Here is a 45,877-nt window from a genome sequence, read left to right on the forward strand (position 1 = left end):
TCAATAATCATCAGGGATGCGTTAGGCACATCAACGCCAACCTCGATAACGGTAGTGGCGACCAAAAGGTCAATAAGGCCTGCCCGAAAGTCATTCATTACTTCCTGCTTGGCCGCTGAAGGCAAGCGACCATGAATCAATCCGACCCGTATATCTGGCAGCGCCTGTACCAATTGAAGATGTGTGTCCACGGCCGTCTGCAACTGCAAAGCTTCACTTTCTTCGACCAAGGGGCATACCCAATATGCCTGTCGCCCCTGCAATACCTCTGCAATGACATGGCTAAGTACTTCGTCGCGGCGTGTGTCAGCGATAAGTTTGGTGATTATCGGACTTCGGCCCGGGGGCAATTCATCGATTACCGATACATCGAGATCGGCGAAGAAAGTCATGGCGAGAGTGCGGGGTATGGGGGTTGCGCTCATGCTCAACTGATGAGGGATCTTCAGCGTACCGCCGTGTGATGCTTCGCCCTTTCGGCTTAACTGAAGACGCTGGCCGACGCCGAACCTGTGCTGCTCGTCAAGTATAGCCAACCCAAGATTCGCAAAATTCACTTTATCCTGAATGAGCGCCTGGGTACCAATCACGAGTTGAGCCCGGCCCGACTCAATTGCTTCGGTGGCCGCTTTACGCGCCTTAGCGGAAAGGCTGCCCGTGAGCCATGCGACGCTCACGCCCAGAGGCTCGAGCCAGCTGACCAACTTCAAAAAGTGCTGTTCCGCCAGTATTTCGGTGGGCGCCATAATGGCGACCTGGCTGGAGCTCGAGATAGCTTGGGCGGCAGCGAAAGCAGCCACTATGGTTTTACCGCTGCCTACGTCTCCCTGCAGTAGCCGATGCATGGGAAACGAGCGAGACAAATCGTGGGAAATTTCGCCGATGACGCGTTCTTGCGCTGCTGTAAGAGCAAACGGCAAACTGCTCAGTAGTGCTTGCACCAGTGTGCCCCGGCCACCACTTAACGGATATGCCTGTTGAGCCCTACGCGCGGCCCGGGCGGCGGCGAGCGAAAGTTGCTGTGCAAGTAATTCATCAAACTTGATGCGAGTCCAGGCCGGATGACCGCGTTCGATGAGATCAACGTACGAAATATTGGCCGGCGGGTGATGCAATACTCGTATTGCGTCCGCAAAAGGTATCAGATCGTATTCATCACATACTTCACGAGGCAAAGTGTCGCCCAAATCCGCAACACCGAGGGCCTGGTCGATTGCCTTGCGCAAGCTAACTTGCGACAGACCGTCGGTGGTGGGATATACCGGCGTCAAAGCGGTAGGCAGTGCAGTGCCTGCAACCGTAACTTTCGGATGGACCATCTCGAAGCCGCTAAAGCCACTGCGCACCTCGCCCCGAACCCGTATACGTTTGCCGACGGCAACCTGTTTTTGCTGACTGGGATAAAAATTGAGCCATCGAAGCAGAAGCGTACCCGTGCCATCGTCGATCACAGCCTGAAGCTGCCGTCGCGGCCTGTATTGCACCTCGCTGTGAATGACGACCCCCTCGACCTGCGCCGGAGCACCAGAAAATACGGACAAAATCGGGATAACGTGCGTCTCGTCTTCATAGCGTATTGGCAGATGGACGACAAAATCCGACGGGTCGAGCAAACCCAAATGGTGCAGCTTGCGCTCGACCAGCGAACTAGGTCTAGCGGCGGGCTGCCCAATAGGCCCGTGCTCGGTATTGCCCGACTCCGTCACTGCGACCACCCCGGTATCGAATTAAATGACGATAATTGCTTCGACTTCGAACTGGGCTCCTTTAGGCAGACTGCTTACACCTATCGTGGAACGTGCCGGAAAAGGTTGGGGAATGATGTCGGCCATGATGGCATTGGCACTTGTGAATTTACTAAGGTCAGTCAGGAATAGCGTCAGCTTGACAATGTTGCCCAGACTTCCCCCTGCCGCTTCGATAACGGCCTGCATATTCGCAAACGACTGACGAACCTGGCCTTCGAAATTTTCGGAAACCAGCTCCCCTGTACCGGGCTCGAGGCCGATCTGGCCTGATAAATATACCGTCTTCCCTGGGTCCGTTGCCACAGCCTGTGAATAAGGACCAACGGCGGCGGGGGCCGCATCGGTATGAATAATTTGCTTGGCCATAGATTTGATCTCTTTGAAGTCAATAAAACAACTATCAGAGTTTAATCATCTATAGCTTCAATTAACAAGCCCCCCGTGCGGCTACCGCCATTATTTTTCAACAAAGGCGCGTTCAATGACGTAGTCGCCCGGCTGTCCTACCCCGCTGGACACAACGAAACCTCGGGAGTCCAACATGGCGCCGATATCGGCCAACATGTGTGGGCTGCCACATAACATGGCGCGATCAGTCTCCGGATTCAGTGTAGGCAAGCCGGTATCGGCAGAAAGCTTGCCGCTTTCGACCATATGAGTAATGCGGCCCTGGTTGCTAAACGATTCGCGCGTGACGCAGGGATAGTAGATCAGCTTCTCGCGCACGATTCCGCCAAAATACTCATTGTTGGGAAGCTCGTTTTGAATGTACTCGGAATAAGCCAGTTCGCTTTTGAAACGAACGCCATGTAGCAGCACGACCTTTTCGAAACGATCATAGACATCGGGATCTTTGATAATGCTAAGGAATGGGGCGAGGCCGGTACCTGTGGCAAACAGATAGAGATTCTTTCCTGGTTTTAGGTCGTCTACTACGAGCGTACCAACCGGCTTCTTGCTGACCAGTATCGTATCGCCCTCTTTAAGGTGCTGCAGACGCGAGGTAAGCGGGCCATCCTGCACCTTGATACTAAGAAATTCCAGGTTTTCTTCATAGTTCGCGCTGGCAATGCTATAGGCGCGCATAAGCGGCTTGCCATTGACTTCAAGGCCCAGCATCACGAAGTGGCCATTGTGGAATCGCAAAGCGGGATCCCGCGTGGTAGTGAAGGAAAATAATGTGTCGTTCCAGTGACGAACGTTCAAAACCTGCTCTGTATTAAAGGCTGCCATGTGTCTGCATTTAGAAGTTAATTGCCCGTGGCCCGGGGAATAATGTATTGCGAATGCCGCATAACCGAAGCCAGCAGACCTGATTTTAGCCTGCTGATGGCCGAGACTTCCGAAAACCGGACGCTTATCAAGGATATTACGACGCCAGTGTCGATATTCAATCCTTGCCCTACCAACAAAGTGCCTGTCTTTTAATATGAATCAAACAATGTGGAATAAACCGCATATTTAGCGACCTGAAAGGCCCCCACTATATTGAATAGTTCAGAAGAGTCTGTTATCTTTCAGGCATCGATATGAGAATCATTTCCATTCAAGAAGCTTTTTGTATATCAAGTAGCCCCTAGCCCTCATTTTTACATTCCATCAGGAGAAGTTTAATGCGCTCAAGCCAAGAGCTCCGGCCCTTGTTTCGTTCACTGATACTCGCCGGCCTAACGGCTGTGTCAGCCGCGTCTACAGCAGCTGCTGCGGCCGATGTCAGTTTGTATACGACGCGCGAACCCAAGCTGATACAGCCGCTTCTCGATGAATTCACAAAAGATACAGGCGTAAAGGTAAACACCGTATTCATCAAAGATGGCCTTATCGAGCGGGTGAAGGCCGAGGGTGACAAGTCTCCTGCCGATGTGCTCATGACGGTTGATATTGGTAATTTACTGGACTTGGTCGAAGCAGGCGTTACACAGCCAGTCGACTCCAAGATACTGAATGAAACCATTCCGGCAAACCTGCGCGGCACGGATAACCAGTGGTACACACTTTCCTTACGCGATCGGGTCGCCTATGTAGCTAAAGATCTCGACGTCAATGCCATCACCTACGAAGCATTCGCGGATCCCAAGTGGAAAGGCAAAGTCTGCATCCGGTCGGGTCAACATCCTTACAATACCGCCATGATTGCCGCCATGATTGCTCATGATGGCGCCGAAGCAACGGAAGCCTGGTTGCGTAACGTCAAGAATAACCTGGCCCGCAAAGCGGCTGGCGGTGATCGCGATGTAGCGCGTGATATTCTTGGCGGCATATGCGACATCGGGATTGCCAACGCCTATTATGTGGGCCGCATGAAAAACGCAGAGCCCGGTACCGATGCCCGTAAATGGGGCGATGCCATAAAAGTGGTACGCCCAACTTTCGCCAATGAAAAAAGCCGCGGCACCCATGTTAATATTTCCGGCGCTTCGGTCGCCAAGTACGCCCCGAATAAGGAAAACGCCGTCAAATTGCTTGAGTATCTGGTGTCCGACAAGGCTCAGAGCTTGTATGCCAATGCCAATTACGAGTATCCCGTCAAGGCAGGCGTAAAGCTCGACCCAGTTGTGGCCAGCTTCGGGCCTTTGGTCGTCGACCCATTACCTCTTACCGAAATCGCCAAGCATCGCAAACAAGCAAGCGAACTGGTAGACAAAGTTGGATTCAATAACTAGAAGGCCAGCCTTCCCCAGAAAAATGCGGGCATCAAAGCCCGCATTTTCTCGACTTTTGCAGGAACACCCCCTGTTGTATTTGCGACGTTTCTTCTCGTGTGAAGCTGGTCTGGGCTGGCGAACAGGGGCCATCTTCATTGCGGTGTGCGTTATGGCGCCCGTCGTTACCTTGTGCTGGTTCGCCTTTCACGGAACCACCGAACATTGGGCGCATCTTCTATCGTATGTGCTTCCCACGGCATTCGCCAACACAGTGCTGTTGCTGTTAGGCGTAGGAGTGCTTGTTACGTTATTGGGCGTTGGAAGTGCATGGCTTATCACCGCGTTTCAGTTCCCCTCTCGGCGTGTGCTTTCCTGGGCTTTATTATTGCCGCTTGCCGTACCCACCTACATCGTCGCGTTCGCTTACCTGGATATACTGCATCCTATTGGTCCCGTTCAAACCTTGGTGCGCGACATATTGGGCTACGACAGCCCGCGTGACTTCAGATTGCCCGATTTGCGTTCCTTGCCCGGCGCCATATTTTTGCTGGGTTTTGTGCTCTACCCCTATGTCTACCTTAGTACCCGTGTCATGTTCGCCACACAGGCGGCAAGCTTGCTTGAAGCGGCACGAGTCTTAGGAGAATCCGGCCGCAGTGCATTCTTTCGCGTCGCGCTTCCCATGGCGCGTCCGGCGATAGCAGTTGGGGTCAGCCTTGCGCTACTCGAAACGCTCAACGACATCGGTGCGTCCGAATTTCTGGGTGTCCAGACACTTACCGTATCGGTCTACACCACTTGGGTCACACGTTCCGATCTTGCTGGCGCGGCACAGATTGCACTCGCCATGTTAAGCATAGTCGCGGTATTAATCGTGATTGAACGCCATGGGCGCCGGCGCCAGCGTTATGCCACCACACAACGCGCCCGAGCGGTCCAGCCTAGAAAAATAAAAGGTAGCGCGGCTGTCTTCGCGGTAATTCTCGGTTGGCTACCTATTATCATCGGTTTTGTGGCGCCCGCCCTCTACTTACTGAATGAAACCATCAAACATTTCAGTAGCACAGGCGGTGTCTCGCAACAGTTATTGCTCAGCGGCTACAACACCGTCAAAGTCGCATTTTTAGCGACCATAGCAACCGTCACTTGTGGGCTGTTGGTAGCCTGGGCAGCACGTTCCGTCAGAAATGGTGCGCCGTTTACGTTAACCAAATTATGTGCCCGGGTGGCGACTTCAGGTTATGCCATACCGGGCACTGTGTTGGCCATTGGCCTGCTCACGCCTTTGGTGCTGGTTGACCGCCTTGCGTCATGGTTTTGGCAATTGTTAGGAAATCCCGATCCTGGCCTCCTGCTAATGGGTACCACGACTGCCTTGATTTTCGCCTACCTGATACGCTTTCTCGCCATCGCGATAGGCGGCATAGAATCAGGATTGGCCCGCGTTCCACCTTCTCTGGAACAGGCTTCCAGACTACTTGGCGAAACGTCGACCGGCACGCTTCGCCGGGTCCACTTGCCACTGTTGCGTCCGGCTCTTGGCGCTGCCGCCCTGCTTATCTTTGTAGATACGATGAAAGAACTGCCGGCCACATTGCTGATGCGACCGGTCAATTTCGATACGCTCGCTACATGGCTATACGCGGAAGCCGCCAGAGGAACTTACGAAGAAGGATCGGTAGCGGCCTTGGCCATCGTTCTGGCTGGTTTATTGCCTGTGATTCTGCTGGCGCGCACTCAATTCAAAACTACGCACTAATATGCCAGATCTTCTTAAGTTGGATCATATTTCCGTATCTTACGACACACCCGACGGTGAGGTGCCGGTCGTCAAGAATCTCTCGTTATCCCTGGAGAAAGGCCATATTGGATGTTTACTGGGAGCGTCGGGCTGTGGAAAAACGACCGTGCTTCGCGCCATCGCCGGCTTTGAGCCCTTGCGCACCGGCACCCTTTCGTTAGGACCCACACTCCTTTCCTCTCCAGAAGCTCAGGTAGAACCCGAACATCGGCATGTTGGGATGATGTTTCAGGACTATGCTCTGTTTCCGCATCTTAATGTAGAACAGAACATCGGTTTCGGCTTGCGTCGGTGGCCCAGGCAACGGCGCAAACATCGCGTCAGCGAATTGGTGTCCCTCGCGGGGCTGGAAGGATCCGGAAAACGATATCCACATGAATTATCTGGCGGTCAGCAACAACGCGTGGCGTTGGCACGGGCGTTGGCGCCTGAACCAGAACTCTTATTGCTTGATGAGCCGTTTTCGAACCTCGACGTTGATACACGCGAGCGTCTGGCTTTCGAAGTGCGCGACATATTGAAAAAAACTGGCCATACAGCGATCTTGGTTACGCATAATCAGGCTGAAGCGTTCGCTATCGCAGACCGTATCGGTGTCATGCAAAACGGCGTTATCGCGCAATGGGACACGCCTTATGGCTTACACCATCACCCGAGCAGCATTTTTGTAGCCGACTTCATCAAGCGAGAAGCCCTAATGGAACAACGTGCCCAGGCATATCTGCGAGGCGAGGCAAGCTGAAGCGTCACCGATCTTCATACCGCTTCCTACTCGCCCCCTTCCTCGTTCAATCCCAGTTCGCTGCATTTGCGCGTCAGCGTATTCCTGCCTATTCCAAGTCTTTGTGCCGCTTCCATGCGCCGGCCCCGGCTATAGTGCAAAGCCGTTTCAAGCAGGACGCGTTCGAAGTCGCGAGTAAAAGTAGCCATGATCGCGGGTTCATTTCGCGCCAACCTGGCGTTTGCCTCGCTGCTTAATAGAGAAAGCCACGAGAGCTGTGGTTGGGTCGAAGTATTCTGAGTCGTGGGCATAGTCGCCGCTTCGTGCCGGACAAACGAGCCTGTTTCGGGCTCGGCACTTTCGTTCCTAAATTCACCCAAAGGTGACGACATTGCCCCCTGCTCCGGATTAAGTACTTCGAGCGGCAAATCTTTCGCCTCGATCAGCTGACTTGACGACATTACTGTGAGCCACTGACAAAAGTTCTCGAGTTGACGGATATTGCCCGGATAGTCGAAATGCGTCATTACCTGCAAGGCTTGCGGCGATAGGCGACGCACGGGCACTCCAAGATTGCGTGCGCTACTCTGCATAAAAAGCTGGACTAAAGCCGGTATGTCTTCCTTGCGCTCGCGCAAAGGTGGCAACCGTAATCGAATCACATTCAATCGATGAAACAGGTCTTCACGGAAACGTCCCTGCGCCACACGCTGCTCCAGGGGCTGATGCGTTGCCGCCACGATGCGCACGTCGGCATGAATGGCCTGGGAACCACCCACTCGATAGAAACTGCCTTCTGCCAGAACCCTTAAGAGGCGAGTCTGAAGTTCAAAGGGCATGTCGCCAATCTCGTCCAGAAACAAGGTCCCATTACGCGCCTCTTCAAAGCGTCCTCGGCGTTGCTGTGTAGCTCCGGTGAAAGCGCCACGTTCGTGTCCAAAAAGCTCTGCCTCAAGAAGATCCTTCGGTATCGCGGCAGCATTCAACGCAATGAAGGGTCCGCCGGCTCGATTGCTATGAGTATGCAATGCCTTTGCGATGAGCTCTTTGCCGGTGCCGGATTCTCCGGTAATTAATACGGTTACGCTTGATGACGCCAGGCGACCGATCGCGCGAAACACCTCTTGCATAGCGGGCGATGAGGACTGCATCATAATTCCTTCCGCATCGGAAGAAACGGCGTTGCGCTCCGCGCTCGGACGAGCGTCGCTTACTGCTGTCTGGGTTGCCCGTTGTATTAATGCCACCGCCGCGTTGACGTCAAAAGGCTTGGGAAGGTAGTCGAATGCCCCTTTTTGGAACGCCGCCACGGTGCTGTTCAAATCCGTGAACGCCGTCATGACGATGACGGGCAAATTCGGATGAGTTCCCTTTATCTGCTTTAAAAGGCTCAGGCCGTCCTGGCCCGGCATACGAATATCCGTTACCAGCACCGATGGCGTCCCTTCCTCTAAAGCCTCTAGGACCTCGCTCGCCGAGGAAAAACTTTGCGCAGCGATCGCCACCCGGGCGAGCGCTTTTTCGAGAACCCAGCGTATGCTTTGGTCGTCGTCGACAATCCATACCGGTTTCATGGCTGCTCCAAGGGCAGAATCATTCTGAATTCGGTGTGACCTTGCCGAGAATCGAATTCGATAATACCGCCGTGCTGTTGTACAAATTCCTGTGCCAGACTAAGGCCCAGACCCGTTCCGCTTGCTCGCCCGGTTACAAGTGGATGGAACACCTTGTCGTGCAAGGACTCAGGTATCCCTGGACCATTGTCAATGATCGAAACGATAATGCCTAACTTCGCCTGACGCGTGGCCAATAGCAACTGACGCCCTATACGCGTGCGCAGCACCAGGCGAGGAGCGTGGCAGCATTCGGACTCGGTCAGCGCCTGAGCGGCATTGCGCACCATATTCAATAATGCTTGTAACAGCCTCGATAAATCGCCTTCTAGATCCGGGACGGAGGCATCATAGTCTCGGACGACCTCAAGATGGGGGAACTCGGCACGCACCAGCGTATATACCCGCTCACAAATCTCATGAATGTTGAATTGAACTTTCTCCAAGGTTTCACCTTGTGGCGCGATCAGGCGATCGACAAGACTTCCCAGGCGATCTGCTTCCGCAATAATGACCCTTGTGTATTCATGCAAAGCATCTGTATTGAGCTCTGCTTCGAGCAATTGCGCCGCACCACGTATCCCACCCAGGGGATTCTTCACTTCGTGCGCCAGATTACGCAATGTCTCTCGTTGAGCAGCCAGCTCTTTGCTAAGCTGTTGATGTCGATCGATAAGTATGTGATGTTCGATAACACGAACCTCGACCAAAGCCGCCCATGCCTGTTTATGCAGGGGCACGATAGCCAGGCTTATTGGCGAAGCAACTCCTGAGCGGTCTACGACAAGATCCTGCCGCAAAATGCCAAATTTGCCACTGATGGCATCTGGAAACCGAGCTTGCAATGTCGTATCGGCACCAAAAAGCTGATAAGCGGCAATTCCGATTAACTGCCTGCGGGAAATACCGAATAATTCTTCCGCCGCCGTATTGGCGTGTTCGATTATCCCCTCGCTGCTGAGCAGCAAGACAGCAGTCGATAATAAATCGTAACTTGCTACGTCCATGATCCGCCTCTATAAACCCGAAGGTCGGATTAACGTTGTTAACGCTACGCTGCACCATGCCATGGCGCCGACTTCCGTGCAATCGATTGCAGGGCAACTGCGCGGCGCACAGCGACATCATCGATAACAATGAGCAGGGATAACAGGCATTACTGTCAGAGTACTGGCAGTAATGCCTTTGCTTTAGATGCTGTAATACATGTCGAATTCGACGGGATGAGTCGTCATCCGCAAGAGGTCGATTTCAGCAGCCTTGAGTTCAATATACGCATCCAGCATATCGTTGCTGAACACGCCGCCACGAGTAAGAAATTCGCGATCCTGATCCAGAGCCGCTATGGCCTCTTCGAGCGACGCGCAAACGGTCGGGATCTTTGCATCTTCGTCCGGCGGCAAATCATACAAGTTCTTGTCGGCTGGATCGCCAGGATGAATCTTGTTCTGCACACCGTCTAGCCCCGCCATCATTAAAGCCGAAAATGCCAGATAAGGATTGGCCAGCGGATCCGGGAATCGTGCTTCGACGCGACGAGCTTTTGGACTGCCGACGTATGGAATGCGTATTGATGCGGAGCGATTGCGAGCCGAATAGGCGAGCTTCACTGGCGCTTCGTAGTGTGGAACCAGGCGTTTGTATGAATTGGTACCCGGATTGGTGATGGCATTAAGCGCCTTAGCATGTTTGATAATGCCGCCGATGTAATACAGCGCGAATTCCGACAGGCCAGCGTAGCCATTACCTGCGAATAAGTTCTGCCCATCTTTCCAGATGGATTGATGCACGTGCATACCTGACCCATTGTCGCCGACGATAGGTTTAGGCATGAAAGTCGCTGTCTTACCATACACGTGAGCGACGTTGCGAACCGTATACTTCAGTATTTGGTTCCAGTCCGCGCGCTGAACCAACGTGCTGAATCGGGTCCCGATTTCAAGCTGCCCTTGACCGGCCACTTCATGGTGATGCACTTCGACTGGAACACCTTGCTGCTCTAGCAACAAACACATTTCGGACCGCATGTCTTGGAAACTATCTACCGGTGAAACCGGCACATAACCGCCCTTCACGCCTGGACGATGGCCTTGATTTCCGCCATTCATATCAAGCCCGCTCGACCATGCCGCTTCATCAGATTTTATCTTGACGAAACAACCCGACATATCGGTGTTCCAGGTGATGCCGTCGAAGACGAAAAATTCAGGTTCAGGACCGAAATAAGCCGTGTCGCCTAGACCGCTGGATTTTAGATACGCTTCGGCACGCTTAGCCAAAGAACGGGGATCCCGGTCGTAACCTTTCAGATCCGAGGGCTCTACCACGTCACAAGTCAATATCAGAGTTGTCTCTTCGCGGAATGGATCCAGATGCGCCGTGGTCGGATCAGGAATCAACACCATATCGGAGGCTTCAATGCCCTTCCATCCGGCGATTGACGATCCGTCGAAGGCCACGCCCGTTTCCATTTTCTCTTCATCGACCGTATGGCTCGGGACGGTAAGGTGATGTTCTTTACCGAGAGTATCGGTGAATCGGAAATCAACAAAGGAAACTTCACGATCTGCAATTAGCTTGACAACTTCTTCCGGGGTGGACATATAGGCTCCTGAACCAATGAAATCGAAAAATGATAAATAGATATACGACTATACGCAAACGGCGTGCCAATTTTCAGGCGTGAAGGTATCCGCTTTGCATTAATGGGGCAAAGAGTAATCACCATTATGGTGCAGCACGCACAACGATGGTGCATTTAAGCAGGCAAACAGCATTCGATACATGGCTTAGTCCAGAAATTCACCTTGCAAGTCGTTCAAGAAGCGCCACCCTAAGGGGCTCGCCTGAAAACGAGAAGGATCCGGTTCCAATAAGCCTCTGTGTATGGCACGGTTTACGGCAGGGGCAATAGAAAGAACGGAAAGGCCAGTGCGATCAGGGAAGCTAGTGCTCGGTACACCTGCTTTCAACCGCAGAGTATTGAGCATGAACTCAAAGCCCAATTCCTCCGCAAGGATAATGCGTTCTTCAGCAATATGGCTGCCATCGTGGCGGCGCGCCTTTTCCATCCAGGAAGTCGGATTTTTCAGCTTGGCCTGGCGGATGATTTTGTCATGAAACGACAGCTTTCCGTGTGCGCCCGGTCCTATGCCTAGATAGTCTCCGAATTCCCAATAGTTCATGTTGTGCAGGCAACGCTGCCCCGGCTTGGCGTAGGCAGAGACCTCGTACTGTTCCCAACCGCCCAGGGTGGTCGCCTCAGTAATAAGATCTTGCATGGCTGCACTTATGTCGTCGTCTGGTACTGATGGCGGATACTTCGCGAAAACGGTATTGGGCTCCATTGTCAGGTGGTACAACGATAAATGTCCGGTCTGAAACGACATCGCCTGCTTCAAGTCCTGCTCACAGCCTAATAGCGACTGTTGCGGTAGCGCGAACATCAGATCCAGGTTGACTCGTTGAACAGCACGTTGCGCGATCTCGATCGCTTCGCAGGCCTGCCTGCTATCGTGTATGCGTCCAAGAGCCTGAAGTGCCTGATCGTTAAAACTTTGTATACCCAGCGAAATACGATTTATTCCGCTGGCGGCATAATCGGCAAAGCGTCCTGCTTCAACCGTGCCGGGATTCGCCTCCATGGTCACCTCGGCATCTGGCAACACATTCAGGCAAGCCCTAATCATGGCCAGCATAGCGTCCACGGCTTTGGCGGATAGCAGGCTGGGAGTTCCACCGCCTATAAATATCGATACAACCTGACGTCCCCATATCAGGGGTAAAGACTGTTCGAGATCTGCCTGTAATGATGCCAGGTACTGCTCTTCTGGCACTTCTGAGTTCAATTCATGGGAATTGAAATCGCAATATGGACACTTTCGTACACACCACGGCACATGAACATATAGCGATAAAGGAGGCAGGCTTGTCAAAATCGACTTGCCGCCAACCCCCGGTATAAGAGCGGGTTTCCGAGCTTTTTCCTCGGGTACGATAGAGAAGGTGGGATGCAAGCTAGGTCTCGGTCGATTAGGTTAAGTGGGGTCTGTGCTGTTACGCAATGCCTGCAACAGCTCTTTCAATGCTTGAGCGCGGTGACTGCAGCGGTTTTTAACCGCGGGATCAAGCTCCGCCACCGTTTTGGCCAATTCGGGAACGTAGAAATGTGCGTCATAGCCGAATCCATTCGCTCCCTTTGGCACATCAATGATCTCTCCCCACCACGTCCCCTGAGCAATGATGGGCATGGGATCGTCCGCCGACCTCAGGTACACGAGCACGGCAACATAACAGGCGGAGCGATCACGTACAGTAGCCAACAAATTTACCAGATGCGTGTTATTGGCAAGGTCGGATTTCTCGCCACCGCTAAGCGAAGCAAATCGGGCTGACAACACCCCGGGCGCTCCATCGAGCGCTGTCACACACAAGCCGGAATCGTCTGCCAACGCGGGTAAACCAGTGATGCGGCTTGCGTGTCGTGCTTTTGTCAAAGCGTTTTCAAGGAAGGTGGAATACGGCTCGTCGGCTTCGGGAACACCAAGCTCCCCTTGTGCAATCATATCGATTCCAGCCAAGGAGAGAATGGCGGAAAATTCTTTAAGCTTGCCAGCGTTGTTGGACGCCAGAACTACTTTAGACATCAATTTGCTCCTGGGAACCATCTTTAACAAGCAAGGAGACGAGCTCCTTGGCAAATACAGGAAGTCTGTCGAATTGGCGCACACAAATATGCAAGCGCCGCAAAGCCCACGCGTCGTTCAGAGAAATAATCTTCAAAGGCATATCTTTCACATAGCGACGGGCGGCAGACTCGGGAATTACGCCTATGCCGACATGGGCGGCAATCATGCGGCATGCTGCTTCAAAATTACTGACCTCGACACGAAATCGCAAGACGCGGCCCAGATCATCTGCTGCCTGCAACAGGAAAGCGTGAATTGCACTGGCCTCGGACAAACCCACATAATCATAGGTTAATGTTTCGTCGAAATCGACCGAGGTATTGGCGGCAAGCGGGTGGTCTACGTGAGTAACCAGCGCCAGGCGATCGGTGCGGTATGGCAAGAATTCAATACTTTCACCGCCGCCGGCCTGCGCCGTAACGCCTATATCCGCCGTGCCGTCGGCCACAGCCTTGACGACCAGATAGCTTAGGCGTTCTCGCAATTCGACGTTAACGTCCGGATGCGCGGCAAGATACTGCGCGAGTATGGCTGGCATGAACTCGTTCATGGCAGTTGTATTGGCGTACACCCGGACTCTGCCCTTCACGCCGCTTGCATATTCCTGGATGTCGCCGCGCAGGTGTTCAAGCTGGCGCAATACGATCCTTGCATGTCGCACAAAGGCTTCGCCCGATGGCGTAAGTGTCACGCCTTGGCTATTGCGATAAAAAAGTGCGGTGCCCAAATGATTTTCAAGGTTCTTCACACGGTTGCTGGCCGCCGGCAAAGATAAAAAGGAACGTTCTGCCCCCTTGGTCATGCTTTGGGCGCCCGCTACGTTGACCATCAATTGCATATCGGTCAAATCAAAGTGCATCGCCATGTATAAGTATTCTCTTCAAAATTGGCAAACCCCCGCTTAAGCAAGCAAGAATTGGCAAGCGGCCCGCGTTAGGGCACAGTAACATCCATTGTAATAAAACCGGACGCCGACACCATGCCGCAATCTACCCAGCCCTTCCAGGAAATTCGCGATGCCATCCGCGATTTGTGCTCGCAATTCCCCCCCGAATACTTCCGCAAGATCGACCACGAGCGCGGATACCCCGAAGAATTCGTCAATACGCTGACGGAGGCCGGCTGGCTAGCCGCCCTGATCCCCGACGAATACGGTGGTTCGGGTCTGTCGCTGACTGAAGCGTCGGTCATCATGGAGGAAATAAATCGCAGCGGCGGCAATTCGGGCGTATGCCACGGGCAGATGTATAACATGGGGACATTATTGCGCCATGGTTCAGCCGAGCAAAAGCAACGCTACCTGCCCCGCATCGCCAGCGGCGAACTTCGGCTGCAATCGATGGGGGTCACCGAACCCACTACCGGCACCGATACCACGAAAATAAAAACTACGGCTGTCAAACAGGGCGATCGCTACGTTATCAATGGTCAAAAGGTATGGATTTCGCGTATTCAGCACTCGGACCTGATGATTCTGTTGGCCCGAACCACGCCGTTGGACCAGGTAAAGAAAAAATCGGAAGGCATGTCGATTTTTATCGTTGATCTGCACGAGGCCATTGGCAAAGGTATGGAAGTACGCCCAATCCTTAATATGGTCAATCACGAAACCAACGAGCTATTTTTCGACAACCTCGAGATTCCAGCTGAAAACCTGATCGGCGAAGAAGGCAAGGGGTTCAAGTATATCCTGGATGGCCTTAACGCAGAACGCACCCTCATTGCTGCAGAGTGTATAGGAGACGGTCACTGGTTCATAGATAAGGTATCTGCCTACGTAAAAGAGCGCATCGTCTTCAACCGGCCTATCGGGCAGAACCAGGGTGTCCAGTTTCCCATCGCTCGTGCCCATATTAACGTCGAGGCCGCCAGCCTGATGCGTTACGAAGCATGCCGCTTATACGACGCTCATCAGCCCTGCGGCGCTCAGGCAAATATGGCCAAACTGCTGGCCGCCGATGCGTCGTGGGAAGCTGCCAATGCATGCCTGCAATTTCACGGAGGCTTCGGTTTCGCCAACGAATACGACATTGAACGAAAGTTCCGCGAAACACGGCTTTATCAAGTGGCCCCGATTTCTACGAACCTTATTCTTTCCTACGTTGCTGAACACGTATTGGGACTTCCGCGTTCGTTCTAACTATGCACGTACCACCTCTCTCTTGTAACGTAACGTCTTGCTGGAAACCATCATGAATCATCCTAGTGCCGAACTTGCAGAATTTGCAGCCCAACTCGCCTACGACGACATTCCGCCCGAAGTATTACGGCGCACCGAAGACCTGATGCTGGACTGTCTGGCTTCAATACTGGCGGGCTCCAGTGCCCGGCCCGTTCAAACCATTGCAAAGTTTTCGGACATGATGGGGCCCACAAGCGGCCCCTCCGAAAACATGGTCACCCGCCGCAGCACTAGCCCGCTTTTTGCCGCAATGGTCAATGCCGCATCAGCACACATGGTAGAACAAGACGACGTGCATAATGGGTCGGTTTTTCACCCTGCAGCAGTGGTATTCCCACCTGCTATCGCGGTAGCGCAGGCCTTGGGACGATCCGGCAAAGAACTGCTGGTAGCCTGTGTAGCGGGTTACGAAGTTGGCATACGGGTAGGCGAATTTTTGGGCCGCTCGCATTACAAAATTTTCCATACCACTGGAACGGCTGGGGCGTTGGCTGCCGCAGTGGCTGTGGGCCGTCTGCTGAACCTCAACAATGACCAGATGCTCAATGCCTTGGGCTCAGCGGGTACGCAAGCCGCCGGGCTGTGGGAGTTTCTGCGGGATGCGGCCGATTCCAAACAACTGCATACCGCCAAGGCTGCCGCTAACGGGCTGACGGCCGCCTACCTGGCCCATGATGGATTCACCGGTGCGCAGCATGTGCTTGAAGGGCCGCAGGGTATGGGCGCAGGTATGTCGCAAGATGCCGATCCGGCAAAACTTACCGACCGCTTGGGCAAACGCTGGACCGTCCTCGAGACATCGTTCAAATACCATGCTTCATGCCGCCACACCCATCCAGCGGCCGACGCCCTGCTGCAAATTGTGCAGTCACATCAATTGACGGTAAACGATATCGCCAGCGTAGTGGCCCACGTTCATCAGGGGGCTATCGATGTTCTGGGCCCAGTCGTTGAGCCCACGTCGGTGCATCAATCCAAGTTTTCAATGGGAACGGTACTAGGCCTGATCGCGCAGCAACGCCGGGCTGGTCTACCAGAATTCGATGCTGCCCTTAACGACCCCGCGATAGCCGCTTTTCGAAAACTCGTCACAATGGACCTCGATACCGAGGTCGACAATGCCTACCCACAGCAATGGATAGGAAAAGTCACCGTAACAACTACCGATGGCCGCACGTTCTCGGCCCGTGTCGACGAACCTAAAGGCGATCCAGGCAACACCCTGAGCCGCCCGGAAATCGAGGACAAGGCATTACGCCTGGGCACTTATCGCAATGCTGCCACCAAAGAAGAAAGCCAGGCGCTTATCGGCAAGGTCTGGGAATTATCCCGTGTAGAGCTCGTAGGGCGCTTTATCGCGTAGCCAGCTTAGCCCAGCGCTTGCTTTTGGTAGGCAATCAGCTGGGCAATGCCGTCTTGCGCCATATCAAGAAGGGCATTCAACTCCGTCCGGTCGAATGTCTGCCCTTCCGCAGTGCCCTGCACTTCCACAAACTTACCGGCCCCCGTCATGACAATATTCATGTCGGCGTCGCATGCGGAATCTTCGATGTAATCCAGGTCCAGGACGGGACGGCCGTCCACCAGTCCCACCGAGACCGCCGCCACGTGGTCGAGGATGGGATTCGATGCAAGCACGCTTTGATCGAGCAAAGTACGAATCGCTATCGCAGCGGCCACCCAGGCGCCTGTGATACTGGCGCAGCGCGTGCCTCCGTCGGCCTGCAAAACATCGCAGTCCAAGTGCAACGTGCGCTCGCCTAATGCCGTCAAATCAAATACCGCCCGCAGGCTTCGGCCTATTAGCCGTTGAATCTCTTGTGTTCGCCCACTTTGTTTGCCGCGGGCTGCTTCGCGGTCAGAGCGAGTATGGGTTGAGCGCGGCAGCATTCCGTATTCTGCTGTAACCCATCCCTGGCCTTTACCCTTCAGGAAAGGTGGTACCTTGTCGAGCACACTGGCGTTGCATAGCACGTGAGTGTCTCCGGCTTTGATAAGCACTGAACCTTCGGCATGACGTGTATACCCGACCTCGATGGAGAGCGCGCGTAATTCAGTGGTGGAGCGCCCAGTGGGACGCGTCGTGCCAGAGGAGGTGGAGAATATAGATGCAGGCAAGGAAGGCTCCATTAATAAAAATGATAATCAATTAAACAGAATTCTCTCATAAGGCAAGACATGACGCTGCTTCACCCACGCCGACATGCCCCGCTTACAATAGCAACTTTAGGCGATAACAGGACACTCTACTTATGATCCGCAGCATGACCGCTTTTGGCAACGCGCGCTCCGAAACAGCTCAAGGCAGCGTCACGATTGAATTTCGTACCGTCAACAGCAGGTTTCTGGATATCAACTTCCGCCTGCCCGAAGACTTACGCATGGTGGAAGGACTGATCCGTGAAAGGCTTGGGCAAACAGTCACTCGTGGCAAAGTAGAAATTCGTGTCAATTATGCGCGCACCGACACCCGTGTGGCAGCCACACTTAATCCTGAATACCTACGAGCCCTTGCCGAACAGCTTCATCTCGCTCGCGAGATACTCCCCGATGTAGCGGCTCCCCGTTTGACCGAACTGCTTAATGCGTCAAACAGCACCGACAATGGCGATTTCGACCCAGAGATATGGTCCGCGATGTGCCTCGATGCAACGACTCAGGCCCTCGCTGAGCTTCAGGCTGGCCGCGAGCGCGAGGGCCAGCGCCTGGCAGCAATGATGCAGGATTGCGCCAGCGAGGTCAGCCAAATTGTCGACCAGGTGGAGAAGGATTTGCCCGCGTTGCTGGCAGAGCATCAGGAAAAAATCGCGAATAAACTGCGCGATGCCTTGACTGCAGTTAGTCCCGACGGCTTTGCGCATATCAGTGGCCCGGAACTTTCCGCCCGCATCGCACAAGAAGCATCGTTATTTTCCCTTCGTATCGATGTCGCCGAAGAACTTTCACGCTTACGCTCACACATCGCCGAACTCGAACACTTGCTGAATACCGGTGAAACGATCGCTCGCAAAGATAAAAAGAATGGTGGCAGCGCAGGAAAGCGGCTGGATTTCCTTTTCCAGGAAATGAATCGCGAAGCCAATACACTGGGCTCCAAGGCCAGCGCCTTGAGCGTCACTCGCGCAGCGATCGATCTTAAATTGCTGATTGAGCAAATGCGCGAGCAAGCCCAAAATATTGAGTAAGCGTTTACGGTCACAGGAGACAGAAGGGGTATAGTTCAGTTTGATAGATGCGTTACTACGCAGGGTGAGGCTTCGATGATGCTTCCAGACGAAAATCAAAGCTCAACCAACCCTAGACCAGAGCCCGAAACTTTGGTGAAAGGATCCGTCGAACCACCGCGGCGGGCCTTCGATCAACTCGCCATTTTCCTCGATCTTGATGGAACGCTCGCGCCTATCGTTCCCACCCCCGACAAGGCAAGGGTTTCAAGTGCAACCATACACCTTCTGGAACGTATATTTATTGCGTGTCACGGTGCCTTAGCTATCGTCTCGGGGCGAGACGCAGCGGGTATAGAGCGCCTCCTTGCACCACTTCGGCTGCCTTATGCCGCCCTGCATGGGGCCGAGCTAAAAGACCCCAACGGCGAAATCAAAACGATTGATGTCCCGCAGGACAAACTATCAGAGATCGTCGCCGTAGTCGAAAAAGCGATGGCGAGCCTTCCTGGAACAATCGTCGAACGTAAAAGTTTATCGGTTGCCTTACATTACCGAAATGCCCCCCAATTTCAACAGGATATTTATCGCCTCGCTGAATCTGCACTAAAAGATCATGAGCGACACTTCGAAATCCAGGAAGGCAAAATGGTGATCGAAATCAAGCCGCGCCATGCAAGCAAAGGGGCCGCCATCAAGCATTTCATGAACATGGTGCCCTTTCAGGGGCGCGTGCCGGTGTTTGCGGGCGACGATCTTACCGACGAAGCAGGATTCTTCGTCGTCAATGCACTGAACGGCATAACGATAAAAGTCGGAGAAGGACCCACTATTGCGCAATGGCGTTTAGACGATACCGAGGCCTTGAGCACCTGGCTGCACACATTATTTGTCGTTAAAGGGCATAGCGGCGACCGCGTCAGCACCAATAAAGGATAGAACAATGAGTAGGCTGATCGTTGTATCGAATCGCGTTGCATCGATTACCGAAGGCAAGAGCTCAGCCGGCGGACTAGTGGTCGGAGTCCTCGATGCGCTGCGCGAAACGGGCGGCATTTGGCTTGGCTGGAGCGGCACGCTCGAACCCAAGCTCAAACTAAACCCATTCTCAGAACGCCACGAGAACATCGAGTTCTTAACGGTGCCCCTGACAAAACGCGATTACGATCGGTACTACCGCGGCTTCTCCAACGGAGTCCTATGGCCAACGTTCCACTACCGGATCGATTTAAGCCTGTACACCCGAATCGACTATATGGGCTATTTGGAAGTCAATCGAAAATTTGCGCAAATATTGGCATCGACGGTGGAAGAAGACGATCACATCTGGGTGCACGACTATCACCTGATTCCTTTGGGAAAGGCATGCCGCGACTTGGGCATTCAAAACAAGACAGGTTTTTTTCTTCACATTCCTTTCCCATCCCCTTCGGTACTCCGAACGATTCCGCCCCATCGAGAATTGGTTGAATCGATGTGTGCTTATGATTTGCTTGGGTTTCAGACCGATAACGATGTTCAGGCTTTTCTCGACTACGCCGCGCGATGCCTCGGTGCGACCGTTACCGGTAATGTGGTCCAGTTGGGCGACCGCATTACCAGGGTCGGCGCCTACCCCATCGGCATCCACCCTGAACAAGTCAAGTCGCTGTCAAAGGAATCCGTTCATACCAAGCCCCTGGCAACCTTAAAAGCCGGATTGCTGGACCGCAAGCTTATTGTCAGTGTGGATCGGCTGGACTACAGCAAAGGGCTAGTCGAGCGTTTCAATGCGTTTGAACAGTTGCTGGAAACGTCGCCTCAGTACCGCGGAAAGGTAACTTTCGTTCAAATCGCCCCGCCTTCAAGACAGGACGTCCAGGGATATCGTCAAATCAGGCGCCAGCTCGAGAGCACCGCCGGACGTATCAACGGCAAATGGACGGAATTGTCATGGACGCCCATCCGCTACATGAATCGATCGTACGATCGCGGGCTACTAATGGCGATTTTCCGGACGTCTCAGGTGGGCTTGGTAACGCCACTGCGTGACGGAATGAACCTTGTCGCCAAAGAATATATTGCATCACAACCTGCGCATGATCCGGGTGTGCTCGTTTTGTCCGAGTTTGCCGGAGCGGCTGCTGAAATGCGAAACGGAGCCGTCATGGTGAACCCTTACGATTTGCAAGGTATGGCTGACGGCTTGCATCGCGCATTGAGTATGCCCCTGGAAGAGAGAAAATCACGTTACGAACATTTAATGGCCGTGCTCAAACAGAACGACCTATCAACCTGGCGGGATAGATTTCTGTCTGATCTCGCAGCGTAAACCTCGCAGCGTATTGCAAGTATTCGAAATTCAGACTTGGCCTCTTATTGTATCCACTGTATCCGCTCCTTTTTTGCATCATGACTCTTCTGAACAACACACAACCGTTTCCCTGCGCGAGTTATATACGGGAGATTGGCCGAGGCTCCCGCAGCGGTCGTGACCTAAGCCGTCAGGATGCAAAAATTCTCTATGGCGCCATTCTGGCCGGACGCGTCAGCGATTTGGAGCTTGGAGCAATATTGATTGCTTATCGGATCAAAAGCGAAAGCGTCCAGGAACTCGCCGGCATGATGGACGCTGTGCAAGACGCTGTTCAAATGTTGGACTGGAACGTCACAACGCCGGTCGTCATTCCGAGCTACAACGGCGCTCGGAAAAGGCCTAATCTCGTGCCTTTATTAGCGGCGATGCTCGCCCAACGCGGTGTACCAGTGCTGATCCACGGCGTACTGAGCGATCCGGGACGAATAACGACTGCCGAAATCCTGAGCCTAATGGGTATCGCTGCGGCCCGTGACCATCTGGCCATCAAACATGGGCTGGATCAAGACCGCCTCGCATTCGCGCCAATTGAAACGCTTGCACCTGCCCTTGCCAGTCAATTGTCGCTGCGCGCCACATTAGGTGTTAGAAACTCGGCGCATACGCTGGCCAAAATGTTGCAACCTTTTCGCTCTCCGGCTTTAAGGCTGGTCAACTATACCCACGCGGCTTATGGCGACACATTATCGGAATACTTCCGCCTGCCCGACACTGCCGGCCACGCGGGCGTCCTGTTGAGCCGCGGAACGGAAGGTGAGGCAGCCGCCGACGCGACGCTGCCCCGTGAAGCGGTATGGCTGCACGACGGCGGTACCGAGATCCTTATCCCTGCAACCGAAAAAGACCTTCGTGATTCGCCGCTGCTTCCAGAATCAGTGAGTGCGGCCGAAACGGCAATATGGACGACGAGAGTCCTTGCGGGGCAGTTAGAGGCACCAAAAGCAATTGCTGCTCAAGTCGATGCAATTGTGAAACTTTGCGAGCGTACGTCGCGGACTACGCCGGGCTGACCTAAGTAAGTCCGGCCATTTTCACACGAAAGGCATGAGGTTTTTTACTAACGACCGAGCAGCAGAAATGGCAGGGTTGAATGCCGACTTTCATCGTCGTGATCTCTTCGAGGCAATTGCACGCCCCTGGAAGCTTTCGGTACAGATAGAGCCCTATGCCGATGCCCATACCTACCGCTACAACCCCTTTGATCTAAAATCTTTGCCCGACGCGGACTCCGCTCATTCCCGTTGGCACCGGGACGATTAACTGTAATCCAGAGGACATCTTCGCCCAGATCGAGCAAGCGGGCTTTTCCCCCGAGGAATACCGTACCAGGTATCGGGCTGGCCCCAGGCAAAATGTTGCTCGGCCGTGCCTTTGCCTGTAACGACGCGTAGCGCAATCGTATCGGCTATTGCCGGTCAATAGGCCTAAAGTTTCTGTCAATACCCATATATTCAGCGGCCCGATGGCATACGACTATAGTGGCAATGCTCCAACCTATGTTTCTAATAGCCACTCGCGACCCTATGCCGTAAACACCGGGGCTGCCGAAGAAGGCCGAGAAGCCGATGGCGAAATGGTAAGAAGCACCTACACGCTTCATGCCCAAAATGACGACTTTAGCCAGCCTGGAAGGCTGGTACGTAAGGCGTGGAAAGATGCACAGTGTGATCAATTCGTAGATCAGGTCCCGCGACGTCTATTGGGAAGTGTTCTTTCTGGCGGCGGCAGCACTCGTCGTGTTCGCGACCCGCAAAAAATTTGGTTATACCGTAGGATCCTTCGCTGGGCTGATGATTGCGTTCGTGGTTTGCCTTCTGATGTTCCTGACTATCGACTTTGGGCCTCAACCCTTTGCGCCACTGGCACCCATCGTTAGACCGGTTGAAGGCGTTAACCTTCTCCACTTGAGCGACAACGTTAAAGAGCGAGTAATTGCGGTGATGTACTGCAATGAAGAAAAACTCACCTCGGTGGAATTGCAGTCAATGTGTGCAAAAAGCACTAAATCCACAAGCACTACGGAGGAAGATGACCGCTTCAACGACGCCTGGAACGCTTATTACAAGCTTAAGGGCCCCGACGGCGTCACTCCCGACATTGCCAAGGAAATGGTTCGCAAACACAACTCACTGATCGCTGCTGTTTTGCTTCAATGCGGCGATGCTCTGCGGTGCTGCAAGCCGTTTCGATAATCAGCTTGATTACGTACAGGAAGTAATAGGCGTGAAGCCCCGCTTCGGTACCTATGCCGCCATGAACGTCTTGACGCTCCCCACTCAGACCCTGTTTATTTGCGATACCCACGTAAACGGGAATCCTACAGCCGAGCAAATCGCCGACATGACCATTCAAGCTGCCGACGAGATTCTGCGTTTCGGGGTGACTACCAAGGTCGCTTCGTTGTCGCACTCCCATTTCGGCTGCCGTCCTACCGAATCGGCACGCAAAATGGCCGAAGCCCGCCGCCTTATTGGTGAGCGCGCGCCTGAACCGGAAGTCGATGGCGAAATGCACGCCGCAGGATGAAGCACAACACTAGCGCTCGGCTGGGAAACGCAGTATCGCCCCAGTTAGAGACTGCAACTCTTTATCGGACATATCCACCAGCTTTTCGATAACCTGCATGCCTTGAGGTGTGAACTCAATGACCGCCAGATCAGTATAAACGCGATGTACAACGCCTAACCCCGTAACAGGCAGAGTGCATTTCTCGACGATCTTGGGCGTACCATCTTTGGAATTGTGCTCCATCAAGATAAATACCTTCTTGGCGCCCACCGCCAGATCCATTGCGCCGCCCACCGCCGGTGGTTCGCCCGCCCTACCCAGCGACCAGTTAGCCAGGTCACCAGCTGAGGACACCTGCATGCCGCCCATGATGCATAAATCCAGATGGCCGCCACGCATAATCGCGAAGGAATCCACATGATGGAAAAAAGATCCGCCCATTAAGAGCGTGACCGGCTTCTTGCCCGCGTTTATCAGTTCGGGATCAATCTCGCCTTCTTGGGCGGACGGACCCATGCCCAGAATGCCGTTCTCGCTGTGCAGCAAGATTTCGTCTGCCGGATCCAAATAATTCGCCACCAGTTCCGGCATGCCAATGCCTATGTTTACGTAGCTACCTGGTGCGATATCTTGAGCCAAGCGCTTGGCCATTTCATTGCGTGTCAGTCTCTGCATAGTGTGCTCTCAACTTGAAATCTGCGGATTGGGCACTTCGATGACACGATCGACGAAGATGCCCGGCGTCACGATGGCCTCGGGGTCAAGATCGCCCAGTTCAACCCTTTGCTTAACTTGGACGATAGTGGTCTTGGCTGCCATGCACATAACCGGACCGAAGTTACGCGCCGCCTTGCGGTAGACCAAATTCCCCCAGCGGTCGGCTTTCTGGGCCAGCACCAGAGCAAAATCGCCGCGTATGGGCGATTCAAATACATAAAACTGACCGTCGATTTCACGAACTTCTTTACCCTTGGCCAGATCGGTGCCATAGCTGGTACGAGTGAAGAAGCCGCCGATACCAGCCCCCGCCGCGTGCAACCGCTCTGCAATTGTCCCCTGCGGAACACATTCCAGCTCAATCCTACCTTCTTTGTACATTTGATTGAAAATATGGGAATTGCTGGCCTTAGGAAAAGAGCAAATCATTTTACGCACCCTGCCCGCTTTTATCAGCGCGGCCAGCCCTACTTCAAAATTACCCGCATTGTTATTGACCACCGTCAGGTCGCTGGCCCCCTGATCTATCAGGGCATGGAGCAATTCCGTCGGATGCCCAGCCCCGCCAAAACCTCCAACCAATATGGTGGCACCGTCGAACACGCCGGCAACGGCCTCGTGCACACTTTCAACGAACTTGTTTACCATTGCTTGCCCTTTGCTCCTACTATTTAGATTGCCAGCCGTCCTCGCGAAGACGACTTAAGCGCTTGCCCCGCCATCGATCACGATAGCTTGGCCGGTAATATGGCGGGAAGCCTCTGAGGCCAGGAAAACTGCGGTACCTTTAAGGTCGTCTGGGCCTCCGATGCGTCCCAGGGGAATGCGGTTTATGAGGCCTTCCCCCAACTGTTCGATCAGGCCGTCAGCCAGTTTCGATGAAAAAAATCCCGGGCAGATCGCATTGACATTTATGTTGTACTTACCCCATTCGCATGCCAACGTGCGGGTGAAATTCACTGCCGCCGCCTTGGAAGTGTTGTACGCAATAGTCGTAACGCCCTTAGCCGTGCCGCGCAGGCCCGCCGCCGAAGCCACATTGATAATCTTGCCGCGTTGCTGCGGGATCATTGTGCGTCGGCCCACTTCGCGGCAAAGATAAAACAATGCATTGATATTTACATCCATGACCTTGTGCCAAGCTGCGTCGGGATAGTCTTCTGCCGGAGCGCCCCACGTCGCGCCCGCATTATTGACCAAAATATCGATGGTTCCATAGTGATCCAGAACTTGTCCAACCATTGCAGGAATGGTATCGAACTGCGCTAGGTTGTTAGTGATAGCGATAACTTCAACGCCCTGTTTTTCCAGATAGGAGCGGGCCTGTTCGAGTTCGTCGGTCTTACGTGCCGTGATCGCCAACCTACAGCCCATTTCGCCGAGCGCCTCGGCAATCTGCAACCCAAGCCCACGCGAACCACCCGTAATCAGCGCCACCTGATTATCTAGCTTGAGCAATTCTTTCACACCCATATCGTCTTCTTGTCTCGCCATTTCATGAGGTTGGATAGCTCAGGCCACTTCGAACAAGCCTCATGCTCGAGGATTGCGAGGCGCTCCTGCATGGCGGCCTGGGCCAGATTGGTGCGGCCAATGGCCGACGTTGCAATAGGATGCGCGACCCGACCTCCACTCTCAACATGAGGGCCGCCATGCTTCGGCTATTCTTCGTTAAGGGCCGTTTACTCATTCAGACCGAGGCTTTCGATAATGTCCTTTTCCGCCTTAAAGGTGGTTTCTGCGAATTTCGTATAGACCTTATTGTCCATGTAGAAAGTGCGGACACCATAATTCTGCAAAACCTGCTGGAAAGCGGGCTCGTCCATGGCGGACTTCACCGCCCTATCGAGGACATTGACGATATCTGTCGGCATACCCTTCGGACCTGCCAGCCCCAGTGGAGAGGGCACCTCTACATTGAAACCAGCCTCTTTCATCGTTGGCATTTCCGAGAAAGCATCGGGCCGAACATCGGCGGCAGTGGCAAGCACGCGGACCTTCCCGGACCGCATAAAGGGAAGTACGCTGTTGGTAACGACAGCGACATGGGTGTGTCCCCCAAGCAGTGCTGCTATGGCTTCGCTATCGCCTTTATACGGGATATGAACGAACTTTATGCTCTGTTCTTTGCCAAGCTTAGCTAGCACAACCTGGTTCCCCGTAAAGCGACCCGGCGTGCCATATGTGATCGCACCAGGATTCTTTTTGGCAAACGCAACCAGCTCGTTTATGGTCTTGAAAGGCGAGTCGGCAGCCACCGTTACCATAAAATCGTAGGTCAGGAACGAAGCGATATAACTGAGGTCGCGGATGGGGTCGTAGCGTGTCTGTTGCAGGTAGGGCTGGCGAAAAATGCCGACTGGCGCCATCGTAAGCCGATAACCGTCTGGCTTAGAATTCATCATTTCGATAACGCCCATGGAGCCGGCTGCCCCAGGCTTATTTTCAATCACCACAGGTTGCTTCAACTGGCGCGCTAAGCTTTCGCCTAACGCTCGCCCGACAATGTCTGTGGTTCCGCCAGGGCCATAGGGCACTATTATCGTAATCGGTTTATCGGGGTAAGCCGCCTGTACAGTAGCAACAGTCGTTACGCCTGTGAGTAAACCCGCAAGCACTATCATCTTGAATCGCTTCATTATTGTCTCCCCTTTTTTTATGGCTGAGGTTTCAGCGCCTTGCTGAGGTCGCTCTATTCGAACGGCGGCCAAGCTGCATTGCCCTTTCTAGATATCATTTCGATTCTGTGTGACAGAACTCTATGTCCTATCTGGGGTGGAATCAATGAGGACTAATGCTAGGTGTCTACTTTGATTCCGGTATATCCCACTGATAGTCTAAAGTCATGCACTGCGGTACTCGAACGTGAGAATTTTCTCCCGTCGCTCGAAGTAATCGTTAACGATGTTCCGCGCGTTTTTTCAATGACTCCAACATTCACTGGTTTTCGTTAAGGATTACAGATATTTAACCCCCCGCTCCAGCCAGCCAGTCACATTCATGTCGCCCTTTTGTGTGCGTTCAAGAGCGTTGTAAGAGGCTTTACGCTCCGGATGGATCTGCGCAGAGAAACTGTAGAATCGCTGCTGGCTTCCGTCAGTACGAGCCTACAGCAGGCCAATGGTGTGCTATATCAAGAAGTAGACAATAGTCGCGAGCACAAACGTCACGACCATGCGGTCCAGGCGGATTATAGTGGTGAGCTGAACATCTACACGGATCCCTAAAACGATGTCGAAATCTGGGTAGAGTTTGACTTGAAATCTGAGTCCCGCAAGTGGGTTGATGTTGTTCTTATGAGGTTAGAGACCTCTCAAGCCCTGGCAGAAACCGACTCTCCCACTCCACTTCGCAACGTATCCAGAAAGCTGCTCGCAGCTGCTGACAGCGAACGCCCGCTACGCGTCAGAATCCCAATCTCCCTGTAGACCACCGGCCGTCCCAGCTTCAGCACGGCGAGGTCCGTAGCATCGATCAAGCGCAGCGCCAGGCGGGGGATGGGCGCCACGCCCAAGCCGGCCGCCACCATCGCCCCCACCACCGAGATATTCGTCGCCTCGTACTTGGGAATGAGCGCCCGGCCGACCTCGGCAAGGACCCTGTCCACCATCGGGCGGATGCTGCTGGCCGGCCCGCTGGCCACGATAGGGCGTGTCGCCAGCACGCTCCAGTCGACCTGGCGCCGCTTGGCCAGGGGATCCTTGCGGCTGCAGATCAGTACAAAGTCGTCGCGCGTAAACGGCTCGAATGTCACTTGGCCGGGCACGGCTGGCGCTACCGACATACCGAAGTCTGCCCGCCCGTCGACGACCATATCCTTGACGAACTCATTGGATATGGGCACCAATGAAATTGTCACCCGCGGATGGGACTGCTCGAACCTGAACATGGTCGCCGGCAACAGCGCCGCGGCCGATGGCAAGCAGGCGATCGTGATCTGGCCTTTGCGTCCGGCCACGAATTCGGACAGGTCGCTTAACGAGTCGTGGAATTCCGCAACGATGCGGCGCGCGATAGGCAACAGTTCTTCGCCGGAGCGCGTCAACTCGACACGGCGGGTATTGCGATCGAACAGGCGAGCCCCCAGCTTTTCCTCGGCGGACTGAATGATCCGGCTTAGCGCCGACTGCGACACATGGAAGGATTCAGCCGCCCGGCGGAAATTACAGGTTTGCGCCACCAGCAGGAACGCTTCCAGTTCATGGACGGTTAGTGTCGAACGCATCACGGCTCCGGTTTATTGATGATTAATAAGCATCAAATCAATACTATAAATTCACTTCTCATATCAGTGTGCCTTTTCTACACTGTCTCCACAAGTATCGCGGAGGCGGCCTCGTTTAAATGGCGCATCAACCGCTACCCATCAACAAGGAGACATCATGAGACCGTTATTCTATTTGTGTGCAGCGATAGCCTTCGCTCTGGCCCAGCCTGCCATGGCCCAGCCATACCCGTCGAAACCCATCAGGATGATTGTTCCTTTCGGCGCCGGCAGCGGCACCGACCAGGTCGCGCGTGCGCTGGCACAGGCAATAGGGAAAGCGGATAACGTAACGGTGGTGGTCGACAATCGGCCGGGCGGCAATGGTTTCATCGCCGCGCAAGCCGTGTCCAATGCCGAGCCGGACGGCTACACCATGCTGCTGACCACCAATAGCACCCACGCGGCGGCCGAGCACTTATACAAGAACCTGCCTTACGATCCGGTCAAGGATTTCACGCCGGTCGCTCTGCTGCGCAAGGGTTATCTGGTCATGGTCACCCAGCCCGACTTTCCCGCTGCTACGGTGGCCGAGTTCACCGCCCGGGCAAAGCGCGATCCGGGCGTGCTTAATTTCGGCAGCGGCAGTTCCTCGTCGCGCGTATCGGCCGAGCTGTATAAACAGCTTTCAGGAGTGGACATTGTCCACGTTCCGTACAAAAGCAACCCGAACGCGCTCACCGACCTGATGGGCGGCCAGATTCAGGTCATGTTCGTTGACACCTCATCCGCGGTAAGCCTGGTGAAGAATGGCAAGCTGCGCGGCCTGGCGGTCAGCAGCACTAAGCGACTGGATATCCTGCCCATGCTGCCCACCATGGAAGAGGCCGGCCTCAAGGGCTACGAGATGTCTTACTGGACCGCCGCCTACCTGCCGCGCAACACCTCGCCGCACATCGCGACACGGCTGGGCGAGCTGCTAAAGCAGGCCATGAACTCGCCCGAGTTGAAGCAACTGATGGAGAAGACCGGCACCGAAGTGGCGTTCGGCGACGGCGAAATGCTTAAGCAGTTCCAGGCCTCGGAAACCGAAAAATGGGCCAGGATCATCAAGGCCGCAGGAATTCAACCGGAGTAACTGCATGACCAAGAACCGCATCCGCATCGGTGCCGGCTCGGGATTTTCCGACGACCGCTTCGAGCCCGCGCTGGAGCTTGCCCGCCATGGCAACATCGATTACCTGGTGTTCGAATGCCTGGCCGAGCGCACCATTGCCCGCGAAACACTAACGCGCCTGAGAGATCCCCAGGCGGGCTACACCCCGTATCTCGTCGAACGCATGCGCATGGTGTTGCCCGAATGCATGCAGCGCGGCATTCGAATAGTCACCAATATGGGCGCCGCCAATCCTGTCCAGGCTGCACGCGTGGTTCGCCAAGAAGCTCTGACGCTTGACCTGAAGGCGCCCCGCGTTGCCGCAATCGTCGGCGATGACGTCACCGAAGTTATCCGCGCCAATCCGCAACTGCCGCTGCTGGAAAGCGGCGAACCGGTGGAATCGTTGCTGCCGCGCTTGGCCGCCGCCAATGCCTACCTGGGCGCGGATATCGTCAGCGAGGCACTCAAGCGGGATGCGCAGATTGTAGTGACCGGCCGCGTCGCCGATCCTTCGCTATTCCTGGCCTGCATGCTGCACGGGCTGGGCTGGTCTTACGACGATTATGCACGGCTGGCATCTGGCACCTTCACTGGCCATCTGCTGGAGTGCGCCGCCCAATTGACCGGCGGATGCTTTGCCGACCTGCCCCGAAAACTCGTGCCGGACATGGCCCGGATCGGGTTCCCGTTTGCCGATGTCGGGGTCGACGGCGATGTCCGGTTCGGCAAAGTGGACGGATCCGGCGGCCGCCTGGACGTGGCCACCTGCACGGAACAGGCTTTGTACGAAATGCACGATCCCAGCAGCTACATCACGCCCGATTGCGTGCTGGACATTACCCAGGCCGAGTTCCGCCAGGTCGCTGACAACCGCGTGGAAATGCTTGGCGCCCAGGCTCGCCCACGCACACCCAGCTACAAAGTGGTGGTCGGCTACCACGACGGTTGGATAGGCGAAGGCGAAGTCGGCTACGCCGGGCCCAACGCGCTGGCCCGCGCCCGCATGTCGGAACAGATCGTGCGTGAACGGCTGGCGCTGCGCGGCTTCACTTACCCCGAAATTCGGGTCGACTACATCGGGGTATCCAGTCTGCATGGCGATCTGCCGGGCCGGCCCGAACCTTACGAAGTCCGGCTGCGGGTCGCCGCCCGAAGCACCGACCGCAAGGCGGCCGAGGCAGTGGGCTTCGAAGTACGCACGTTAAATGTCAACGGACCGGCCGGTGGCGGAGGCGGCACCAACACGGTGCGTCAGGTGATAGGCGTGAAATCCTTGCTGCTGCCACGCGAGCATGTCCGCCCGGAAATCGTCATGGAAGGAGAGGCAGCATGACCAAAGTTTACGAACTGGGGCACTCGCGTGCCGGCGACAAAGGCAATACATCGAATGTCTCGGTCATCGCCTACGATTCCGCAGCCTGGGACGTGCTGCACCGCGAACTGACCGTAGAACGGGTCATGCAGGCCTACGCGCATATAGCCCGCGGACCAGTAACACGCTACGAGCTTCCCAAGCTGCGCGCACTTAACTTCGTGATCGAGAACGCTTTGGGCGGCGGAGTCACGATCTCGCTTGCCCTGGATGCGCATGGCAAGACGCTGTCGTACGTCATGCAAGACATCGACTTGCCGGGCTAGGAGCCACTTTCAACAACCTTGTATAAGCGTGGCGATAGATCGCCACGCTTACACACGCATACCGCTTCATGCTAAAGCGCGAGCCGCTTCGCTAAACCAAAGCTTGGCAGACGGTCACGACCCCAGAATCGCTGCTCACGATCATTCGCGATTCCCAATAATTAAACTTGACCAAAGCCAAAACCTTTTTCTTGCATAAAGGCTAAAGCACTTGCCAGCGTTAACATCGAAATCTGCCGGCATGTGCGCATCCACGGCCGGTAGCCGCCTGCGCATTCCAGCTTCCTGAGAAACCTGAAGTGTTTTCGCGAAACACCGACCAAGTCCCTCCCCTAGAAATCGTTCTGATGTCGTCCCGAATGAAGCCCTCTTCACGCTTGAAGTCGTCACGAAATTGGTTTGCTTCACTCATCCTAATTGCCGATTATCTCGTTTGCTTCTGCTACTGCGTCGCGCAACTTTGTGAGAATGTGCTCCCGTCGTCTGAGGTCTTCGATTTTCGAATGTACAGTCGCAACGCTGATTGCCGCAATAGGAGACCCGGCTGCTTTATTCAGCGCCATGGCGATCCCAGTCATGTCCGGGTTCAGATCATCAATATATGAATAGCCCAGCTCTCGGGTGCGTTGAAGGTGCTTGCAAATATGATCCCTGCCAATGCCCCGCCTTTCACAATAGGCAATGTGCGTCGGCGACGCCAGTATTGCTTCGATTTCTTGCTCGTCCTGAATAGTAGCCAGGATGGCTGAAGCAGCGGAACCAACGCCGAGGGCTGACCGATCCCCAGGAGACAAAGGCAATGCGCGTACCGCGCCAGTACCTTCATGAAGCACGACGCATACTGCCATTTCCTTATCCTTGATGCTCAGATAGGCGGTGTCTTCGACTTGCTCTGAAAGCGCACGGATAATGGGCGCGATGCGTTGTGCAAAGCCATACCGATTGCGCGCTGCGCTCGCCCATAAACCGAGGCAAAAGCCCGGGTAATACCTGGATCCAGGTTGTTCAAAATCCACAAATCCATGGTTCACAAGGCCCGCAAGTAAGCGATGCAAGGTTGCTTTGCTGAACCCGGTCTGTTCCTGCAGGTCTGTGAATCGCAAACCTTCATCCGCTACTTTGGCCAGCAAGTTGAGAACGATGCTGGTCCGGTGGAAAGTTTGATCGGTGCCCCGATCACCCGCTGCCAACTGCACCACTTCGCGTGTGGACATTTTTTCTCCTGTGTTGATATACTGCAGTTTGTTTCGCTTAACGATTTTAAGTTCCTTTAAACGGAACTTCAAGATATTCGTATTAGCGAACTATAAAAATACTACCGGAGAGACAAACATGAAACGTAGATTATTTTTCGCTTCCGCAATGGTGTTGGCGCTGGTCGCAACGGCTCCGGCCATTGCTCACGCCCAGGCATCACAGAAATTCCCTGATAACCCGATCCGAATGGTGGTCCCGTTTGCGCCTGGGGGGACGACTGACACCTTTGCGCGGTTGTTCTCACAGCATTTCGGTGAGCATCTGGGTGTTCCCGTCATTGTGGTGAACCAGCCCGGAGGAGGTGGCCAGGTCGCCACGCGTGCATTACAACGCGCCGCGCCTGATGGCTATACGCTAGTGTTCCAAAGTCCTACAAGCGGCGTAACCGGACCACTGACTCGAAAAGAGCTGCCTTACGATCCGGTGGCCGGCTTTGCTCACATTGCTATTCTCGGTATGACGCCCATCGTACTCGGAGTGAGCAACAAGTCGGGTGTCCAGTCACTTGCCCAATTGGTTGCACACTCCAAAAACTCACCGGGCGGCATAAATTACGCAACCGGTGGGGTGGGCGGCGGGCCCCACTTGTCGGTGGAATTACTAAAAAAACGCTCCGATGGTCTAGACGCACTGCACGTGCCATATCGAGGCGCCGGTCCTGCCATTCAGGATTTGATCTCCGGTGAGGTTTCCTTCATGCCCGACACTTTTACTTCGCTGCTGCCACTTCATGAGTCTGGCCGCATCAAAATTGTTGCGGTATTCGATGAAGAACGCTCCACGGTGGCGCCGAATATTCCGACAGCCAAGGAGCAAGGGGTCGACATTGTGACCAGAATCGCTAATTACATAGCGGCACCCGCTGGAACCCCAAAGGAGCGACTTGAAATCCTCGCTGCGGCCGCACGTGAGGCGATGAAAAATCCTGCCATGATCGAAAGACTGGGCTCGCTCGGTTATCGGCCCGTGACGGACTCGACTCCCGAGTCAGCAACGCGCTTCATTGCAGACGAAGTGGCGCTTTGGAAACCTGTAATCCAGGACGCCGGCATCGCACTTGAATAATTCAACCATCATCATCAATCACTACAGTGGCGGTGCAAACCATGTTTAGTCTAAAGAATAAAGTAGCGTTCATCATCGGAGCCGGATCCGTCGGGCCTGGCTGGGGAAACGGGCGGGCAACCGCCACTCTCCTAGCTCGTCAAGGAGCAAAAGTATTTGCATTGGATAAGAGCCCCCAAGCTCTGGAAGAAACCATACGAATCATTCGCGAAGAAGGTGGGGAGGTAGAGGGCGCCGTATGCGACGCTACGATAGGCGAGGAAATTCACACCGCTATTGAGGCGTGCGTCAAGCGCTTCGGGCGACTCGACATCCTGGTCAACAATATTGGAGGCTCGCAGCCCGGCGGTGTCGAGCAGCTCTCCGAAGACGATTGGGATGCCCAAATTAACTACAACCTCAAAAGCGTCTACTTGAGTTGCAAGCACGCAATGCCATATTTGAAACAGAGTCCCGGCAGTGCGATTGTGAACGTTTCCTCTGTGGCGGCCCTGCGCATGATGAAGGCTCGTCCTCATTCCGCTTACAGCGCCGCGAAATACGGTGTCATCGCGCTGTCTCGCTCGATCGCGATACAAAATGCGCCGGCCGGCGTGCGGTGCAATACCGTGATTCCAGGTCTGATGAATACGCCAGTCGTCGAACATCGCCTGGTAAAGCAGTTGGGTTCTGTGGGCGCCCAAGAGTTGATCGCCAATCGGGATGCTCAGATTCCCTTGGGAAAGGCCGGCACTGGATGGGATATTGCACATGCGGTGCTTTTCCTGGTCTCTGATGAAGCGGGCCACATCACGGGCACGGAGTTGCTGGTAGACGGAGGTTACACCGCAGCGGCGGCCTGAGCCTCGGGCTCTTGTGCAAGCGGCTTTCGTCACTTGCGCGAGAGCCGCTAAATTATCGAACTGAGTGAATGCATATGAATCTCGCTAAAGCATTATGGCGCCAAGGCCTTTCGGAGCCGGACACGCCCGCTATATTTTTTGGTGCCCAGCAGTGGGCAACTTACGGGCAGTGGGCGACAAGAAGCGCTTCTTTGGCAAAAAACCTTTTGGATGCAGGCCTGAAGGCCGGTGATCGTGTGATGATTTTCATGGGAAATCATCCGCGTTACTTGGAGATTCTGTGGGGCTGTTGGTGGGCCGGGCTTGTGGTGGTCCCGGTAAATGCCAAGCTTCATCCCGAAGAGGCGGCCTGGATCGCCTCTGATTCCGGCGCCCGATGGGTTTTCGTCAACGGCGAAGGCAGCCACGATGACCTGGGTTCACTGCGCAACGCAGAGCGGCTGCTTGATATCAGTCACGATGAGACAGCAGCCCTATTCGAGCCGGAACATGCACTGAGCGGTCTCCCACCACCAGCAGAGTCGGCGCACGACGCTCTGGCTTGGCTTTTCTACACTAGCGGTACGACTGGTAGGCCAAAAGGTGTGATCCTCACCACACGCAACCTCATGACAGTCGGGATGACTTATTGCGTAGACGTTGACTCGGTAAGCAGGCACGATGCGATGCTTTACGCGGCGCCCATGTCGCATGGCTGTGGGATATACGCCATTCCGCACCTGATGGCGGGTGCACGACACGTAGTCCCGAAAAGCGGGGGCGTCAACGCTCAGGAAATGTTTGAGCTTGGGCGGGAACTGGGCGCAGTGACTACCTTCGCCGCTCCGACCATTGTGAAGCGACTCGTCGACTATTGTGCGCATATGGGCCTGAGCCATGATGAGGTCGCAGCGTCATTCAAAACTATTGTTTACGGCGGGGCGCCTATGTACCTCGCCGATATTAAAAAAGCATTGGCGATCATGGGCCCTCGATTCGTCCAAATTTATGGTCAAGGTGAATCTCCGATGACCGCGACGGTTTTGTCTAAGTATCACATCGCCAATACACAGCACCCTCGTTACTTACAGCGCCTGGCGTCCGTCGGCGTAGCTCAAACGCCAGTACTGGTCCGTGTGGTGGATGCGGCCAATCGCTTTCTACCGCCGGGAGAAATTGGCGAGGTGATGGTCCGGGGAGATCCCGTTATGCTTGGGTACTGGAATCAACCCGAGGCAACAGCGAATACGTTGGTGGATGGCTGGTTAAAAACGGGAGACCTGGGTTGCTTGAGTGAGGACGGCTTTCTGACTCTAAAGGAGCGAAGCAAAGACGTCATCATCAGCGGCGGCACAAATATCTATCCCCGAGAGGTAGAGGAGGTGCTTTTGACGCACCCCGGGCTTGCCGAAGTCTCAGTTTTGGGGGCGCCCGACCCGGAATGGGGAGAGATTGTGGTGGCGTGCGTGGTGCCATCCCCAGGCTATACGCTGACCGCTGAAGAGCTCGATGCACATTGCCTTGCCCACATCGCTCGGTTTAAACGACCAAAAAAATATATCTTCAAGGAAACCTTGCCTAAGAACAACTATGGGAAGGTGTTGAAGACCCAGCTCTCACAAGAATTGCGTGAAGCCCAAGCAGCAAAGCAACCCCCGAGTGCTAACTAAGCATTGAACGGCTCGCTTTGCCATACATTCATCATAGGATTACACACTCATGGCCAGAATTCCTTATCCAACTGACGAAACGCTCGCATCCGAGCCTCTGGTTCAACGCATAATGGTGGAGCGAGGTTCGCTACTGAACCTGTATCGCATGCTGTTGCACAGCCCGCCATTGGCCGAAGGCTGGCTTTCTTTCTTCACCGCCATCCGTCAAAAATGCTCATTGCCAGGCAAAATTCGAGAGATGGTCATCATGCGCATTGCCTCGATCCACAACGCAACTTACGAGTTCTCCGCGCATGAGCCTTTCGCCCTTCAGGAAGGCATAACGCCCGATCAAATCAATTCACTACGGGCAGGCTCAGACTTCGGTTTTGATGTTTGTGAACGAGCGATCCTGGCGTATTGTGAGTCTATGACCCATGAGGTCGAAGTCCCCGACGCGGTATTCGAAACGGTAAAAGCTCATTTCAACGAGCGCGAATTTGTCGAGCTCACTGCTACGATTGCGGGCTACAACCTAGTGTCACGCTTCCTCGAAGCCATGCAAATTGATCATGAGCCAGCGATCGCTGAAAGCTAAGAAGGGTTGAGAAAAAATGAGAGAGCCACTGATCATAGGATGGGGGCATACGCCCTTTGGCAAGCACACAGAGCTTGGCCCGGAAGACCTGATTCATGACGCCGCGACGTCGGCAATCGAACATGCTGGCCTGGATCCCAGTGATATTGACGGAGTCTTCGTCGGAACGCTTAATAGCGGTTTCCTCCCCCAGGAGTTTGGCGCCTCCTTAGTGAGTCTGGCACTGCCGCAACTGAGACACACCCCAGCGACGCGTCTTGAGAATGCATGCGCCACTGGCTCAGCGGCGATCTGGGGCGCGCTGGATGCATTGATGAGTGGGCGCTTAAAGCGCGTTTTGGTCGTGGGCTTTGAAAAGATGACTGCCCTGCCTTCAGCACAGGTTGGGAACGTTTTGCTTAAGTGCTCTTTTGCTAAAGAGGAGGCACAAACGGAAGGGGGATTCGCTGGCATTTTCGGAGTCATTGCGAGCGAATATTTTGACCGTTTCGGCTCCCAGTACGATGCCCTGGCTGCCATTGCAGCAAAGAACCATCGCAACGGCGTAGACAACCCCTACGCACACATGCGTAAAGACCTGGGGTTTGATTTCTGCCGGCACCCATCTGAGAAGAATCCTTTTGTCGCGGGCCCCTTGAAGCGATCAGATTGCTCCCTCATCTCCGATGGTGCCGCGGCCTTAGTCATCTCTACTGAAGCCACTACAAACGCGAAGTCCAGGCCAGTCAGGTGGCGGTCACGGGCTCAGGTAAATGATTTTCTGCCGCTCAGTAAGCGTGACTGCATTCGGTTCGAGGGTGCCGCGCAGGCTTGGAGTACCGCCTTACATGCGGGCTCCGTTACTCTTGATGACCTGGATGTAGTCGAGCTTCACGATTGTTTTACCATCGCTGAACTAATCGGATACGAGGCAATGGGTCTCGCCCAGCATGGGCGCGGCGGCGACGCGATCTTGGAGGGTCTTACGCGCAAGGACGGGAGACTGCCTGTCAACCCGTCGGGTGGGCTGAAATCGCGGGGACATCCCATTGGCGCAACTGGCGTCTCCATGCATGCAATGATGGCCATGCAGTTAACCGGTCAAGCGGGAGCCATGCAGGTGCCAAACGCCTCTTTGGGGGCCGTGTTCAATATGGGCGGCACGAGCGTGGCGAATTATGTCAGCATTATGGAAGCGGCCTAATCCCTCGCCCAACGGGCATGTTGGGCCTGTCCTGCGTGGCTTCCATGCGCCATAACGCAGGCCCGGGCATATGAGTTATGTTTCTCCAATGATCGGCCTGCCCGCAAAGCGGCGTGCCGGCTTTCGGAATATCGCCCGAGATCAACACGGGCATGGCGGTAACCCCACGACCGGCGAGCACGCGCACCCGGTGTCGCCCGTCATGCATATCGACCTGGTACTTGTGATGGCTAACGCGACGAATCGAGAGTTCCGGGATCGCATCAATGGCACCCCCGGCATCAAGTAAACGCGCCAGGTGCTCGATGCGGTGAGCGTCCGGATCCGACGGCTGCGCCAACCAAAGAAACACTGTGGGTGACATGCTAATGATCTGACCGCGCGACTGCGCCTCGGTCAGCGCGCTTACCGTAAAGTGGGCGATGAGTAGCGTGGTAGTCATGCCGCATTAAACTGGTTAGAAGTAATTGCGTTGACCCAGGTTGATCGAGCTGAGAAGGACGCCATGCGGCGCCAATAACCGAACACTTTCAGACTAATGTCAGCGATGCTCATAGCTGAGCCAAGTGGTTCATGCCAGTTTGCGCTTCACTTGCGCACGCATTCAACTCGCCTTGCGTAGCCATTTGGGTTCTTTGTCTACAATTTCCTGAGCATATCGCTTAAGTTGCTCGCAAGCCTCCTCAGCGATCAACGATAGCTGCGTGTCTCGGCGCGTCACAATGCCGATCGAACGCGTCGGACCACCGACAATCTCGGTGATCGTCAGTTGCTCCAGGTGCCGCAACAGAAACACCGCTAGGTAAGGTAACACAGCGATGCCTAAGCCGGCCTGGACAAAGCTGCCTATCGTGCTGATCTGGTCAAATGCCATTTTGGGTCGAAACTGGGTGTCCTTGCTCATGAAGGCGGCCACCATGTATTTCTGTGCGGTGCTGGCTGCCGACATGGAAATGAGCGGCATGTCCGAGAGGTCGCTTAACGTCACGGTTGTAGGTATTGAGGCCGCAAGTTTTCCGGCTGACACCAACACAAATCGGTCCTTTAGCAATTCCTGATAAACGAGCTCTCGTCGGGAGGGGTCGGCGGCCGTCAGCGCAAGATCGACCTGGTTGCGTAAAAGGTGTTGCAGTGTCGCCTCGGAGGATCCATCGTAAATCGTGGTTGTGAGGCTCGGATATCGACCTTCCAGATGGCTGACGACGGCAGGCAGCATGACGGAGGCAAGCGAAGGCAGCGCCGAAATGGCAATGCGTTGTGACGAATTGACGATTCGGTTCTCAAGGCCCGAAAGACCTTCGTCGTAGGACCGAATGATGTGCCTTGCCTGTCCTACCAGCTCCACGCCGTCTTCTGTTAGGGCAACATGACGCGTTGATCGCTCGAAGAGGGATCTGCCAAGGGTTGTCTCCAAATCCTTGATGAGCTTACTCAGCGACGGCTGGGTGTAATGAAAGTGTTCCGCCGTGCGGCTAAAGCTGAGCGTTTCAGCCAGATGCACGAAGGCTCGCAAATGCTTAGGTAAGACATTCATTCAATAATGGAATAACAAGATAGTTTATTGGAACTTCACGATAGCATGCGGGTCGTGTAGAGTCACCATCAACCTATATCTGGATGGACACATTTATGCGTTCATAGAATGAATCCAGCAGCAACGATCAATATCCAAGGAATACATGGTGTTTAGCTTACAAGACAAGGTGGCATTGGTAATGGGCTGTGGCTCGGTTGCGCAAGGATGGGGCAACGGGCGCGCGACCGCTGTACTCTTAGCCCGCCAAGGTGCGCAGGTCTATGGGACCGACCTGCACCTTGATCACGCGACGGTCACCCTGGAGCACATACAGAGCGAAGGCGGACGTGGGTATGTCGCACAATGCGATGTGACCCAGGCTGCGAATGTTCGCGCCGTGGTGGATGATTGCCTGGCGCGCTATGGCCGTATCGATATTCTGGTCAACAATGTCGGCCTATCTCAGCCTGGCGGACCCGTAGAGTTGGACGAAGACGTCTGGGATGCCCAGATTAACGTCAACTTAAAAAGCGCCTACCTGGCATGTAAGTATGTCTTGCCCATTATGGAGCAACAGGGGGGCGGCTCGATTGTCAATATTTCGTCGGTTGCGGGCTTGCGCTATGTGGGCAAGCCGCAGGTCGCTTACGCTGCTAGCAAAGCGGGCCTGATGCATCTCACGCGCACGACCGCTGTGATCTACGCGCCCAAAAATATCCGGCTCAATTGTGTGGTGCCTGGGCTCATGCATACCCCCTTGCTCGACGGCTTAGCTGCCAAGTACGCCGGGGGCGACACCGACGGCTTTATTGCCCATCGAAACGGCCAGATTCCGATGCAACGCATGGGTGACGGTTGGGATATTGCCCATGCGGTGCTGTTTCTTGCCGCCGACGAAAGCCGATACGTAACCGGTACGGAAATCGTTGTCGATGGCGGCCTGATCGCCGCCACACGGTAGCCCTGTTGGCACATTTTTTATAAATAGAACGAGGAGACAAACATGCACAAAAATCTGAGAACACTGGTGGGGTCGATCCTGGCCGCCACCCTAATGGGGTACGGCGCCGCGGCAGCCGGCGATGCGTATCCCACAAAGCCCATCCGCCTGATCATTCCTTTTGCTCCAGGTGGCGCGGTGGACCAGATTGGACGCACGATCAGTCCTCGCCTTGCCGAAATACTGGGCCAATCTGTGGTGGTGGACAATCGCGCCGGCGGAAGTGGTTCGATTGGCGCGGCAGAAGTCGCCCGCGCGGCCCCCGACGGCTACACCTTGGCGCTCGTGCTGGACTCGCACGCCGTGAACCATCACATGGTTAAAAACTTGGCGTTCGACACGCTCAAATCGTTCGACTACTTGAGCTTGCTCGTGACACTGCCTCAGGTGCTGGTGGCCAAGAAGAATTTCCCCGCCAACACGGTGCCCGAATTGATTGAGTACATCAAGACCAATAAGAGCACCGCGTACGGCTCTGCCGGGACCGGTTCGGCGGGCCACGTCAACACCGCCACCATGGCGGTGCACTACAACGTGGAACCCACCCATATCCCGTATCGCGGCGCCGGCCCGTTGCTCACCGATTTGTTAGGCGGGCATATTGATTTTGCCTTTGCCGGCCTCTCCGTCATGCTGCCGCAAATCGAAGGGGGTGCATTGAAAGCGATTGCCACCAGTACGGCTGAACGCAGCACGAAACTTCCCAACGTGCCAGCCGTGTCGGAATCCATTCCGGGTTTTGAGATTCCGACCTGGATTGGACTGCTTGGACCAGCCAACCTGAAACCGGACGTGAAGGCGCGCATCTTGGCGGCGATTCAAAAAACAATGAAGGACCCCGTCGTTCAGCAAAAGCTGCACGCCAGTGCCTTTAACATCGTTACCTCGTCACCCGAAGAGTTTCTGGCGCGCGTCAATAAAGACGATCAAACCATGGCCACGCTTGTGAAAGACGGCGTCGTCAAATTCGAATAACCAGGAGAAAAAGAAATGGCAAGAATTCCCTATGCGGCGCTCGATGACACCACCACCAAACCACTGGTCGACCGTATCGTGAAAGAACGCGGTAGCGTCCTGCACCTGTATCAGATGCTGCTTCATAGTCCCCCAGTGGCGGAAGGCTGGCTCAATTACCTCACCGCCATTCGTCAGAAATCCATCCTCGATGCGGCCTTGCGAGAGCTCGTTATTGTTCGGGTGGCCTTCATTAATGGCGCGGCCTATGAGGCGGAGCAGCACATACCGATCGCGATCAAAGCAGGCATCAATCAGGCACAAATTGACGCGCTCGATGCGTGGGAGTCGTCTGACCTCTTTAGCCCCATGCAACGACGCGTGCTGGCATTAACCGATGAGATGACCCGAAAGGTGCACGTGGATCCTTCGCTGGTGGAGGCCCTTAGCGGCGACTTCAGCAATCAGGAAATCGTGGAGCTTGTTGCCACGATTGCTGCCTACAATATGGTGTCTCGTTTCCTTGAAGCGCTAGGAATACACAGCGACGACAAACGGTAAGACAAGCGCGTGCTGCCGGTGCAAACGACTAAACACTGGATGTACGGACAACGCATGAGCGGGACAGCTTGAGGGTCTAATCACCCTTAAGCTGGTCGACTAAATGCCCTTATAGCGCTCTGCGTTAGAAGGGCTACCGATCCCGCGGTCCTTTTACGGATCCAAACCGATCGGTCATGGATTGCACCTGCTGCTCTGTGCGTGAGACAAGCTCCTCATTACAGTTGAAAACGGCAGGACGCTTTTCGTTAAGGCCAACAATCGGCCGAAGAAACTGAAGATATACGTCATCATAAGCCTCCACCGAATGCGAGGGAGCATACCGATAGACCAGGTTGCTAATTGCACCCGATGCCGCGTCCAATCGCTGCCTTTGCTCATCGCTAAGATCAAAATAGCTCAACTGACCGTAGCAACCTTGGATAGTCGATTCGATAGGAGCACCCTCGGCGATGAGGGCTTTCAATGACGTGTCCGCCATCGACGTCGCCGGCCAGATTGCCGGCAGCGCGAGCGTTGCGATTGCTAAACTTTTCCACATAAAAGACGTGTGCATGTACGAGTATTCCTCTTGTCGACGGTGGATTGTATGTGCTTCCCGTTAGTTAAGAAAGCGCCACGTTTAAGCACCCTCTGCGTACACCGGCATCAGGCCGATTCAATGCCGGTCGCTGGATAATAAAACGAACGACAACAGGTTAGTGGCCCGCGGCGATATGCGCCAGCGACTCGACCGCGTTCGCCGGCGACACCTTGTCGACATTACCCACATGGCAGAGGTAGACGTCAGTTAGCGCAAGGCACGGTGAGGTCAAAGCCTTTTCTATCGAAATGCATTGATTGAGAATGTCACAATAACGCTCTCATCGTGTCGGACATGTGCATTCGCTATATTGAAGTCGCCTATTTTTGATCCGGCATAGCGAATTAGGCTTACCAGTTGAATGAGGCCAAAGGCATTTACAGTAGAGACAAACTTCCGAATGGCTTATTTCGATTCAGCCGCGCTCTTGTGCAGCAGCAACCCCTTCACGCGTTCGTCGCGCCATAGCCGGCGCTTCAGCAGTTCGTCTTTACTTAATAAAGCGCGGCGCTGCGCCTCCACGCCAACCACTAAGTCGCCGCTCCAAGGCTCTGTCGACATCTGCCCTTGCGATATCGATTGGTACATGCCAACGGAGTAATGGTTTTCTTCAAAATCAACTGACGATCTCGTTCATTTAATCGTACGGCGTGAGGCTGCGTGCTGTCGGGGGCGGGCGCCGTCGCCGCTGAGCACCGCGTCGCGCTTGCCGCTGGGGCGATGACTCACAATCAACTATGTAAGCATAATGCACATATATTATGAACTTGCCCGGTTTCCACGTACAGCAAGAAGATGGTAGTTTCTTGTTAACGGAGAATGGGAATGGCTGAAAGCAAAGTACCGAAGCGGCAATATACGCAAGAATATAAATTGGAATGTGCGCGTTTGGCCCAATCAGTGGGTATCAACGAGGCGGCGCGCCGCCTAGGAGTGCCTTCGGCGACGTTAGGCAATTGGAAGCGGCTAGCGGAACAGGATACGTTAGTCTCGAGCAGCACAGGGACGAGCATGCCCGCGATGGCGCAGCGTTCTGTCTCCGAGCTCGAGGCCGAGAATAGTCGCCTGCGCAAAGAATTGGCCAGTGCCAGGCTAGACGTTGAAATCCTGGGAAAAGCCACGGCGTACTTCTCCAAAGGGTTACGGTGAGGTACGCCTGGATTGACACGCAGCGCGCGCATTGCAGCGTGTCACGCCTATGCCGGGTGCTGGAGGTTTCGCGTTCTGGCTACTGTCAGTGGCGGGTGCGCCGGCCTAGCCGCAGAAGCCTGGCCAATGCGGTACTGGATGCTCAGGTCAAGGCCGTTCATACAACAAGCCAGCGCAGCTATGGACGGCTGCGAATCGTGCAGGCATTGCGTGCACAGCACCAACGTATCGGTCATGAGCGAGTCCGCCAAAGCCTGATTCGGCAAGGCCTCAGGCCCGTCTACAAGCGTCGCTATCGGAATACCACGGACTCAGGCCATGCCCTGCCGGTGGCGCCCAATGTCATCGCGCGCCAATTCGATGGGTGGGCGCCGGATCGCGTCTGGGTGGGCGATATGACCTATGTGGCTACGCAAGAAGGTTGGCTCTATTTGGCGGCGATCCTGTATCTGGGCAGCCGCAGAATTGTGGGCTGGTCTATGAGCGACAGAATGACCTCAGACCTGGTGTGCGATGCCTTGAAAGCGGCTTATTGGCAGCGCAAACCGGCGCCAGGACTGATCATGCATACCGATCGCGGTACCGATCGCGGTAGCCAATACGCCAGTCGGCCTCATCGGCAGTTACTGCAAGACTACGGCATGGTGGCCTCCATGAGCCGGCGTGCCAACGCCTGGGATAACACCGTCATGGAAAGCTTTTTCAAGACCTTGAAGGTGGAACGTATTTATCAAGTTCGCTATGCCACCCGGGCCCAGGCCAGGCTCGATATCGTGAACTGGGTAGAAGGCTTTTATAATCGACGGCGCCTGCACTCGGCCATCGGCTATCGCACGCCGGTCCAAACGGAGGCAGCCCTTAAAGCGGCATGAGCTGCTGTACGTCAAACCGAGGCAGAGTCACTTGTTGGAAAAAACGGTCGATGCCGATATCGCCGCGATCGAAGCTGAGCTTGAGGTGCTACGCAGCGAACAGGCCGCCCGTCCAGTCCAGCAGCCCAAGCGCGCCGCACCGCCCGAGCACCTGCCACGTGTTGAGCATCGTCACGAGCCGGAGAACACCACTTGCCAATGCGGCTGCCAGTTGCAACGCATCGGTGAAGACGTTGCCGAAAAACTTGACTACACCCCTGGTCTCTTCACCTTGGAGCGCCATATCCGGGGCAAATGGGTTGCAAGAAGTGAGAGACGCTGACCCAGGCGCCGGTTCCGGCCCATGTCATCGACAAGGGCATGGCCTCTACCGGATTGCTTGCTCAAGTGCTCGTGGCCAAATACGCGGATCATCTGCCGTTGTACCGCCAGGAGAAGATCTTCGAGCGTGCCGGCATGAAGCTTGCGCGCTCGACAATGGCCGAATGGGTCGGCGTGTGCAGTGTGCAGTTGCAACCACTGGCCGATGCGCTTCGCGAAGCGATCCTTGCGCACCGCGTGGTTCATGCCGATGAAACTCCCGTGCAGATGCTCCAGCCCGGCACGAAGAAAACGCACCGGGCCTACCTCTGGGCCTATGCGCCCGGCGCCTTCGAAGATCTGCGTGCCGTCGTCTACGATTTTACCGACGGCCGGGCGGGCGAACATGCCCGCCGCTTCCTGGGCGACTGGCATGGAAGTTTGCTGTGCGACGATTACGCGGGCTACAAAGCCTGTTTTATGCAAGGCGTCACCGAAATTGGCTGCATGGCGCACGCCCGGCGCAAATTCTTCGACTTGCATGTGGCCGCCAAAAGCCAGTTGGCCGAGCAGGCCCTGCGATATATGGGCCAACTTTAAGACATCGAACGTCAGGTCAAGGACCTTACCACCGAAGCGCGAAGGCAAAGACGGCTCGGCCACAGCCAAAGCGCTGGACTACAGTCTGAAACGCTGGGTGGCGCTGACGCGTTACCTGGATGATGGATCATTGCCGATCGACAACAATTGGATCAAGAATCAAATCAGGCCTTGCCATCGGAAGATCCAACTGGCTATTCGCAGGCTCCTTGCGTGCCGGGAAACGGGCCGCCGCGGTCATGACCTTGATCCAGTCAGCCAAGCTCAATGGCCACGATCCGTACGCGTACCTGAATGACGTACTCACTCGCCTTCCCACGCAACCGGCAAGCCGGATCAACGAGCTACTGCCGCATAACTGGCAACCGACTGCGCGCTAACGACAACGCCCGCATCATTATGCGGGCGTGTCAACATGAGATAGCCGAACGCTTACGGCGAGGCTTGAACTTACCACGATAGTGCTATCGCCAACGCCATGCTAGGCGTCGGCGTCACGGCAACGCGTCGCGTTCGCCCAAACAAAAACCCCCCACTGGTTGCCCAGTGAGGGGTTTTCTTACAATAAGAGCCTGACGATGACCTACTTTCACAGACGTACGTCCACTATCATCGGCGCAAA

Annotated in this window: 43 protein-coding genes and 3 pseudogenes (1 of these 46 running past the window's edge); 25 read left to right on the top strand and 21 right to left on the bottom strand. The window is 54.8% G+C overall.

Annotation, left to right across the window (positions count from 1 at the left end; genetic code table 11):
• The 3 genes from recG to EKL30_RS04370 all read right to left on the bottom strand — a co-directional run.
• Positions 1-1,673, bottom strand: partial view of an ATP-dependent DNA helicase RecG gene (gene recG, locus EKL30_RS04360; RefSeq protein WP_126706042.1) — the 5' portion only. 379 nt of this gene lie to the left of the window's left edge; the window shows 1,673 of its 2,052 coding nt (coding positions 1-1,673); the start codon lies at positions 1,671-1,673; its stop codon lies beyond the left edge, outside the window.
• A 54-nt stretch (positions 1,674-1,727) separates the two neighbouring features.
• Complete coding sequence (locus EKL30_RS04365; RefSeq protein ID WP_126705913.1) at positions 1,728-2,114, bottom strand: Rid family detoxifying hydrolase; 387 nt, start codon at positions 2,112-2,114, stop codon at positions 1,728-1,730.
• Positions 2,115-2,204: 90 nt separating this feature from the next.
• The gene (locus EKL30_RS04370; protein ID WP_126705914.1) at positions 2,205-2,981 is read right to left on the bottom strand and encodes a ferredoxin--NADP reductase; all 777 of its coding nucleotides are present in this window, start codon (positions 2,979-2,981) and stop codon (positions 2,205-2,207) included.
• A gap of 380 nt (positions 2,982-3,361) precedes the next feature.
• Between EKL30_RS04370 and EKL30_RS04375 the strand changes: the two genes are divergently transcribed.
• Genes EKL30_RS04375 through EKL30_RS04385 form a run of 3 tightly spaced genes read left to right on the top strand, consistent with a single transcriptional unit; the run spans position 3,362 to position 6,936 of the window.
• Positions 3,362-4,411, top strand: a complete 1,050-nt coding sequence (locus EKL30_RS04375; protein ID WP_126705915.1) for a Fe(3+) ABC transporter substrate-binding protein — start codon at positions 3,362-3,364, stop codon at positions 4,409-4,411.
• Positions 4,412-4,433: 22 nt separating this feature from the next.
• On the top strand, positions 4,434-6,152 hold the full coding sequence (locus EKL30_RS04380) for an iron ABC transporter permease (protein ID WP_126705916.1): 1,719 nt from the start codon (positions 4,434-4,436) through the stop codon (positions 6,150-6,152).
• Position 6,153: 1 nt separating this feature from the next.
• Positions 6,154-6,936 (top strand): ABC transporter ATP-binding protein, encoded by a 783-nt coding sequence (locus tag EKL30_RS04385; protein ID WP_126705917.1) that lies wholly within the window; start codon positions 6,154-6,156, stop codon positions 6,934-6,936.
• Positions 6,937-6,962: 26 nt separating this feature from the next.
• Here EKL30_RS04385 and ntrC read toward each other — a convergent pair whose 3' ends face one another.
• The 6 genes from ntrC to EKL30_RS04415 all read right to left on the bottom strand — a co-directional run bounded on the left by ntrC (position 6,963) and on the right by EKL30_RS04415 (position 14,081).
• The gene (gene ntrC, locus EKL30_RS04390; RefSeq protein ID WP_126705918.1) at positions 6,963-8,489 is read right to left on the bottom strand and encodes a nitrogen regulation protein NR(I); all 1,527 of its coding nucleotides are present in this window, start codon (positions 8,487-8,489) and stop codon (positions 6,963-6,965) included.
• Positions 8,486-9,535 carry a nitrogen regulation protein NR(II) gene (gene glnL, locus EKL30_RS04395; protein ID WP_126705919.1) on the bottom strand — a complete coding sequence of 350 codons (1,050 nt, stop codon included), beginning with the start codon at positions 9,533-9,535 and terminating at the stop codon, positions 8,486-8,488. Before glnL ends, ntrC begins: the two co-directional genes overlap by 4 nt.
• Before the next feature lie 183 nt (positions 9,536-9,718).
• Positions 9,719-11,131: a type I glutamate--ammonia ligase gene (gene glnA / locus EKL30_RS04400; protein WP_126705920.1), complete on the bottom strand. Its 1,413-nt coding sequence runs from the start codon at positions 11,129-11,131 to the stop codon at positions 9,719-9,721.
• Between the two features lie 186 nt (positions 11,132-11,317).
• Entirely contained in the window at positions 11,318-12,490 is a 1,173-nt protein-coding gene (hemW, locus tag EKL30_RS04405) for a radical SAM family heme chaperone HemW (protein ID WP_370246220.1), read from the bottom strand.
• 75 nt (positions 12,491-12,565) lie between these two features.
• Positions 12,566-13,174, bottom strand: a complete 609-nt coding sequence (rdgB, locus tag EKL30_RS04410) for an RdgB/HAM1 family non-canonical purine NTP pyrophosphatase (RefSeq protein WP_126705921.1) — start codon at positions 13,172-13,174, stop codon at positions 12,566-12,568.
• Positions 13,167-14,081, bottom strand: a complete 915-nt coding sequence (locus tag EKL30_RS04415; RefSeq protein ID WP_126705922.1) for a LysR substrate-binding domain-containing protein — start codon at positions 14,079-14,081, stop codon at positions 13,167-13,169. The genes rdgB and EKL30_RS04415 overlap by 8 nt, the downstream gene beginning before the upstream one ends.
• 114 nt (positions 14,082-14,195) lie before the next feature.
• Between EKL30_RS04415 and EKL30_RS04420 the strand changes: the two genes are divergently transcribed.
• Both EKL30_RS04420 and EKL30_RS04425 read left to right on the top strand, forming a co-directional pair.
• Positions 14,196-15,356 (top strand): acyl-CoA dehydrogenase family protein, encoded by a 1,161-nt coding sequence (locus tag EKL30_RS04420; RefSeq protein ID WP_126705923.1) that lies wholly within the window; start codon positions 14,196-14,198, stop codon positions 15,354-15,356.
• Between the two features lie 52 nt (positions 15,357-15,408).
• Positions 15,409-16,761: an MmgE/PrpD family protein gene (locus EKL30_RS04425; protein WP_126705924.1), complete on the top strand. Its 1,353-nt coding sequence runs from the start codon at positions 15,409-15,411 to the stop codon at positions 16,759-16,761.
• A gap of 5 nt (positions 16,762-16,766) precedes the next feature.
• Here the strand turns inward: EKL30_RS04425 and rph are convergent, their stop codons facing one another.
• A complete protein-coding gene (gene rph, locus EKL30_RS04430; RefSeq protein ID WP_305038214.1) occupies positions 16,767-17,516 on the bottom strand; it encodes a ribonuclease PH in 750 nt (249 codons plus the stop codon).
• Between the two features lie 134 nt (positions 17,517-17,650).
• Here rph and EKL30_RS04435 point away from each other — a divergent pair, with 134 nt between their 5' ends.
• The 6 genes and pseudogenes from EKL30_RS04435 to EKL30_RS04460 all read left to right on the top strand — a co-directional run.
• On the top strand, positions 17,651-18,583 hold the full coding sequence (locus EKL30_RS04435; protein ID WP_126705926.1) for a YicC/YloC family endoribonuclease: 933 nt from the start codon (positions 17,651-17,653) through the stop codon (positions 18,581-18,583).
• Positions 18,584-18,658: 75 nt separating this feature from the next.
• Positions 18,659-19,501: a trehalose-phosphatase gene (otsB, locus tag EKL30_RS04440; RefSeq protein WP_126705927.1), complete on the top strand. Its 843-nt coding sequence runs from the start codon at positions 18,659-18,661 to the stop codon at positions 19,499-19,501.
• A 4-nt stretch (positions 19,502-19,505) separates the two neighbouring features.
• Entirely contained in the window at positions 19,506-20,873 is a 1,368-nt protein-coding gene (gene otsA, locus EKL30_RS04445; RefSeq protein ID WP_126705928.1) for an alpha,alpha-trehalose-phosphate synthase (UDP-forming), read from the top strand.
• An 80-nt stretch (positions 20,874-20,953) separates the two neighbouring features.
• Positions 20,954-21,928: a DNA-binding protein YbiB gene (ybiB, locus tag EKL30_RS04450; RefSeq protein ID WP_126705929.1), complete on the top strand. Its 975-nt coding sequence runs from the start codon at positions 20,954-20,956 to the stop codon at positions 21,926-21,928.
• 34 nt (positions 21,929-21,962) lie between these two features.
• Positions 21,963-22,178, top strand: a complete 216-nt coding sequence (locus tag EKL30_RS19115) for a catalase (protein ID WP_233582721.1) — start codon at positions 21,963-21,965, stop codon at positions 22,176-22,178.
• Between the two features lie 761 nt (positions 22,179-22,939).
• Positions 22,940-23,435: pseudogene (locus tag EKL30_RS04460) on the top strand (phosphate acyltransferase); the annotation flags it as partial.
• An 18-nt stretch (positions 23,436-23,453) separates the two neighbouring features.
• Here EKL30_RS04460 and EKL30_RS04465 read toward each other — a convergent pair.
• The 6 genes and pseudogenes from EKL30_RS04465 to EKL30_RS04490 all read right to left on the bottom strand — a co-directional run bounded on the left by EKL30_RS04465 (position 23,454) and on the right by EKL30_RS04490 (position 28,368).
• Positions 23,454-24,101: a 3-oxoacid CoA-transferase subunit B gene (locus EKL30_RS04465; RefSeq protein ID WP_126705930.1), complete on the bottom strand. Its 648-nt coding sequence runs from the start codon at positions 24,099-24,101 to the stop codon at positions 23,454-23,456.
• A 9-nt stretch (positions 24,102-24,110) separates the two neighbouring features.
• Positions 24,111-24,791 carry a 3-oxoacid CoA-transferase subunit A gene (locus EKL30_RS04470; protein ID WP_126705931.1) on the bottom strand — a complete coding sequence of 227 codons (681 nt, stop codon included), beginning with the start codon at positions 24,789-24,791 and terminating at the stop codon, positions 24,111-24,113.
• Positions 24,792-24,845: 54 nt separating this feature from the next.
• Positions 24,846-25,616 carry an SDR family oxidoreductase gene (locus tag EKL30_RS04475; RefSeq protein ID WP_126705932.1) on the bottom strand — a complete coding sequence of 257 codons (771 nt, stop codon included), beginning with the start codon at positions 25,614-25,616 and terminating at the stop codon, positions 24,846-24,848.
• A 209-nt stretch (positions 25,617-25,825) separates the two neighbouring features.
• Positions 25,826-26,782 (bottom strand): tripartite tricarboxylate transporter substrate binding protein, encoded by a 957-nt coding sequence (locus EKL30_RS04480; RefSeq protein ID WP_126705933.1) that lies wholly within the window; start codon positions 26,780-26,782, stop codon positions 25,826-25,828.
• 342 nt (positions 26,783-27,124) lie between these two features.
• A pseudogene (locus EKL30_RS19120) lies at positions 27,125-27,250 on the bottom strand (DUF4172 domain-containing protein); the annotation flags it as partial.
• A gap of 206 nt (positions 27,251-27,456) precedes the next feature.
• Complete coding sequence (locus EKL30_RS04490) at positions 27,457-28,368, bottom strand: LysR family transcriptional regulator (protein ID WP_126705934.1); 912 nt, start codon at positions 28,366-28,368, stop codon at positions 27,457-27,459.
• A gap of 157 nt (positions 28,369-28,525) precedes the next feature.
• Here EKL30_RS04490 and EKL30_RS04495 point away from each other — a divergent pair, with 157 nt between their 5' ends.
• Genes EKL30_RS04495 through EKL30_RS04505 form a run of 3 tightly spaced genes read left to right on the top strand, consistent with a single transcriptional unit; the run spans position 28,526 to position 31,144 of the window.
• Positions 28,526-29,485, top strand: a complete 960-nt coding sequence (locus tag EKL30_RS04495; protein ID WP_126705935.1) for a tripartite tricarboxylate transporter substrate binding protein — start codon at positions 28,526-28,528, stop codon at positions 29,483-29,485.
• 4 nt (positions 29,486-29,489) lie between these two features.
• Positions 29,490-30,839, top strand: coding sequence for an acyclic terpene utilization AtuA family protein (locus tag EKL30_RS04500; protein WP_126705936.1), 1,350 nt, complete (start codon positions 29,490-29,492; stop codon positions 30,837-30,839).
• Positions 30,836-31,144 carry a hypothetical protein gene (locus EKL30_RS04505; protein ID WP_126705937.1) on the top strand — a complete coding sequence of 103 codons (309 nt, stop codon included), beginning with the start codon at positions 30,836-30,838 and terminating at the stop codon, positions 31,142-31,144. The genes EKL30_RS04500 and EKL30_RS04505 overlap by 4 nt, the downstream gene beginning before the upstream one ends.
• Positions 31,145-31,557: 413 nt before the next feature.
• On the opposite strand, the gene EKL30_RS04510 is transcribed toward EKL30_RS04505, so the two are convergent.
• A complete protein-coding gene (locus tag EKL30_RS04510) occupies positions 31,558-32,358 on the bottom strand; it encodes an IclR family transcriptional regulator (protein WP_126705938.1) in 801 nt (266 codons plus the stop codon).
• Between the two features lie 118 nt (positions 32,359-32,476).
• Here EKL30_RS04510 and EKL30_RS04515 point away from each other — a divergent pair, with 118 nt between their 5' ends.
• The 5 genes from EKL30_RS04515 to EKL30_RS04535 all read left to right on the top strand — a co-directional run bounded on the left by EKL30_RS04515 (position 32,477) and on the right by EKL30_RS04535 (position 37,720).
• The gene (locus EKL30_RS04515) at positions 32,477-33,466 is read left to right on the top strand and encodes a tripartite tricarboxylate transporter substrate binding protein (protein ID WP_126705939.1); all 990 of its coding nucleotides are present in this window, start codon (positions 32,477-32,479) and stop codon (positions 33,464-33,466) included.
• A gap of 41 nt (positions 33,467-33,507) precedes the next feature.
• Positions 33,508-34,308 carry an SDR family NAD(P)-dependent oxidoreductase gene (locus EKL30_RS04520; protein WP_126705940.1) on the top strand — a complete coding sequence of 267 codons (801 nt, stop codon included), beginning with the start codon at positions 33,508-33,510 and terminating at the stop codon, positions 34,306-34,308.
• 74 nt (positions 34,309-34,382) lie between these two features.
• On the top strand, positions 34,383-35,957 hold the full coding sequence (locus EKL30_RS04525) for a class I adenylate-forming enzyme family protein (protein ID WP_126706044.1): 1,575 nt from the start codon (positions 34,383-34,385) through the stop codon (positions 35,955-35,957).
• Positions 35,958-36,006: 49 nt separating this feature from the next.
• Positions 36,007-36,537: a carboxymuconolactone decarboxylase family protein gene (locus EKL30_RS04530; protein ID WP_126705941.1), complete on the top strand. Its 531-nt coding sequence runs from the start codon at positions 36,007-36,009 to the stop codon at positions 36,535-36,537.
• Positions 36,538-36,553: 16 nt separating this feature from the next.
• Positions 36,554-37,720 carry an acetyl-CoA acetyltransferase gene (locus EKL30_RS04535; protein ID WP_126705942.1) on the top strand — a complete coding sequence of 389 codons (1,167 nt, stop codon included), beginning with the start codon at positions 36,554-36,556 and terminating at the stop codon, positions 37,718-37,720.
• Here EKL30_RS04535 and EKL30_RS04540 read toward each other — a convergent pair.
• Together EKL30_RS04540 and EKL30_RS04545 are read right to left on the bottom strand one after the other, a co-directional pair.
• Complete coding sequence (locus EKL30_RS04540; protein WP_126705943.1) at positions 37,704-38,162, bottom strand: hypothetical protein; 459 nt, start codon at positions 38,160-38,162, stop codon at positions 37,704-37,706. The genes EKL30_RS04535 and EKL30_RS04540 overlap by 17 nt on opposite strands.
• A gap of 162 nt (positions 38,163-38,324) precedes the next feature.
• Positions 38,325-39,254 carry a LysR family transcriptional regulator gene (locus tag EKL30_RS04545; protein WP_126705944.1) on the bottom strand — a complete coding sequence of 310 codons (930 nt, stop codon included), beginning with the start codon at positions 39,252-39,254 and terminating at the stop codon, positions 38,325-38,327.
• A gap of 145 nt (positions 39,255-39,399) precedes the next feature.
• On the opposite strand from EKL30_RS04545, the gene EKL30_RS04550 reads away from it, so the two are divergent.
• Genes EKL30_RS04550 through EKL30_RS04560 form a run of 3 tightly spaced genes read left to right on the top strand, consistent with a single transcriptional unit; the run spans position 39,400 to position 41,751 of the window.
• Positions 39,400-40,197, top strand: a complete 798-nt coding sequence (locus tag EKL30_RS04550; RefSeq protein WP_126705945.1) for an SDR family NAD(P)-dependent oxidoreductase — start codon at positions 39,400-39,402, stop codon at positions 40,195-40,197.
• Between the two features lie 42 nt (positions 40,198-40,239).
• Positions 40,240-41,211 carry a tripartite tricarboxylate transporter substrate binding protein gene (locus EKL30_RS04555; protein WP_126705946.1) on the top strand — a complete coding sequence of 324 codons (972 nt, stop codon included), beginning with the start codon at positions 40,240-40,242 and terminating at the stop codon, positions 41,209-41,211.
• A gap of 15 nt (positions 41,212-41,226) precedes the next feature.
• On the top strand, positions 41,227-41,751 hold the full coding sequence (locus EKL30_RS04560) for a carboxymuconolactone decarboxylase family protein (protein ID WP_126705947.1): 525 nt from the start codon (positions 41,227-41,229) through the stop codon (positions 41,749-41,751).
• Positions 41,752-41,884: 133 nt separating this feature from the next.
• Here the strand turns inward: EKL30_RS04560 and EKL30_RS04565 are convergent, their stop codons facing one another.
• Positions 41,885-42,307 (bottom strand): hypothetical protein, encoded by a 423-nt coding sequence (locus EKL30_RS04565; RefSeq protein WP_126705948.1) that lies wholly within the window; start codon positions 42,305-42,307, stop codon positions 41,885-41,887.
• A 432-nt stretch (positions 42,308-42,739) separates the two neighbouring features.
• Positions 42,740-42,895, bottom strand: coding sequence for a hypothetical protein (locus EKL30_RS18830; RefSeq protein WP_158618394.1), 156 nt, complete (start codon positions 42,893-42,895; stop codon positions 42,740-42,742).
• Between the two features lie 258 nt (positions 42,896-43,153).
• On the opposite strand from EKL30_RS18830, the gene EKL30_RS19420 reads away from it, so the two are divergent.
• From EKL30_RS19420 to EKL30_RS04575, 3 genes and pseudogenes are all read left to right on the top strand, one after another.
• Positions 43,154-43,483, top strand: coding sequence for a transposase (locus EKL30_RS19420; RefSeq protein ID WP_370246213.1), 330 nt, complete (start codon positions 43,154-43,156; stop codon positions 43,481-43,483).
• 38 nt (positions 43,484-43,521) lie between these two features.
• Complete coding sequence (locus EKL30_RS04570) at positions 43,522-44,355, top strand: IS3 family transposase (protein WP_370246214.1); 834 nt, start codon at positions 43,522-43,524, stop codon at positions 44,353-44,355.
• A pseudogene (locus tag EKL30_RS04575) lies at positions 44,327-45,635 on the top strand (IS66 family transposase); the annotation flags it as partial. The gene EKL30_RS04570 and the pseudogene EKL30_RS04575, both read left to right, overlap by 29 nt.
• Between the last annotated feature and the right edge of the window lie 242 nt (positions 45,636-45,877).

Source organism: Candidimonas sp. SYP-B2681, from assembly GCF_003971065.1.
Taxonomy (GTDB): domain Bacteria; phylum Pseudomonadota; class Gammaproteobacteria; order Burkholderiales; family Burkholderiaceae_B; genus Pollutimonas.

Bases quoted from the DNA above. Each gene is read 5' to 3' on its own strand.
- EKL30_RS04365 (WP_126705913.1), bottom strand. From the start codon at position 2,114: ATGGCCAAGCAAATTATTCATACCGATGCGGCCCCCGCCGCCGTTGGT.
- EKL30_RS04370 (WP_126705914.1), bottom strand. From the start codon at position 2,981: ATGGCAGCCTTTAATACAGAGCAGGTTTTGAACGTTCGTCACTGGAAC.
- EKL30_RS04375 (WP_126705915.1), top strand. From the start codon at position 3,362: ATGCGCTCAAGCCAAGAGCTCCGGCCCTTGTTTCGTTCACTGATACTC.
- EKL30_RS04380 (WP_126705916.1), top strand. From the start codon at position 4,434: ATGCGGGCATCAAAGCCCGCATTTTCTCGACTTTTGCAGGAACACCCC.
- EKL30_RS04385 (WP_126705917.1), top strand. From the start codon at position 6,154: ATGCCAGATCTTCTTAAGTTGGATCATATTTCCGTATCTTACGACACA.
- ntrC (WP_126705918.1), bottom strand. From the start codon at position 8,489: ATGAAACCGGTATGGATTGTCGACGACGACCAAAGCATACGCTGGGTT.
- glnL (WP_126705919.1), bottom strand. From the start codon at position 9,535: ATGGACGTAGCAAGTTACGATTTATTATCGACTGCTGTCTTGCTGCTC.
- glnA (WP_126705920.1), bottom strand. From the start codon at position 11,131: ATGTCCACCCCGGAAGAAGTTGTCAAGCTAATTGCAGATCGTGAAGTT.
- rdgB (WP_126705921.1), bottom strand. From the start codon at position 13,174: ATGTCTAAAGTAGTTCTGGCGTCCAACAACGCTGGCAAGCTTAAAGAA.
- EKL30_RS04415 (WP_126705922.1), bottom strand. From the start codon at position 14,081: ATGGCGATGCACTTTGATTTGACCGATATGCAATTGATGGTCAACGTA.
- EKL30_RS04420 (WP_126705923.1), top strand. From the start codon at position 14,196: ATGCCGCAATCTACCCAGCCCTTCCAGGAAATTCGCGATGCCATCCGC.
- EKL30_RS04425 (WP_126705924.1), top strand. From the start codon at position 15,409: ATGAATCATCCTAGTGCCGAACTTGCAGAATTTGCAGCCCAACTCGCC.
- EKL30_RS04435 (WP_126705926.1), top strand. From the start codon at position 17,651: ATGATCCGCAGCATGACCGCTTTTGGCAACGCGCGCTCCGAAACAGCT.
- otsB (WP_126705927.1), top strand. From the start codon at position 18,659: ATGATGCTTCCAGACGAAAATCAAAGCTCAACCAACCCTAGACCAGAG.
- otsA (WP_126705928.1), top strand. From the start codon at position 19,506: ATGAGTAGGCTGATCGTTGTATCGAATCGCGTTGCATCGATTACCGAA.
- ybiB (WP_126705929.1), top strand. From the start codon at position 20,954: ATGACTCTTCTGAACAACACACAACCGTTTCCCTGCGCGAGTTATATA.
- EKL30_RS19115 (WP_233582721.1), top strand. From the start codon at position 21,963: ATGAGGTTTTTTACTAACGACCGAGCAGCAGAAATGGCAGGGTTGAAT.
- EKL30_RS04465 (WP_126705930.1), bottom strand. From the start codon at position 24,101: ATGCAGAGACTGACACGCAATGAAATGGCCAAGCGCTTGGCTCAAGAT.
- EKL30_RS04470 (WP_126705931.1), bottom strand. From the start codon at position 24,791: ATGGTAAACAAGTTCGTTGAAAGTGTGCACGAGGCCGTTGCCGGCGTG.
- EKL30_RS04475 (WP_126705932.1), bottom strand. From the start codon at position 25,616: ATGGGTGTGAAAGAATTGCTCAAGCTAGATAATCAGGTGGCGCTGATT.
- EKL30_RS04480 (WP_126705933.1), bottom strand. From the start codon at position 26,782: ATGAAGCGATTCAAGATGATAGTGCTTGCGGGTTTACTCACAGGCGTA.
- EKL30_RS04490 (WP_126705934.1), bottom strand. From the start codon at position 28,368: ATGCGTTCGACACTAACCGTCCATGAACTGGAAGCGTTCCTGCTGGTG.
- EKL30_RS04495 (WP_126705935.1), top strand. From the start codon at position 28,526: ATGAGACCGTTATTCTATTTGTGTGCAGCGATAGCCTTCGCTCTGGCC.
- EKL30_RS04500 (WP_126705936.1), top strand. From the start codon at position 29,490: ATGACCAAGAACCGCATCCGCATCGGTGCCGGCTCGGGATTTTCCGAC.
- EKL30_RS04505 (WP_126705937.1), top strand. From the start codon at position 30,836: ATGACCAAAGTTTACGAACTGGGGCACTCGCGTGCCGGCGACAAAGGC.
- EKL30_RS04510 (WP_126705938.1), bottom strand. From the start codon at position 32,358: ATGTCCACACGCGAAGTGGTGCAGTTGGCAGCGGGTGATCGGGGCACC.
- EKL30_RS04515 (WP_126705939.1), top strand. From the start codon at position 32,477: ATGAAACGTAGATTATTTTTCGCTTCCGCAATGGTGTTGGCGCTGGTC.
- EKL30_RS04520 (WP_126705940.1), top strand. From the start codon at position 33,508: ATGTTTAGTCTAAAGAATAAAGTAGCGTTCATCATCGGAGCCGGATCC.
- EKL30_RS04525 (WP_126706044.1), top strand. From the start codon at position 34,383: ATGAATCTCGCTAAAGCATTATGGCGCCAAGGCCTTTCGGAGCCGGAC.
- EKL30_RS04530 (WP_126705941.1), top strand. From the start codon at position 36,007: ATGGCCAGAATTCCTTATCCAACTGACGAAACGCTCGCATCCGAGCCT.
- EKL30_RS04535 (WP_126705942.1), top strand. From the start codon at position 36,554: ATGAGAGAGCCACTGATCATAGGATGGGGGCATACGCCCTTTGGCAAG.
- EKL30_RS04540 (WP_126705943.1), bottom strand. From the start codon at position 38,162: ATGACTACCACGCTACTCATCGCCCACTTTACGGTAAGCGCGCTGACC.
- EKL30_RS04545 (WP_126705944.1), bottom strand. From the start codon at position 39,254: ATGAATGTCTTACCTAAGCATTTGCGAGCCTTCGTGCATCTGGCTGAA.
- EKL30_RS04550 (WP_126705945.1), top strand. From the start codon at position 39,400: ATGGTGTTTAGCTTACAAGACAAGGTGGCATTGGTAATGGGCTGTGGC.
- EKL30_RS04555 (WP_126705946.1), top strand. From the start codon at position 40,240: ATGCACAAAAATCTGAGAACACTGGTGGGGTCGATCCTGGCCGCCACC.
- EKL30_RS04560 (WP_126705947.1), top strand. From the start codon at position 41,227: ATGGCAAGAATTCCCTATGCGGCGCTCGATGACACCACCACCAAACCA.
- EKL30_RS04565 (WP_126705948.1), bottom strand. From the start codon at position 42,307: ATGCACACGTCTTTTATGTGGAAAAGTTTAGCAATCGCAACGCTCGCG.
- EKL30_RS18830 (WP_158618394.1), bottom strand. From the start codon at position 42,895: ATGTCGACAGAGCCTTGGAGCGGCGACTTAGTGGTTGGCGTGGAGGCG.
- EKL30_RS19420 (WP_370246213.1), top strand. From the start codon at position 43,154: ATGGGAATGGCTGAAAGCAAAGTACCGAAGCGGCAATATACGCAAGAA.